This window comes from Chryseobacterium sp. KBW03, from assembly GCF_003852415.1.
GTDB lineage: Bacteria > Bacteroidota > Bacteroidia > Flavobacteriales > Weeksellaceae > Chryseobacterium > Chryseobacterium viscerum.
Map to the genome: position 1 here is coordinate 115,343 of NZ_QAJO01000008.1, position 57,671 is coordinate 173,013.

The window sequence follows — 57,671 nt, forward strand, 5'->3', positions numbered from 1 at the left end:
TGACTTTGGTTTCCGAGATCATCTTTTTTACCGGTACCTCCACTGCTTCTTTTTCCACAGAATTAATACTATCATTCAATTTTGAAAAAAGATCAAGATATTTTTGAGACGTTGAGTTTTCTCCAATTGCAAGATAAGATTTTGCCAATACCATGTACCCAACTCTTCGATTGTAAGGCATACTGTTCGACTTTTCCATAGCCAGCATATTCTCGCCGTATTCTATTGCTTTCTGATAATTTTTTTTCTCCTGATAAAACTCCTGAAGAGCCTGATACAAGTCTATTTTTGTATCAAGATCTATTTTTCCTTTAACCAAACCCATCTGCTTTAGGGCTTCCATAAAATAGAACTCAGACTGATCTATATTCCGTCCTTTATTTCTTGAATCTCTGTAATGAATTCCCAGATTCATATTTACAGATATCAACATATCCGTTTTCTGATCCAAAGGAATATCTTTACTTTTATCATCTACTTTCAAGATTTCTTCCCTACTTTTCCCCAAAGAATATAAGACCTTTTGATCTGAGCGTCCCTGATAGTACGGAGCCATATTATAATAAACCAGCGATGCCTGATAATGTCTCTCATCGCTTTCAGAAATCATGTTTGCATATTTCAGAGCAGTTTCATATTCCTTTATGCTTTCGTCATACAAACCCAGATTTTCATGCAATATGGCTCTCTTATTATATACAGTTGATAATGCTTTATAATCTTTCTGGCTAAGTGCCAAATATCTGGCTCTGTTTGATATTTCCAACGCTTTTTTATAGTCATACCCATCAGAATAGATCAGCATTATATTTTTTGTGATATTCAATTCGCCTTTTTCACATCCGGCAGCCTTAGCGAGATTATTTGCCTTTTGAAACAGTTCGAGAGCTTCTTTATTTTTCCCGTTCTTATTTAGAGAGGTTGCCTGATCTGTTAACTGCTCTATATTTTTATTTCCTGGACATAATATTTCTTTTTCATTAGCCATAGAAAGTGAAAAGAAAAACAACAAAAAAGCCGCCCAATGCAATCTTTGAATACACCGATTGAAACGCTCTTTCTTTCTCGTAAAGATAAACTGAGAAGTTCCCAAAAATAATTTTTTAGCCATAAGAAAAGAGTACATTTTATACTGAATTATCATTTTTAAGAGTACACTGGCTGCTGCGCAGAGACTTTCAGCTGTTCAACAAAATAGGATGGTGTGAAACCCGTTTCTTTCTTGAAAGCATTCACAAATACACGAGGCGTAGCATATCCACATTCTTCAGCAAGATAAGTGATTTTATATTCTCTGTAAATGGGATTTTCATAAAGCTTTTTAACAATATAGCTGATTCGCAGTTCATTGATATAGCTTGTGAAATTACGCTCACGATATACTTTAACAACTTCTGAAAGATATTTTGTATTGGTATTTAAGCTATTAGCCATCCATGTAAGACTCAAGTCTTTACGAAGGTATTTTCCTGAACTTTCAAACTTTTTAAGTTTAAGAAGTAATGCTCTTGCTGTTTCGTCAGTAATGGTAACCGATGCGTTTGATTTATTGACTTCATTATATGCTTCCGGCACTGGTTCATCATGACTGATTTGCTTTTCATGATGAATTTTGGCAATCAGGTCTTCATATTTTTTGTGGGCGATTTTATTTTTCTTTTTCCAGTAAAAGGTAATGAAGAGTAAAGCCACAAGAGAAAGAGCTGAAATAATGATTATTTTTATTGAAGACGTTTTTTCCTGTGTTTTTTTTGAATCCTGCAACAGGATATTTGAAGAATAGTCCGTATTATTTTTTTCTGTAATTCTTATGCTGTCTTTCAAGTAGGTATATTGATCCATATAGATCTTTGCATTCTTTGAATCTCCCATTTCAGTATAGGCAGAAGCTAAAAATTCAAAAGATTCTACCCTGTTAGTAGGGTTAGGAAATCTTTTTTCAAGATCTCTGGCCAGATTTGCATATTCTATTGTTTTCTGATACTCTTTCTTTTCCAGATACAGCCAGCTTAATTGATTCATTAATAATACCTTATCGTCAGCTTCCAGATTGTATTTATTGACAATATTTAGACTTTGGGTTAGATATTTTTCAGCAGACTGCAACTTTCCTGGTTTATTCGCTTCTTCTAAATCAGTAATCCCCAGTCGTGTATAACTAAATGAAATCATATCAAACTTTTTTTCCAGCGTGATTTCTTTATTGTTACCATTAATAAGTTGTGCAGCCTCAATGCTTTTTTTAGTATAAGCAATAATTGAGTCTTTATAGGTAGCGTTTTCCAGCCTCTTATTCAAAAAATAAATAGTCATATTACTGTAAGAAAGCGACAAAGTATAATTTCTAATATCGGAATCTGTAATCTTTTTAGCATAGGAAACGGCAGTTTTAAAATCCTTTAAACTCGCTTCATCCAGTCCTACATATCCTAAAGCTAAAGCTTTGGAACGGTAAAGATTAGCCATGGTTCTGTCTGCTTCAGGCCCTGCATCAATTTTTTCAAGCTCTGTAGCAAGCTTGATAACTTCTTTATTTTTATTCTGCTTTTCATATATTTCTATGATACGGCGCCCACTTTTTAGAATACCCCATCGGTATCCAATCTTTTCAGATTCAGATTTCAAACTGAATAAAACTTTTTCTTTTTCCACATCAGAGACTTTGGTATTAAATCTTAGTTCCTCTAATTGGGCATCAATATATTCTTTATTTGGAATCGTCCGGGCTTGCCCGTTGAGACTAAAGTTTATTAGCAAACAAAGTAGAAATGAAAGTAGAAATTTTGCCATAGACATTGTAGTTTTTGCAATTATAACTTCTGCAAATTTAATCATATATACTTCTCAAAAACACAAATATCTACTTGGGACTATCTTAAATCCGAACAAGTTCTCAAATAAACATAAAACACTGATTTACAATATTGAATATTTGTAAAATCGATAAAAAAGCACATGAAACTTTCTGAATTATTCCTATGTAAGGTTTGTTTGAACTTTCACATAATTATAATATTGTATCAAAATGCTAACCGATTCTGAAAACTACATAATGAACCTACTATTCTTTTCTCTTTCAAATACTATCAACACATTGGTTAACACCGTTCCACTTACCTTTTAAAAATAGATAAAGCTTATGAATTCAAATTTTAGAAATATTCATATTGGAAAATTTATACAGCTACGAGTTAAAGAAAATAACATTGACTTACCTCGTATATGCAACTTCATGAAATGTACGGAAATGGAGATTACCGAAATGTATTTGCAAGAAAACCTGTCTACCAATACCTTATTGAGATGGAGCAAACTTCTGGAATATGATTTCTTCAGGCTATATTCTCAACACCTGATATTATATGCCCCACCTTCCGCTTCCTTCAAGGAACAAGCCCCGTCAAAGCTTCCTCATTTCAGAAAGAACATTTATACCCAGGAAATGATAGACTTTATCTTGGAGCTGATAGAGACAGAAGAGAAAACCAAACGTCAAATTACCAATGAATACGGAATTCCCTATTCTACTTTATGCAAATGGATTGCAAAACATAATAATCAACTGCTAGCAATCGAAAATTAAAGACAAAAATATACACGACCGGAAAACTTTATAAAGAATTTTTAAATAATATCATGAGAAATCAAAGTCAACCTAATTACAAACGGATCTATTCAGACATCATTGATCAGAAATTTCCACATAAAAAATTGGAATGCGAAAAGCTATTGAAAAAGAAAATACTTTTTGCCGTGGATATTATTGAATTAAACACAAGAATCTTTGGAGCTAAAGGTCAGGATATCAAAAAAATCAATCAAAAACTGCGTTCCTACAACACAGAAGATATTCTACATATCCTTGATTATCAAAAAAACCATAAAATGAATAATCTGGAAGTGGCCGAACATTTTGGGCTGAGCAGAAATACCATGACCAAATGGAGAAGGATGTTTAAATAGAATAGAAAAACTTTAACAAATTGAAATACAACACATTAAAAACATGTAAATATATGCATAATTCCGAATTCAGCCTATCTATGTGTTGTTCAATTCTCTTAACAATGATAATATTGTGCATAATTAATTAGACCACTTTAGGCTCTATTTAACTTAGAAAGAGTGTATCATGCAAATTCTAAAAACTATAACGATGAAATCTATCTTCCCCTCACAGATTAAGTGGGGAAGGTTTTTTTTCTTGGTTTTACTATTTGTCAATTTTCATATTACATACGCTGTTTGTAAATCCGAAGAGGTTTATCCGGAGACTAGCAGCAGTTCAACATCAATAATACTATTTGTATCAAAAGAAACAACGGTTTCAGGATTGGAGTATTTACATATTTCCCGTCCGGATATAAAGAAAAAAGAAAAGCAGTTGATGACTGCCAGAAAGGCTAAAAAAATAAAAAGGGTATTAAAAAAAACAAAAAGTAAACTTTATAAAATAAGCCAAAAACCAAAAATCTATTACACCCTCAGGAATGCAACAAAATCAAATACATTTGAATACAATTCCTGTAGCAAAATAGTCTATACTTTTGGGTCAGGATCATTTAACTTCAAATCTTTTGTGACGGATGATCTGAAGACGATCCACATACTGATCGTTTTACTAGGTATTTTTCTTATCAATTTTTATAAAAGCCGAATACTTTTCAATTATTATTTTTCCAAAAACTTTCAAAGACCCCCACCTGTAATATTGTCCATATAATGACATTTAATTGAGGGTATCTAAAGAATTACTTTTCATTTCTATTCCTTAATTTTTTGATTGAAAGTCATGTTTTTGACACATTTTGCCGGATGATTCCGAAGCAAACAGGATATGTATTTCCCTAAAAAAAAGATTGGTTCAAGTAATACAGATAACAAGGACCTTATTAAATGTTGCTGGAAAAGCTTCTAATAAACCATCATCACATGGTATCATTTCCACATGAATTAAAACAAATTCAAATAATGAAAAAACATAAACTCATTTTATTCATATTGCTCTTTCTAGGGAATATGATAATTCTGGCACAGAACTGCAATGTCAATGCAGGTGCCAATGTCACTATATGTGGCACTACGACTACCCTTTCCGGGAGTTCGGGAGGAAACACATCAGGAAGCCCTACATGGGCACTGGTTTCCAAACCTGCTGGTGCACCCGACCCTGTTATTGTAAATCCCTCGACATACAACACCGGAGTTACAGGACTGACATATCCCGGTAATTATGTATTCAGGATCTCACAGCCCTGTACAGTAAGTGCCGCAACCTCTGATGTGACTATTACAGCACCCGGAGATGTGTCTGCTTTTAGTGCCGGTTCAGATATTACCAATATACCTGCTACCACAGGTACAGTAACTTTGAATGGCGTTATCCCTACCGGATATACAGCATCATGGAGTGCATATAATATTTACAGATGGCAGCGAAGCAGCATAAAGAATATGCAAAATGCCCAATTTAGTTCGACTACATCACCTACCACTACTTTCAGTCTTATCAAAAAAGCAGATCATGATATCGATCCGGCATATTTGGTAACGCTTAGGATAACATCAAATCTTAACCCTAATTGTTGGTACGAAAAATCAATTACCGTAAGATTTATCCCCAATCCACAGGTAGTACCTGCATTATCATCTTCCCGATGTACTGCTCAAGGTAGTACAAGTCATTTTATCCCTTTACAAAATACTTCCCCGGTTTTTTCACAGGGATATCCAAGTACACCGGCAGCTTCCGGAAACTTTGGAACCACTGTTACCATCAATATTAACAGCCAACCAGCAGGAGCAAATATAACATACTCAGATATACATGATCGGAATATTTATCTTGGCGGTACAATTGTTACAGGGATCTATAAATTTACATTAAGCTTTTCCAATGCGGCTGGAAGCTATACTACTCCCGAGATAACCTATACTTTCAATGGAATACAGCCTAGTTATGTAAGCTTTTTAACAGCATCCAGACCCGAGCAGATGATGATTTATGATTCTGGTGATTCCGGAGGAGAAGTTCATTGCAACTTTGCAGGGCAAACAACACCTATTACCTTCTTATATACCCTCGCCCCTTCTGATCCGGCATCCCTTATCACTAAAACAAGTAATAAAGGAATACCACCACCTGGAGGTCTCCCATCTGTAGTAGACGCAGGTGCCGGAACAACCAACAGAAGTGCAACAATAACACCACCAGCAGGTGGGTGGAGAGTAGGGACATACGCATTCACCGTAAATACTGATAATGGAGCTTGTAATATTTCCCAATCTTATTACATCCATATTTCAGATGGTAATCGCCAAAATATAACAGTTCCTACGACTACCGTATGTTATCCCGGCTCCGGCATTGTAACAGCAACTGTTCCTTTACCTGCAGTATATAAGGGAGTTGTAAACAGCAGCTACTTTCAGGATTTTGATGGACGTTACAGATTAACATTAGTTTCAAAGCCTGCAGGAGCCGCAAATCCTACATTTGAGCCTTATAACAGCACATTATTTACCAATACCTCAACGACCATTTCCAATCTTGATACACAAGGAGAATATGTATTTAAAATAAAAGCGGATACATACAATACATCCGTGGGAGCATTCTTAGATAAAGAATATGCCTGCTCCGGAACGTCTCTGGAAGGTACATTCTCCCTATTTGTATCTGCCCAGGTTGGCGCTAATGCGGGATCTGCCCAAACAATAGTAGGATCTACCCAGACGATTCTTAATGGGAACAACCCAGGATTAACATCTACAGGCGCATGGACATTATTATCTAAACCTGCTGGAGCAGCTGATCCTCTTATTGTAACACCAGGAGCTTACAATACCAATGTTACAGGATTGAACAATGTAGGAACTTACACTTTCCGCTGGACGGTTACCACAGGTACGTGTGTAAGCACCAATGATCTTTTAGTAACTGTTGCTGCACCTTCCCCAGGGGGAGTGAACGCAGCTGTATGGTATAAGGCAGACACTGCTGTATATTCTGATGCTGGTACAACTGTAGCAGCGGATAATGGTGCCATTCAGCAGTGGAATGATCAGATGGGGACAGGTTTTAATCTTGTTCAGGCTACAGCTGCACAAAAACCTACTTTCTCTAACCAAAGTACATTGGCTAACTTCAACCCGACTGTGACCTTTACTTCAGCAGGACATACAACGGGGCAAGGGGGCTTTATGGCCGCAGATCCTGGCGTAGGAAATGCTATTATAAACCGTGCACAAGGAAGTATCTATATTGCCGGTAAAATGAATACCCTTGGTGCTGCAGGATTAGCCGGTTTTGATCAGACAATGGATTATCCGGGTCTGCATATTTCTAATAATGCAACTACAGACAAACTGCTATTTTACACAGCAGGAAGTGGCTACACTACATTATCTACCAATTTGTTTGCAGCGAAAAAGCCTTTCGTAGCAGGCTCTTCATGGCTGAATGCAGCAGGAGCTACAGCCGCATACTCACTTGCTAAAGCATGGTTAGACGGCAACGAATCTGTTTATAATAATACGGATATTAACGTCAATACAACTGATAATGCAACAACCCGCGTTTTCAGAATAGGACGTGATACCAATTGGGGAAGTCATGACGGGCAGATCAATGAGGTCATTGCATTTGCGACACCTCTTACAGCATCAGAAAAAGCCCGTGTAGATTCTTATCTTTCTGTTAAATGGGGAACAACCCTTACAGGAGATTATGTAAATTCTACAAATAATATCATTTGGAATAATACAGTTGCTTATCAGAATAATATGATAGGTATCGGAAGAGATAATCTTTCTACTTTATATCAAAAACAATCACGAAGCGAAAACTCTAATCAAAAATTGATCATAGGTGCAGGAAGCTCATTGGTCAATACTAATGCTGCCAATGCAAACATCCTTACAGAAGGGCAATTTCTTTTAACAGGTGACAATGGTCTGAAACAAACGCTAACGACTCCACTTTCTTATACAGCAGGTTCTAACGGAGTAACCAACTACCGTTTTGAATCCATCTGGAAAGTACAAAATACAAATACTGTAGGAACAGTTACGGTTGCATGGCCTAAAAGTATAAGCAATCTATACTTAGTACAGTCATCTGATACTGTCTTTGATGGTACAGATACCTTTACTCCCATGGTAACAGAAGTTACTATAAATGGTGTAGCATATAACATTGCCAATGTAACCTTAACCAATGGACAATTCTTCACCTTTGCAGGTTTTGCACAAGCACCTGGAGGAGTTATGGGTGCTGATTTCTGGGTAAAATCTGACGATGCCGGAGTAATTGCCACAGCATGGAAGGATAATTCTATAAATGCAGACAATATCCCGAACGTAGGAGGGGTAACTTTATTGGCAGCGGACAGAAGTCACAATTTCTATCCATACACCACAGGATATACTTCTGCCAAATATTTCCATAATAATAATTCAGTAATGAATCCGTTGGGCAATATAGAATTAGCTAATACTAATACTTCTATTTTCTCGGCAGTGAGACCTACTGATCCCTCAGCCGGACGTATTATAGGAATAGATAACGATGCTGCCTATGCTGCAGAACCGGGAGTTTCCATTACAGCAGCCGGAAACCCTAGGCAATATGAGTTTTTTAATACAACAACATCATCTGATTTTTCTTCACCGTTCAATATTGGGCAGTCTAATGTATTTTCAGCATTAGCCAATAATACCATTGCAAACGGAGGAACTTCCAGTATCGCCGGAGGAGAAAAAAGATTGGGACTCAATGGTTCTTATCAGGCTTTTTCAGGTTTTTCTGCAGCCAATAAGTTCCAGATCTATGGTACAAATCTAAGATTAGGTTATGCTACATGGGATGTTAGCGGTGCTTTCCCGGGTGATCTTATGGAAATTGTATGGTATAATCGTGTACTAACGACCGATGAGCAATCCAGGGTGAACTCCTATCTTGCTATCAAGAATGGAGTTACTGCTACAGAAGATTATCTTGCTGCAAGCAGCAGCACTGTATGGAGCATAAACAACAACACAGGCTACAACAATAATATATTTGGTCTGGCCAGAGATAATTCCTCAGCATTGCACCAGAAGCAGGCAGCCAGTACAGCAACAGGTCAGAAGCTTGTTATTGGTAATGGAACATCTTTATTGGATTCCAATGCTGTCAATCCCAATAACCTTACAGAGGGGCAATTCCTTTTAACTGGTGATAACGGTCTGAAACAGAGCCTAACTACTCCACTTACTTATACAGGAGGTTCTAACGGAGCAACCAACTACCGCTTTGAATCTATCTGGAAAGTACAGAATACAAATGATGTAGGAACTGTAACACTGGCATGGCCTAAGGGCTTGAAAAATCTATATTTGGTACAGTCTCCGGATACCCTTTTTGACGGAACGGATACTTTCACACCAATGATAACGGAAGTTACTATAAATGGTGTAATTTATAACTCAACTACCACAACATTAGCGAACGGGCAATTCTTCACTTTTGCAGGTTTCGGAAATGCTCCCGGAGGAGTTGCTACCAATCTTTCTTATTGGTACCGAGCTGATAAAAATGCTACCAATACTGGAGCAACAACAGATGTAACAGCGTGGACGGATATGTGGAACGGAACAACAGTTTCACAAAGAGTGAGCAATGCACTTCCTAAATATGCTGCAGGTACATCAAGTTACTTCAACTTCAATCCGGGTATCAACTTTACAGCTATTAATCAGACATTAGGTAATATAGCTATACAAACAGTTACCAATACAAGTAATGATATATTTACGGTAACCAAAGAAGGGATGACTGCACCAAGTAGCCCGAACCCTCACTTCCTGAGTGTAGGAATGGATAATATTAATACCACTATTAGCAATTGGGACTATATGGGTATGTATCCTACTACCAATGTCATAGAAAGAAGAGTTGTAGGCGGTGGAACACAAATGGTTAACTCTGGGTTAATTTATTCTGCTACCATTCCGAGTATCATGTACAATACCTTTACCAATACTACATTGGCAAGAGGGCTTAATGGTGCTGCAAGTGCAGCTACTGTAAACTATACAGCAGTAGGACTAGGATTAGGAGGCCATGTATTTGGAGATACCCGTTGGACAGGCAGTGGAAGTGACAATGGAGGTTTTATTGGTAATTTGGGTGAAACTATTATTTATGGCGCAGGTAATTTAACGGCTGCAGAACGCAGAAGAGTGGATTCATATTTAGCAATAAAGTATGGGATAACCTTAGGCCGTGTAAATACAGACCATTACCTGGATACTGACGGAAATATAGTATGGAACGGTGCTGCCAATACAATTTATAACAATAATATTTTTGGTGTATCAAGAGATGATATTGAAGCCTTTGAACAAAAAGTATCAAAAAGTGTAAATACAGGAGCAATACTTACCCTTGCTACTACCAATGATTTTGTCAATCCAAATCAGGATGCAGCACGTAACGGGTTTGCCAGCAACAAAACATATTTCCTTTTAGGAGATAATGCAAATACTACCACAACACCTGTGAGTGTTACAATAGGTGCAAAGACTTTTAATAGAATTCCGAGAATATGGATGACGCAGGAGAAAAAAGCAGATGCAGGTGCATTATTCTTCGAAGCAGATCTTACATCGTATAACAGTGGTACATTTAACACTACTTCGGGGATGATGGTAATGCTGATCGCAGATGATGCAGCTTTTACGACTAACGTTACAGTCGTTAATCCTACATCTAACGCTGCTGCAAAATGGGTATATAACCAAAATATCACTGATGGAAAGTACATTACATTTGCGATTGACCCTTGCTATGGCCCAGACTCTGATGGTGATGGTATTGCTGACATGTGTGATCTTGACAGTGATAATGACGGTATTTTGAATACAAATGAAGGGTATTTATGTGACAAAGCCTCAATCCCAACATCTGTATTAACTACAGATCATGTCATGAACTACAACTTTACCAATTTTAATGGTATTAAAGGTTTTGATTTTAAATTATCATCAACAGCCGTTGCTCAACGTTGGGCTTCTCCTGTCGCTCAGTTTAACATGAGTGGTGTAGACCCGAGAGTCAATAATAATAAAGTAACTTATGAATTCGATCTGCCGGTAGATAATTTTAAATTTTGGGTAGCAGATTTAGATGGTCTTGAGAAAGTAAATATTAATTTCTATGATCAGGCTGGTAACAGAATTTCCAACCTTTTACCATATTCTATTGTAAAAGCAGAAGTTGCAGCGGGCAGCACAACCTTTACAACTGATGCAGCTTATGGTGTTAAGATCGCTACAACCCGTAATAGTGATGCGATTTCCAATCTCAATTATGTAGAAATCTATGTTCCGGGGATACAAATAAGCAAAGTAGAAGCTACTTTTATAGGTTCCAACGGCACCACACCGGAATATCATATCGCTAATATGTGTGCCAAGAGAGATACAGATGGTGATAAAATACCAGACTATTTAGATCTCGATAGTGATGGTGACGGCTGTCCTGATGCCATAGAAGGTACAGGTGGTTTTAATACAACCAACCTTGTCAACTCCTCTTTACCGGGTGGAAATACCGGACCAAACTATACAGGAACAGCAGGTCCTGTCATCCAAAACCTTGGTAACACAGTTGGCAATACCGCTACAACGGTAGGGATACCTACTATTGCAGGAACCGGGCAGGCTACAGGAAGCTCTCAAGACGCTACTATCAATGCTTGCGTTTCACCATTCTGCTATAAACCAGGGATTACAACCGGTACAGCATTAGACACCAAAGTTGGTATCACTGCCCTTAGCAGAGCCGGAGCACAACCAGATAACTGGCCGATGATAAGAAAAGGAGGCTGGATCGCATTGGAAGCAAAAACCAAAGGCTTTGTCCCTAACAGAGTTTCTTTCAGTGCAGGTAATCCTGTAGGTATCAATCCTACAAACTTTGTAGAAGGTATGATGGTGTATGATTCAACCAACAAATGTATGAAGATGTATACCTTAAAAGAAGGTGATACTTCTATGGCTTGGCACTGTATCTCCACACAAACCTGCCCGGATTAATACAGCTTAATTAAAGTTAGTAGCCGGCAATAGATAATCAGAGCTATTGTCGGTTTACTAACTATTAAGAAATACTTGAAAATGAAATCAAAGATGATTTCACTGGCTCAACGAATATACTTCACGAATACAAAATGTAACAAAATGACTAAGAACAATATAAAAACAGCATTATCATCTTTATTGATGTTGGCTGCTGTCACAACAAAAGCTCAAGTTGCAATCGGGAAACAGAATATTACCAATGCATCTGTTTCTTTGGAATTTGCTAATACTGAAAACAGAGGATTTATCCTTCCCTACATAACAGACAAAAGCAATATTACTGTAGAAGGAAGTACGATCTACGACACAACAGATCACAAAGTAAAATACCTGAAAGACTCAGGGGTATGGGCTAATCTTAGTGAGGACGATGGGACGGTAGCTACCATAGGAACGGCAGATGTTTCTATACAAGGATTAGACAAAACAGAGCAATCTAAAGCAAAAACAGCAATCGGAAACAATGGAGCAACTGATACCACAGCCGGAATTCTGGTTTTAACAGATTCTAATAAAGCAATGATTCTTCCCAAGGTAAGCAGCCCGCACCTCAATATCATTAATCCGGCACCAGGAATGATGGTATATGATAACACAAAAAAACAACTTGCGGTATACAATGGTAAAGTATGGTCTTTCTGGAAACCTTAAAACAATTCTCATCCTATAACTTTCAAATACTGCAACCTAAAAACTATACTTAAATAATATTCATAGCGGAAAGTCTGCAGTATTCATATAAAAAAGACCAATACAGAATCATAAGTAAATCACTCATTATCAGACAACATGATAGCTTCGAATTCCGGAAGCTATTTATGAGTCACCACCACAATATCAATAAAAAAAATTATTCATTATGTCAAAAAATAATTTACAAAACAAGGTTGTATTAATTGCCGGAGGAGCAAAAAATCTAGGAGGACTTCTAAGCAGAAACTTTGCTTCCAAAAGTGCAAAATTGGCTATTCATTACAATAGTGATACTACAAAACCAGATGCAGAAAAAACATTGGAAGAAGTAAAAGCATTGGGTGCTGAAGCATTCATCTTTCAGGGAGATTTAACCAAAATAGAAAATATCACCCGTTTTTTTGATGAAACGGTTTCAAAATTCGGAAGAATAGATATCGCCATCAATACAGTCGGAATGGTACTAAAGAAGCCTTTCATAGAGACCACAGAAGCAGAATATGACAGCATGAGCGATATCAATTCAAAAGTTGCCTATTTCTTTATTCAGGAAGCAGGTAAAAAACTGAATGATAATGGAAAAATCTGTACTATCGTAACCTCTTTACTTGCAGCTTACACCGGATTTTATTCTACTTATGAAGGGATGAAAGCGCCTGTTGAACATTTTACAAGAGCTGCTTCCAAAGAGTTTGGAGAGCGCGGTATTTCTGTAACAGCCGTTGCTCCGGGCCCAATGGATACGCCATTTTTCTATGGCCAGGAAAGTGATGATGCAGTAGCCTATCATAAATCTGCATCAGCCTTAGGCGGGCTTACTGACATTAAAGACATTGTCCCTCTTGTTGAATTTCTGGTTTCTGATGGTTGGTGGATTACCGGACAGACTATTTTTGCCAACGGTGGTTACACTACAAGATAATTATTAATTTAATCAATTGTAATCTATTACTTAAGTGCAAATCATTATCAAATTGTAAAACCATTATTAATCTGAACTATACAAAGTAAATCATCTATAAAAGTGTTTGAAGATATGCTCATCTTGTCACTTTAGGAGACAACTATTTATTAGTTGTCTCTTTTTTAATACATAAAAAAACTCTTTATCAAACCCTTACAATCTGATATCTAGTGTTCGATATTTTAAGCGTAAAATGCTTGATCTGTTTTTAAATAAACAGTCTGAAATTACCTCAATAATAATCTTTGATACAATATCAAAATTTTAAACAAAAAAAATCCCGGATGAACGGGATTTTAATTTCTGGTATCAAATTTATTTTATTTCTACAGGCACTGAGATTTTATCCCAATCCATTGTGAATCCATTATTGTTTATTTTATACACTAAAGTTTCCTGTGTTGCTGGTAAAGCTTTTGTTTTTACATCAACACGTAAAGCATCTTTAGCTTCTTCGTATTTATAAGCGCCCCACTGTTTGGGCTCTTTGTTAAAAATCGCAGTCCAGGTTCCGCTTTCTTTAGGAATTAAGAAAAAGCTGTATTTACCTGCAGGCAGTTTCTTACCCTGAACGGTAATATCTTTATCCGTTTCAAAAGTCGTTGCTTCATTGGCACCTGCACGCCAAACTTTATTATAAGCTTCTAAACCACCCCAGATTGTACGCCCTTTTACAGAAGGACTGCTATAGGCTATTGTAACGGTTGCATCTTTAATTTTTCCCGTTGCAGTAGCTGGAGGGCTGGCAGGTTTTTTAGTATCCTGTGCAAAGGCGTTTACTGAAATTGTCATTGCAGCCAAAACCATGGTGGCAGATTTAATCATTGTTTTCATACTATTTTTATTTATTTGTTTTTTTATTGCTCGCTTACGAATTTACTACTTTCGGCTTATAAAACAATAACCCGATTGTTGAAAATATAATGACTGCCGCTGCCCCGATTACGTTAAGCCAAAGGAAAGAAATAATATCGAACTTATAAACGGCAATAACCGCGATTTCTGATAATATTGCAGCAATAAATACATTTGGGCCGGTGATTTTTTTATAGTAAAATGCGACAAGAAAAATCCCCAATATCGGACCATAGAAAAGAGAACCTAATACATTAACCGCTTCAATAAGGGAGCCCATTTGGGTGGCAAACATGGCTACACCGATTGAGAAGATCCCCCAGGCTAAAGTGTGCAGTCGACTGTACTTCAATTCGGTTGCATCATCAGGAATTTCTTTTTTGAATATCAAATGAACATCTTTTAATGAGCAGGCGGCAAGGGAATTTAACGCTGCGGAAATTGAACCCCAGCTGGCCAGAAAAATGACGGCAAACAGTAACCCGATCATTCCTACAGGCAATGTATTTTTCACGAAATACAGGAAAATGTAATTGGTATCCGTTTTCTCTGCATTATAGTTTGAATTATTGATCGCTTCCTCTACCCTGCCGTGAAGCGCTTTTACCTGAGTTTGTGTGTTTTTAAAATCCTGAATTGTTTTTTTGAGTTGGGGAGAATTTTTTTCTTTCAACTTTAGAATCTCTTTCGATTCTGCATTAAATTTGATTTGCAGATTCTGATGCTCTTTTTCAAAAATCGCAGCCTGTTCAGGTTTTGCTTCCTTTAAATGTTGATAAGAGCGTTCGTTAAAATAAATCGGAGCCGGTTTTAGAGAAAAGAAAGCGAAAAGCAAAGCTCCGATCAGGAGAATAGCAAATTGCATCGGAATTTTAACCAATCCGTTCAACAGCAAGCCCATTTTTGCATTGGTATCGTCTTTCGCAGTAATATACCTTCCAACCTGACTCTGGTCTGTACCGAAGTAAGAAAGTGCCAGAAAAAAACCACCAATTAATCCGCTCCAGATATTGTATTTATCCTTCCAATCGAATTCCGTGGTGATTACATTGAGCTTTCCGGACTTCCCTGCCAGATAAAGCGCATCATTAAAACCAATTCCATTCGGCATATTTTGAATAAGCAGATAACCTGCAAAAGCCATTGTTCCCAGAATAATAAGAAACTGTAGTTTTTGGGTATGAGCGATCGCTTTTGCACCGCCAACATAAGTGTAAATCAACAGAATGCCGCCTGTTAAAACATTGGTTAAATAAATATTCCAGTTTAAAACGCTTGACAAGATGATACTCGGAGCATAAATGCTGATTCCTGTTGATAAGCCTCTTGAAAAAAGAAAAAGCAGTGAAGTGAGTACCCTTGTTTTTTTATCAAAACGGTTTTCCAGATATTCATAGGCCGTGTACACATTTAAGCGCTGAAAAATTGGGATGAAAGTGATACAGATTACAATCATCGCCAAAGGCAGACCAAAGTAATACTGAACGAAACGCATGCCGTCTGTATAAGCCTGACCCGGTGCCGAAAGAAATGTAATGGCACTTGCCTGCGTAGCCATAATACCTATCAATACAATGTACCAAGGCATTTTATTATCTGCTTTCAGGTATGATTCGTTGCTTTTTTGGCCACGACCGATCAATACGCCGTAAACCACCACTGCAACAAGTGTAAAAATGAGAACTGTCCAATCTATATTACTCATGCCCAGAATTTAGTAAACCAATAATAAAATGCGATCTGGAATACTAATGCGACAGCTAATAGTATGTACCAGGTATTCCAATTTTTAAGTTTATTGTTCATCAGTTTTTCTGTGCAGATAAAAAGTTTAAAAATAAACGTGCTGCACCCACGTTTCCTGCAGGCAGCTGTCTGAAAAATGCTAACGGTGTATAAATAAAATTACCCTTCCCGTATTTGGCATATAAAGTTGATCCCTGCAGAGGCTCTTCACCTGTATCGTGCATTTCAAAAAGAGGCTCATACGCCGCATCCCATTGAGCAGGGAAATAGGCGCCACGCTCCTGTACCCAACCCTTAAAATCATCCGCAGTAATTTTGTTCGGGAAATTCAGTAATTTATGATTTGGATTTAAAAACGTAACCGCAGCATTTTCTTCGGTAACCCGCTTATTGGCAATGCTGAAATTGTACATCCCCAGTTTGTCAACGGTTGTATCCTGATTGGTGTTATACTGCATCACCAGATTACCTCCAGCTTTTACATATGACCATAAAAAAGGCATCCAGCGACCCAGTTTTTTCTCTGTATTATTGGCACGAATACCCAATACGATGGCATCATACTGCGATAGCTTGTTTTGACTGCCATTTCCAGCAGATTCATCTAAGTTGCCATAAAAATCTTCGTCTTTAAGTACCTCTACCTGAACACCTGCAATGCGTAGGAATTCAGGAATGAAATCGCCCGCTCCTTCTATGTAACCCACTTTTTTAACCTTCGCCTGAATATCACCTTTCATTACGATGGCAGTTGCAGGCGAAAAATATTGTAAAGAGGGTAAATGAGGATATTGAATTAATACTTGTTTTTTATTATAAGTGACTCCATCTGCAACAAAATTGGCATCCAATTGCAAGCGAGATGAATGTATTGTGGCAAGCTTGGATTTTGGAATAACGTAATCGATGGTAGTATCTTTTCCATTGAGTGAATTTATATTAGTGCCACCTAATCGTTCTCCATTATACATCAGGTTTAGAATACCGTTACTGTACTGTTTGTTAGAATTAACCTTAAGATTTAAACTCAAATGTACATCTTCATTTTCTTTGACCACGTAAAGGGGTTGTGCAAATTTCAGTTCCACTGCAGGAACAATACGCAAAGCTTCGACCACATCACCACGCACCGGGTCTAATTTCTTGAAAGATAAAGGAAGTTTAACCTGAAACTTTTCCGAACCGATTTTTAAACCAACCCAAACATTCAGGGGTGATTCTGCCTCCGGCAATCCGACTAAAGTATCATTCGGAACAGAGAAAGTTGCTGCGTTCGTAGGAGATTTTGTCAGCCAGTAAGGTTCTGTGAGTGCTGCATCTGCAGGAATCTGAATGTCATGCTGAATGGTAATTAAAGAATCTTTTGATAGTTTTCTGTTAAAACTTTCTGATTGACTTAACCATTTTACATCTTCTAAAACAACAGGATTTGCAGCTCTCGAAATCAAATTTAATCTGAAATTGTAGTGATCCCCGGCAACAGCTTCAGCCTGATTGGTGACTACCTCACCCATAAACCCGGCACAGCTTACAATGATGTTGTCAATAGATTTAATTTTATCCCTTTTCAGGTCTGCATCTTGTAGCGCCATCACCTTTTTTCGTAAAGCAAGCAAAGCAGGTAAACTAAGGTCAGGATTATTGAAATTGAAAGCTGAAATAATTTTATCTAATGATTGGTCAATATCAGTATTTCCTTTTGCGGTCCAGGTTTTAACGACTCCGTCAAAAAGTGTTGCTTTGGCAGGTTCACCAATAACGTGGGCAAAATATTCAGTTCTGATGCCGGCTACAGACTGTGTTCCCGCACCCTGGCTTTTATGTAAACTTCTGCTTAATCCAGCCAATTCTCCATAGCCCATTCCCAATTGCGCATCATATTGTCCAACAGTAACTTTCAGTTGATTTTCGGCTGTCGTATTGACCCCTCCAAATCGGAAAGTATTCCACAATACGCGTTTTGGCTGCCATACATTGACATATTTTAGTTGATCCGGGAAAGCCGTTTTATCACCTGCCAGCTTAAAAGCTTTTTCCGCAACCACAGCCGAAGCCGCATGTTGTCCGTGGCCTGCCGCAGCAGTAGGAGGAAAACGACAAATGATAACATCAGGACGGAATTTACGGATTACCCAAACTACATCCGCTGTAATGCTGTCTGCATCCCATTGTTTAAAAGTATCGGTAGTATTTTTAGAGAACCCGAAATCAATCGCCCGGGTAAAAAATTGCTGGGCACCATCTAACTTTCTTGCCTCTAAAAGCTCATGCGTTCTGATTAAACCCAATGCTGCACCCTGCTCTGTGCCTAATAAATTCTGACCACCATCACCTCTGGTTAAAGACAAATAGCCCGTTTCTACATTTTGGTCGTTGATTAACCAGGAGAGTAATCCTGTATTTTCATCATCGGGATGAGCCGCAAGGTATAAAACTTTAGGCAGCTGTTTAAGTGTTTTAAGTTCACGATAAATTTCAGATGATTTGGAGGGCCGAACCTGCTGGGCCGAACAAAAAACCGTATAAAAGCCAAGAATAAATACAGTGCTTACTTTTTTGAACATTTGAATTTGCTTTGCGAGGCAAATATAAGTAAATCATCTTTCTCTCAACCTTAAAAGAATCATACTGTGAATTTCACAAAAAAACTGTTTAAAATTTTTTATTAAATCACAAAAGGTACAAAAGTTTTTTAAACACTTAAGCTATTTAAGTTATATACTTTATGTATAAGAAGTACACTAAATTTTTATTGAAAATCAGAGATTTATATTATTATCGCAAATACTGCAGATTAAGCAGATTTTTCATACCTAAGAATGCTGAGATCTTTTGGAAATTATAGGATCAAACCTTATAGGTTTTTAATATACACAAGTTTTTAAACCTATAAGGTTTAGCCCCTTTATAAAATCAGCATCATCTGCAAAATCAGCGAGAGAAAAATATCCACAAACATCCGTGAAATTTGTGGAATCTGTGGGAAATTCTTCTAACCACAAACCCAAGGCTCGACGAAGCTAAAAGAAACCCAAGGTTTGATAATCATATATACATTTTTTTCAATGAAAATAAAGAACTACTTATGTTTTTTTAACTGTATTCCGCGTAAGATAGATATAATTAAACATGCAAAATGTGGCCGCCGCCCCAAAAGTATGCCATAAAAAATGTGTTCCGAAACTCAACCATTCCCATTTATCAACGATACGAAAAGTGAGCGCGAGAGCAAACGACAATAAAGCAAAGCCTACCCATTTGCCGGCTTTCCATTTGGTATAGATTAAATAACTTAATACCGAAAAAAGCACAAATGAAGCCATAATTGCATAATTTACGTTGATAAAGAGTGAAGGGTTATCTATCAAAATCCAATTTCTCAAAGCAAACATAAGTAACAGATATACAAAAACCATTAAAACAGCATAGTACCATCTGGTGCTCTGAGTGACAAAATAAAATCCGGCTGACAAGCATAATAACATAATGGGCAGCCAATCCATCATGATAAATACCGGCCATTGTCTGAATGAATGGTAAACAGTTCCCCCTATGGCACCGACATATAATAAAACCAAGCAGTATGCTAAAAAAGAATATTCTTTAAAATTACCCTTTATTTTAATGGTCCAAAAAATGGCTAAGGCTAAAAATAGTATAGCAGTTATTGCATTTAATGGCTCAGGGAAAAACTGAGCCATATCTGTTTCTTTATATAACATGCCTCCGTCCGGAGGTATTGGGTTTATCGGCATTGTCTTTTTTTATATTAATATTTATAGGCATGTGTCGGAGGTCAAAATAGAAACACAAGCCATTTTTCTAAACATTACTAAAGCATATATACTACTATACTTCTTCTAAATATAGAAAAAATTATGGCATTATATACCTGGGTGTGCCCGATTATATATTATAAAAATGTTAATTCTACTTCTTATACCAATAAACCAGATGGATTATAAAACAAATATTAGTTCATTTTTTGATACAGTACATTTAAATATATAGTTTCCTAAATTAATTTATAGACATTACGGAGGTATATACGGAATGCAGAATTGGTTTGTGATTTATCTTAAACAAAATATAGGAATATCCATATTGACAAACACCAGCTTTAATGAAACAGGGGAATTTTAGAAAAAGTAGTTGAACACTTGAATGATGAAATAAATGTAAACTAAAAAACAATCAGTATACAGCAGCAGTTTAGCCGTAAAAGACAATCAAAGCAAATAAAGATCAACTATCTCAACTTCGATTGTTTTTAATGCTTAAAATTAAATTGCAAGAAGTTTAGCCAATAAGTAAATTTGGTGGCAAAGATAGAAGAACAAAATCATATGGAAATCTTTAAGCTTTCCTATTTAAACATTAAATTGCACCTATCTTAAAAAACGATGGACAAATACAGTTTTTTGAATATAAGTGCTTTTATTGGAATTTTTGTGTTGCTTTTCCTTGCTTTGTTTTTGTTCACTGTGAAAACAAAACATAAATTAGGAAACCGGCTTTTTGCATTTTTCCTGATTGCTAATGCATTTGATACAAGCAAATATTTAATTAAAGACATTCCGGAAAACCTCATCAACTTCGAGGCATTTCGATGGAGCATTGCTTTGTTGGTTCCCGCTCTGTTTTATTTGTACGTAAAATCAATTTGTTTTTATGATTTCAAATTAAAGCCCAAACACTTACTGCACGCCCTTCCGTTTGTTGTTTTTAATTTGGCTTTGATTCCCGGTTTATATTTAGAAAATTCAGCTGAAAAGTTTTATTTTCTAAAGCACATGAATCAAATGCCGGAAATCCATTTCTTCGAAATCCTTTTTGAATCTTTGTTTCAGGTTTATTTTATTGCATCTTATTTACTCTTAAAAAAATCAAAAACTATTTATTTCGAGAATTATACCGATCCGAATTTATCTTTAATAAAAGCACTTTATCTGATCACTATCGTTTATTATCTGCTGCATTTGCTTGTCCTTCTCAGGAGACTGGTCACCTACACCATCGGTTTTGGCGACATTCGGAATTGGATCATAACTATTGATGGATTTACTTTTGTGCTTTCAACCTGTTGGTATTTATATATTGCATTGAGCAATCCTGAGTTTTTCCGAGGTGTAAATTCTCAATTGAAATCGATTACAGATGCTGTTCCAAAACAAAAACCTTCTCTGCTGATTGATGACGAAAAAAATAAGCAAATAGAATTTCTGAAGAATTTTATGACTGAAGAAGAACCGTATTTAGATTCGTCTCTTACCATTCAGGATTTGGCGAAGCAATTAAAAATACCGGTTAAAGAATTATCTGCATTGATTAATCTGTATATGAACAAACATTTTTTTGATTTTATCAACGAATACAGGATTGAAAAGGCCAAGGAAATTCTGAAAGATCCTTCACAAAAAAACCTGACCATTTTGGAAATTTTGTACACCGTTGGTTTCAATTCAAAATCATCATTCAGTACTTCTTTTAAAAAACATACAGGAACAACACCGACGGATTTTAGAAAAAGCTCATTTTAAGCCTCGAATTTATTGAAAAATGAGTTCGACTTTTTTTAATCGGTCGTGTATTCATGCATTCTGGTGCATATTTGCAGCAAATTATAAAATCAAAATATGTTATGAAAAATTTTCTGTTTGCATTTTTGGTGCTTTCATCATTAAATATTTTAGCACAAAAAAACATCTCCAGTTCAAATAAAGAAAAGGCTAAGAAAATCGATTTAATTATCGGTAAATATCACGGTTACGATCTTTTTAATGGAAGTGCACTGGTTATTCAAAACGGCAAAATTGTGCTACAGAAAAATTATGGAAAAGCAGATATGGGCTGGAATATCGAAACAACTTCTGATACCAAATTCAGAATTGGTTCGGTAACGAAACAGTTTACAGGAATGCTAATTATGCAGTTAAAACAGGAAGGAAAAATTAAACTTGAAGATAAAATAAGTGATTATCTGCCTTGGTTCAGCAAAACGGTTGGAAGTAAAATCACCATTCATCAATTATTGACACATACCTCTGGTTTACCCAATTACACGGACTTTCCTGATTTTAAAACAAAAATGGTTTTTGAAAACCTGTCTGGGAAAAATTTTGCGGTTAAATATTTCAAAGATAATCTGGGATTTGAACCCGGAACAAAACAAAATTATTGCAACACAGGATATTATTTGCTGGGATTAATTATCGAAGAAATTACCCAAAAACCTTATGAAGCAGTTCTGAAGGAAAAAATATTTGATGTCATTGGAATGCAAAATACAGGTGTTGAAAATCCGAAAGAAATCATTTCAAATTTTGCACAAGGTTATGATTTTGATTACGATGGCTACCAAAAAACAGATTACATCAATATCAAAACGGCTGTATTTTCTGCCGGAGGAATGTACAGTACAGCAAATGATATGCGAAAATGGGACGAGGCTTTGTACACAACTATTTTATTAAATGACGAGAACAAAAAAATATATTTCGCACCCAATTTAGGTCATTACGCTTACGGTTTGGTTATTCAGAAACATCAGAATTTTTTAGGCTCGGGAAAAGACATTACAACAATGGCACACAGTGGTGGAATCAATGGTTTTTCCTGCAATATTGCGAGAATTCCAGAGGACAGAATATACGTGATTCTGCTAGATAATACCAGAGCAGGGAAAAGAGGCGGCCAATTAGAATCCATTATTGATGACATTTTTGGCGTTTTATACAATGCAAAAGTTGATTTACCTAAACCATTGATCATCTTCGAAGCCTATAAAAAAATGAAAGCTGAATCTGTAGAAAAAGGAATTGCATATTTGAACGATTTAAAGAAAAATAAATTCAATTCTTATAATTTTAATGGTTTTGAAAATGAACTCAATAGATTATCGTACAAGTTTTTAGGTGAAGGAAAAACGGATGATGCTTTAAAAATTATTGATTATTCGGTTTCAGAATTTCCAAATTCATCCAATATTTATGATACCCGGGGCGAGATTTATTTCATTAAAAAAGATTACAACGCTTCCCAAAAGAATTATCAGAAAACGCTGGAACTGAATCCTAATAATGATAATGCCAAAGAAATGCTCCTGAAAATAAATCAGATTTTGTCAACGAAAAATTAAAACAAAATGAAAAACCTACTTTTTTGCTTATTAATAATATCTTTATTTACCAATACACTTTCCGGGCAAGAATTGAATAATCTGTTTTCTACAATTTATGGGGAAAAACTTTTTAACGGAAGCGTTCTGATTTCAAAATCAGACAAAACCATATTTTCCAATAACTATGGATTTTCTAATATTGAAAAAAAAGATAAACTGAATGAACACTCTCAATTTCCCATTGCATCTATCACGAAAACGTTTACTTCCACAGCAATTCTTCAACTTCAGCAGAAAGGAAAATTGAATATTAATGAGCTTGTTCAAAAATATCTTCCAGATTTTCCTTATCCAAATATTACAATCAAACAACTAATCAATAATACTTCCGGATTGGCACAGGAATACACTTTGTTTGATACAATTATTAAAGAACAGCCTGAAAAGATCATTACGAATCAGGATCTTATTCCCACATTTATTCGTTTCAACACACCTCTTTCATTTTCGCCCGGAAGCAAATGGGAATACAATAATGTTAATTTTTGCCTCGCTGCATTGATTATTGAAAAAGTTTCCGGAACCAGCTATTCAGATTTCTTAGAGATGAATATTTTCAAACCTGCCAAAATGAAGAATACATTTGTTCCAGTTGACAGAAAAATTAAAACACGAAATCAAGTAGAATTATACACTTATCCGAATTTTTATTCCACCAATTTTGTGAATACAACTACATTAAAAGAAACTTTCCTGATTTCTGAAAAAAGTAATTTTTACGGAAATGGCGGTATTGTAAGTACGGCTTTAGATTTGCAAAAATATACTGAAGCATTGTTCAATTATAAGATTTTAGGCAAAAAAGAACTGGAAGAAGCTTTGACTGCGACAAAACTTAATGATGGAAAAACAGTCTCTTACACTATTGATGGAAAAGAGATAAGTTACGGCTTAGGCTGGGGAATATACACTGATGAAAGTAATGGGAAAATCGTTTTTCACGATGGTTTCATTACGGGATTGACGAGTATTTTAATGCATAATATGACTAAAAACCAGAACGTTATTTTGCTTTCTAATTTGGGAAACAGTCCTGTTTTTCCTATTTCTGATGCTGTTTTAAATTTAGTCAACCAAAAACCTTACAAAATGCCGGTTCAAAATTTTTCCAGAATCTATGGAAGCCTGGTTGAGAGTGGTAACAGGGAAAAAGCAAGCCAGCTGATTCAGGAATATTTGAAAAAACCGGAAAGTTATGATACATCGGAGAGAGATTTTAACAGATTAGGATATCAGTTTCTTCGACTTCAGAAATGTGAAAACGCTTTACAGGTATTCAATTCAGCAAGTTTGATTTTCCCAACGAGCTGGAATGTTTTTGACAGTTATGGCGAAGCTTTGCATCAATGTGGTAAAAAAGAAGAGGCTAAAATGATGTATCAAAAATCTATTGAACTCAATCCGGATAATGAGAACGGACAAAAAATGCTGTTGAAAATTGAGAAAGAAATAAACAATAAAACGGAAAGTATTAAGAAAAATTAATCCTGGATGTAATAAAACTTCTTTCTGAATCGTCTTTATACTGAAATAGATAACCAAGAATAAAAATGAGAAAAATATATCTAATCCTAATGCTGTCTTTAACCTTGAATATTTTTGCACAAAATGTAAAGGATAAAATAAAATCATTCGAAGATAATCTGCTTCGCTGGGATCAATCGAAAACTAAGAAATGGACTTTAAAAGACAGGATGGCTTTCTACAATATGAATGCGGTAAGCATCGCAGTCATTAAAGACTATAAAGTAGAATGGGCTAAAGCTTATGGTTATGCAGATGTTGCTGAAAACAGACCAGCGACTGCTCACACATTATTTCAGGCTGCGTCTATCAGTAAATCTATTAATAGTTTAGGGCAATTAAAATTGGTTGAACAAGGAAAATTAAGTTTGGATGATGACATCAATAAGTATTTGAAAAGCTGGAAATTCCCATACGATTCGGTTTCAAAAGGAAAAAAAATCTCTATTGGGAATCTTTTAAGTCATAAAGCAGGCTTGTCTGTTCACGGCTTTGGAGGCTATCAAAGAGGAAAAGAACTCCCTACAATAATACAAATTCTCGATGGATTGAAACCATCAAATTCTATTGCGGTTCGGTCTGTGTTTGAGCCCAATCTTAAATTCCAGTATTCAGGCGGTGGAACGACCATTTCCCAATTAATTCTTGAAAATACTACGGAAGAAAAATACGAGGATTATATGTTGAAAAACATTCTTTTACCGTTGGGGATGAATGAAAGTTCTTATCACCAACCTCCTTCTCCAGATAAAGAAAAATTGCTGGCAACAGCTTATAACAATGGAAAAGAGGTAAAAGGAAAATATCATATCTATCCCGAAAAAGCAGCTGCCGGCTTATGGACCAATCCAAGTGACCTGGCGAAATATATCATCGAAACCCAATTGTCATTACTAGGAAAATCAAATAAAATCTTGTCCAGAGAAATGTCTGTAAAAAGAATTGAGAATAATTACGGTGTCTTTCTAAATGATTTCAAAGGCACAAAATATTTCGGACATAGTGGTGGAAATGAAGGATTTGTATGCTACTATATTGGAAGCGTTGAAGATGGAAACGGTTTAGCAGTGATGACTAATGGTAATAATTTTAAGTTGATAGAAGAAATCCTTTTAAGCGTTGCCAGTTTGAACGAATGGAAAAACTATCCTATCGAGCCGCAAAAGGAATCTATTGGCTTAACAATCAGAAAAGAATGTTTGAAAAATATTGATAAAGGAATTGCATTGTACAAAAACCTTAAAAAAAATAAACCAAATGACTACAATTTTTCCAACGAAAATGAATTGAATGAACTTGGCTATGGGTTTCTAAGAGATAATCAATTAGACGCAGCACTTAAGATTTTTGATCTAAATGTCAATGAATTTCCCCAATCCGGAAATGTCTATGACAGTCGAGGCGAAGCTTATTTTAATAAAAAAGATTACACATTATCAAAAAATGATTATCAGAAATCATTAGAATTAAACCCAACCAATAATAATGCGAAGGAAATGATTTTGAAAATCAATCAAATTTTTTCCAATAAAAACTAAGACAATAATATACTTTAATGTACCATCAACTGATATGTATGAAATTAGGATGGAAACCTTTGTTTGGATTAAACCTTCGCCTGTTTTTACATCAAAGCAATATTAGAATTAAATTGGTATGTTAAAGTATATCGTCACCATAAATTATTCAGTACAATATGAAATTTAGAGATGAAAAATTGACCAAAATTTCTTCATTATGGGCAAAAAATCATACTGAAAAAAGGTTATGATTTTTGTTTTCGATCTGTAAAGGAAACTATTCTGATATTCCAGAAGATCGAATATTTCATTGGGTTGATTGAAAGTTTTGGGAACTATCCTGCCATTGATTTTTTTCACCCCCCTTCTGTGCATTGTTTCCAGAATAATTTGGGCAAATGAGGCTTTTGCGGTGTCTTTAGAATCATATTGAGAAATTCCGTCCGGATGTATCCTGTACTTATACAAACTTTTTTTTATAAAAAGAGCTTCTCCAAATTCCAGAATTTTTAAATATAGATCCTGATCAACAGCATTTTTATGTAATGGATTAATTCCAGTTGTTTTTAAATAGATTTCTCTTTTAAAAGTAAAAAGATGGGTAAACTGAACAGGACAATTAAAAAATAAACGTTCGTTATATATTTGCTTGGTTTTATTAAAAATATTTTGTGAAACTAAATCTTGATTGCAAAACATCATTTGAGAGTATGTTGCAACAATTTCAGGGTGGTCTTTAAATGCATTGACAGAGCATTCTATAGCATCCGGAGAAAGAGCATCATCAGGGTCCACATATCCACAAATATCACCGGTTGCATATTCCATACACCTTCTTTTGGTAAATCCACATCCTTTGTTCGTGATATTCTGATATATTTTAAAACGAGAATCTTCTTTAATAAGATTGCTGATCACCTCAAAAGAATCATCAGTAGATCCATCATCAATTATAATCGCTTCCCAGTTTTTGTAGGTCTGACTGATAAATGATGCATGGCAGTCTCTAAAATATTTGCCATTATTGTAATTGGCTATGAGAATTGAGAATTTTATCATTGATCAATATTTAACATTCTGCAAAGAATATTTTTCTCCATTTTGCGATTGTATTCCTGCTCATTTTAAAATGTTCTGCCAGCTGGGTATTATTAAGTCTGTTTTTTTTCTGAAAATCCAGGATCTCGAATACGGCAGTCCGGGTATAAGATTTGTGCCTCTGGTTAAAATCTAATACTCCTTTATTCGATTTATTACTGAAAAGAATATTGTTAATTTTGATTACATCCAATACAGAAAGAGGATCTTTAGTGAGGAGTTTCTCACAGGTGCTCCACTTTTCGGGATATTTGGTCAAGATAAGATCTTTATAGATTTTGGAATAATTAGGTGTATTTTTCATAGTTTTTTAGAATTATTGTTTGTTTTTATACTTACTGAGCCATTTGTAAAGAGTTGTTTTAGGAATATTATATTCATCAATGACCTGCTGTTTCGTTTTTTTATCATTCACAATGAGTTCCAGAATAAAATCTATTATTTCTTTGTTATAAATATTTTTCCTGAATTCTGGTACAAGTGATAGTTTTTTTTCTTTAAGAGTATTGCAATTTGAAGATGCAGCTGGGGAATATAAAATGAGATGCCCGCTGTATATCCTGAAAAAGTCATATTCCAGAAGCTTACTCCATTTTAATAATGTTTCAGTATTCATAGAGGCATGAAGAAACATCTTGTCTACTTCCTCTTCTGAGCATTTGAAAAAATTGCAGGTCCTTTCTATAGCAATTTCTTTTTCTTTCCATTTGATTTCAATGAGATTTCCTATATGTATATCTTTAAAATCAATCATATTTTACTTTTTTATTTGTTCCACAGGTTTTTAGTTACGGTACAGTATCCTTTAATTATATTATTTTCAAAAAACAGATATAAAAATCTTTTCCTTCCCAGATAATTTCTACCCAGACAGACAATCCATTCGTCTGAATAACGATCATTAAACTCTCTGTTTTTCAGCAAGTCTAAAATCTCTTCTCTTGTCTTTCCTATCAGATTACAGTGTTCTATCATTAAAGTATATTTTAACTGTCAATTTTTATATGATTCCTCTTTTAGTATCTTTTACATTACAAGTATCATTTCGGGGCTATTTTTCACGATAGCCCCAAAAAGGATACTCTATTAAACTAAAATTAGAATCTTATACAATGTATTAGTGTTTGAGCTGCTGTGTACTGGTTGCACGATTGGTAATAATCGATTGCTTACCACACATGGCAGGTCTTTGGATAAACGTGATGTATCTTGTAGTCCCCGCAACAAATGTATTTCCTGTTGCTTCCCATTCTTTGGAAGTCGTATTGTAGGTCATTGCAATCTCTGTCTGTACAGCCGTTGGATCTGTAAAGTCAGCTTTGTCACTGATGATCATGTATACACTGTTACCTGGAACTAATGACGGGAGTTTAGCCGTAGCCGCACCAGGATTAATATTGCCATTATAATCTCCTGCAACAGTAATGAACACGTCCGGATTATTACCCGTAGCCGTTACTTTCCATTGTCTCTGGATTCTCTGAACACAGTTATTTCCTGCCAGCAGTTTGGGTTTTGAGGTTGATACCCAAGGTAATGCGCCTCCATCATCCCCCATCACAACATAGCTTCTGTTTTCCAGCCATTTGGTTTTATCCTGACTGTTTTCAGCCAGAATGGCTCCATCAACACTTATTTTCACCATACTGTCCGTATTTGAAGAAGTAGACTGATTCTGAGACAGGCAGCCTCCTAGATCATTACCTACACCAAATACTCTCTTATTGTAAGGGGCAATAACATCATAAATCGTTGTAGCGGATGCATTTGTACCATCATAAGAAGGGCTGTAATAATTATGGCTTAATGTTCTTCCATATTTGATGGCCATATAAGTATCCAATTTATCTTGTTCATCAGATGTTAAAACCCTGTTATAAGTAAATGCTTCGGCTATTTTATGGGTAGGCTGGGCAGTACCACCTGTAAATGTTCCAAAGCTTAGGATGTAATCAGATTTTACAGCTAAGGAAGTTAAGTTCCCGGATTCTATTGTTCCTGTTCTGACTCCATTTGCTCCATCTTCTCTTGAAAACAATCTTGTTGTTGGTGTTGAAGCAGTAGTATTAAACAAAAGACTTCGGATACTAGGCTCCGTGCCTGTTGAATAATTTGAAAAACTGGTTTGAGAATATGTTCCCGTACCGTTTATACCTACTCTGTCCACTGAAGATGTTGAGCTTGAAATCAGTCCGAACAAACTGTTTACATTGTTTCCTGAAGTATATAAGCTTCCCTGGTTTGAACTGAAAATAGCACCAGAATTCAGACCTGATTTGGCAAAGGCAGCACTGCCCGTTAGATCAACATATCTGTTGTAGTTATACAGAGTTGCTGTTCCAGCTTTTACAGTCGCAGTGGACGAGGCTACTGTATTTCTGTCCATATTATTACCATTGCCACTATTATCAATAAGAGCACTAGCTGTTCCATTGGCTATGACCCCTCCGTTGGTAACCGCATCCATATCAGTGGTTTTATACCATGAAGTTAATCCGTCCGTAATACCTGCAGGAGCAAGACAAGACTCCAACGTGGCAAAGGTATAGTAATCACCATCTGTGAAATCATAGGTCACTGCCCAGTCTGTACCATTCGGTATCATAGGAACAATGGTAGGATTGCTGAAAGATCCTCCTGATGCGGCATTTGATACGATCAGGTATATGGGATCATTCGGTGAGTTATTAGGAGCTGGCAGCTTATCTGTCGCTGTACTTGTACTGGCAGGGACCTGTAAAAATACAGTGCCTACAGGATTTGCAATGGATCCTGTTTCTTTTACTCTCCATACCCGGTTCAATCTCATTAGGTTGTTTGTAGAATAGACAATATTGCTTACACCATTCCAGGTAAGAGATTTATTATTATCACCAAAAGTAAGATAAGCATTATTATTGGTAAATGAGGCTGGATTATCCAGGTTAGATATTGCCATACCATTAGCAGCATCATTGGAAATCTTTATCATTCCTGCGCTTGCTATTGATTGTCTTTTGTCAAGTGCAGTACAGTCATCTCTTCCTATCACGGTAATTCTGTTCCAGAAATCAGAATAATTGTAATATACTGTACCATTACTAGAAATATAGCTGCCTGCGGAAGCATCCATTGTGTAACCGAACTTACTGGCTACATAGGAATTAATTCTCAACAGGTCATTGCCGCTGGTGGATTTATCTGCATCATAGGTAATAAATTCGCCCATATCAAAGCTTGAAAATGATGAATTACCAGTGAGTGTTTCATTAGAATAATTCAGATAAAAGGGTCCCGAATTTACAGTGGTACTGGTAGCCGTACCTTGCCCGGTGGCTTTCATATTGCTGTAAATCCGACCTTGATTGGATGCTAAAGCGGTATTTACAATAAACATATTCACTTCTCCATTCGGGCTGACTCCTGCAGTTCTATTTACTGTGGAAGCATTCCATCGGGCATCTATTGCAGAGACTCTTGTGCCAGAAGAATTAGAAATATGTCCCCATAAACATGCTGGAGTTCCACCGGTAATACCATCATTTGAGTAGTTACTAAAAGCCATAATACTTGTCATAGCCGTAGCAGATCTATAATCATTTACACTAACATTTGCAGGGCTGACCAAATTGGACGTGGTAGCATTATAGGTATTGAATGGTTCCATAGCAGTTATAGGTACAGCTGTAAAGCGGAGTGTATTGCTATATCCCATACTTCCGGCATTTAAAACAGGTCTTTTATAAGCAGTTGTTAAATTAGGTTGGTATACATACGGAAGGTTTACATTATCAACAATATTGTTTAAACGCTGAATTTCATCTCCGTTAGCTGTGGCAGGAATTTCACCCTGCAAATCTTTATAACTTGCATTTTCAGCGTTAAACCATACTTTAAGATTTGTACTTACCCCACCTGGTGCTGCACTAATATAAGCTATGGTGAAATACTGTACCCCGCTTAACGATACATTATCAAAGCTGGCTAAACCTGTAGATATCTTAGTAGGAGTATAGATCACGGCACCTGTAAAATCAGTTGGCGAGCTACTCACTAGTAAAACTGGTTTATATTTAGAAGAACTAAATATATATAATCCAATTTTACCCACTTGTAAAGAAATATTGTTGTATGCCGTATTAGCTTGCGTCTGCCATACTCTATCCAACTTTATATAACATGAAGTAGATGAAAGAGATGATGGCAAATTGTTAGTGTTGGTTAACCCCAGGTCTAATCCATTATTTGCAAACGTCAAAAATGTTTTATCTATGCTAAAGGTATTGGTATTGGATGAATTGTTTATCGCAATATTCTTATACCCCATAGAGATAATATCGTTGCTGTCTGTACTGGTACTCTGCTTCTGATTCAGTGCCCCACAGTCATCACGGCCAATACCGGTAATATCATTTTTATAAATCCCTCCTGTAGCAGAATTCCAGATTTTTGTTGCTCCATCACTTGCCAAATAATCAGTTGGCATAGTTTGGTCTAATGTGGTTCCCCATTTAATAGCCAAATAGCTATTCACTTTTTGGCGTTCTATTGCAGACAGATCCCATGGATAATAAATGATCTCATTCATATTACCCGTATAATTCTTACCTGAATAATCCGGACCATTACCTAATTGTAACTGATCATTGTCATTAAAATTAGTATTAAAAGGTAATGTAGGAAGCACAGCTCCCGGTAAAAGTCTGTTCACACCATTGGCATAAATGGATCCGCCTCCTGCTTTAGTTAATTGAGCAGAAACGATATCAGTTGTGTAAGTTGTTGTATTATAGAAAGTATTAGCGTCATTAAGGTTATTGCTTGCTGTAAATAGTTGAAACTTGTTACTAACTTTAGATAATCCGAAATTAACCCCTGTTCCATTATCTCTACCGAAAGCGGAATAGATGGTTTCTGTACTGTTATTGTTGTTGGAAGCAACTGTAAACAGGGATTTACTCGTATTACCATATGCAAAACCATTAATGTAAGGTGTAGTCCCAAAATAATCTGCGGTGAAGTAGATGGATGGGTTATAATTTCGGATACCTGCTATACCGGTATTGGTAATGGCAGAAGAATAATAGATGGGATTTCCATTTCCTGTTACATCATTGTCATTTCCACTTAAATCATGCCATACGATGCCTGACAGATTGGTGCCATCTGCGTTAACAGACAGCGTATTGTCATCAGCCTCATACCACGCAGAAGGTCCGACAGAGGCAGAAGTAAAAAATTGGGTATCTGCAATAGCATTGTATGCTCCTCCTGAATTGGTACTCATTTTAAGATCAAAATTAGAAGGTCCGGCAATATTAGCACCTCTTACGAGAATATCATAATACCCGGCCGATAGTGTAATGTCTGCTGAGCTTGAAACAGTTGCACTTGTAGTACTTACCAAAGTGGTTACAAGCGTTCCCGAGCTGTTGCGTATTTCAAAATAAGCCTGGTCATCCCCTGTTATCTGGAATCGGTAAGTGGATAAAGCATTTGTTATGTTTAATTTACCTTTAAGTTCTACTCCAAAATTAGTCAGTCCTGAAGTTGACTTAGTGGAAGCAAAAGAATGAAAGGAAGTGGCATTATTGTAATAGCCCGTGCTGCGTAAAACATCACCATTGGACCCGTCTGTAAAAGGAGTTGTTCCTAAATTTCTATTGGTTGTACCGTTCGTAGTATACATTTTGTAGGCTAAACCATTCATGTAATCTACACCTGCTATGGTTGCGGCTACACTTGTTCCAGTAGGCTTACTCACACCGCCTGGGAATCCTATCGTAGAAACCAGTGTGAATACTACTCCATCATTAAGAACGACATTGTCAAAAGTAGCCACACCACCAAGGATATTGGTTGCATAGACAAATGAAGTGGTTCCCGTAGTAAAATTACCATCACCATCCGGATCAATGGCTAAAGCTACGTTGTTCCAGTTCGCCGGGATCATATTGGTGGTATTACCAATCGTAATCTGCAGCGCATTATTTACAGAACCTGTATTTTTCACCTTCCAGCTGCGGGCGTATCTTGTTGCATTACAGCTTGCATAGGTAGATGGAACATTAGTATTGGTTGCAGCCAATGCTCCATTGTCATTAGCAATCATGATAAACTGTCTGTTATTCACAAAGCTGCCTGTATTGGCTGCATTGTTTGCGGCAAGGGCCGTAAGACCAAACGCTACAATATCCGTCCCATCAACATAAGCTTTAGACTGTCGTTGATTTAAACCGGAACAATCATCACGCCCAATCCCAAATATTCCGTATTTATAGACTGCATTTCCTATCCATGGCATGGTAGTACCGTCGCTGGCAAGGTAATTGGAAGCGGTGGTACCACTGCCATCTGCTAACGGAATGCTGTATTTGATTCCCAGATATGAGTTGATCTGCGTAATTTGTGTTGCTGACAAGCTCGTATTATACACAATCAATTCCGGGGAATAAAAGTTATTATAGTTTCCATCTCCGTCGGTAGCATCCACATCGGTACCAATTCTAAAATTACCTGTCAATGAGAGATTGGCTGCAGTAGCATTAGTGGTTCTTATGATACCATTGGTTCTAAAAATGGCACTGGTGCCATCTGCTGAATTGCTGTATAAACCCAGATTGTTCATGGTAGGGATGATGCCTGAACCTGTAGCAGTACTGGCTGTACCATTCCCATAAACCCCATAAGAACCATTGGTTAATCCTACAACACTGTTTTCCCAGCGATGATTGGTGCTTCCTAAAGTGATAATTTCATCATACTGAGCTCCGGAAGTAAATCCTCCGTTTCCGTCCAGGACATAAAACTCGGCATATTTGTTGATGCCATTCATTCCAAGTGAGTTGATGGAGGACATATATTCATTATCACCACCACGAAAATACACGGAAGGGTTGTAATTGAATCTATTATCTACTTTGATAATCGCATTGGTTGCAGTACGGGACAGATTATTCCCATTAGGGCTTAAATCTGACCATACCCCTACATTACCCATTGCCAGATTACTGTCATCTGCTTTGGTCCATAATTTTAATCCAGTGCTTACACCTCCGGGACTGGTTACACTCCATCCAAAAGTAAAGAGGCTTCCATTGGGTAAATTCACCCCATTAAAAGTGGCCACTCCATTGACTACGGATGCAGCAGAAACTACGGTAGCATTCGCAAAGTTACCATCTCCATCCGTATCTACCCATATCGCTATATTGGCGGCATTTCCCGGAAATACAAAAGAACCTGCGGTACTACTGCCTGCACGAAGGCTAAGAGAAGTGACCGAGCCTGTATTCTGAACTTTCCATATTCTTGTAAGCGCATTCACGGTACAGGTGCTTGGAAAAGATACAGGCGTAGAAATAGATGGATTTACAGTAAAGGCTCCATTGTTATCCCCCATAATAAGATAACTGCCGTCTGATAAAGTCCCGTTATTCAAAGCATTGGTTGCTGTAATGCCGGTATCTTTTGATATCACTAAGAAATCATATCCCGTAGCAGATGCCATCTGGCTCTGGCTTTGCTTTTGATACAGAGCCTCATTATTTTCCCTTCCCAAACCGAAAATACGGTTCGTATAGCCTGCATTAGCTGCTAAGCTAAAAACAGGAGTGCCGGAAGTATTCAGATAATCATGTGACAGCGTGATACCATATTTCACGGCCAGATATGAGTTCACTTTTTTCTCTTGGGTTGCATCAAGTTTAAAAGGATAATAAATGGCTTCCGGAAAATTAACCCTATCCATTCCTTTAATAATAAGACCCGAACTGGCGGTTACATCTGAAAATATATTGGCAGGCGTTCCATTGCTTCCGTTAATATTTAACTGTAAAGGATTGGAGGCTTGGGTGGCAGAAGCACCTGTAACCTGGTCTACAAAACCGCTCAACAATTTAGGTTCATTAGCCGTATATACTGAAGCTGGACCAACGGCGCCTGTTCCCGATACAGCAAACTGTGTATTGGGTTGGGTGCCTTTATAAAAACCGATGGTTTTGCTGGTATTAGTTGTTCCATTGTCATGATAAAACATCCAGATACCTGACTGTGCTGCATTCGAGACATAATTAGTTACCATAAACATACTTTTGGTAGCCCCACGATAACTTAATCCTTTTTGCGAATTTCCCGCAGAAAAAGTATCATCACCATCGAAGCGGACTCCCGGATTGAAGTTAACCGAAGAAGAGGAAGCAGAGGTTTGAGCGCTGCCGCCCCCACTTCCTGAATAGGATAGATTACCATTCCCTGCATAGTCGGGGGCTTTATTGGTCCAGGTATTTACTTTATCCAAGCCTGGACCGCCATAATTTGCAGTCACTGTTATATCAGAGGCTTTATACCAGGCGGTAAGCTTGGAGTTATCTGTACGTACAAAACGACCGTCAATATCTGCCGGCAAAGTAAAGCCTGTTGTTCCTGCGGGTACGGCTGTCAACTGTAAGGAAGCTGAATTGGCACCTCCTAATTCATAATACTTAAACCTGATCGTATGATCACCTGCCTTAAGATTAACAACATTGGTAGCATTAGTGCTGACTTGAGCTGATAGTACCAAACTGTTATCAATAAATAACCATGCTCTGTCATCAGCTGCTACCTGAAAGGTATAATTCCCAGACGTTGTAATTTCAAGGGTTCCCGTATACTCCATTCCGTAATAATCCGCATCTATACTGTTGAACTCGGTTCCGGTAATCTTGTTGCTATATCCTGTATTTCCGGGAACAGCATTGGAAGTACCCGTTCCAAACTGGGTCTCTACAGAAAAAGTACCATTGTAATAATCTACTTTGTATCCCCGTGTTGTTCCGGAAGAAACCCCTCCCGGGTACTGGGCATACAGCAGGTTTGCCGCCACTCCTATCAGAATGATGAACAAACTGTATATATATTTTAATTTATATTTCATGTCTTTTATTATTTCTGAACAAATACAATATTGACATAGGTAGCATCTGTTGCCGAACCTATCACATCATAAGTCAGCTGTCCTGTGTCAGAAACCTGAACATTGGACAGCACCGTTTTATCATAATAGGTGATGTAATAATTGAGCTGATTAGAGGCTAAAACAGGAATAGCTGCAGGAGCTGCAGGATTTTTTGTTGAAGTAGTGGTATCGGTCAAACCGAACTGAGCCGTGTATCTTGTATATAAATTGACTACGCCTGAAGGCTGGGTAAGATCTAAAGCAATACTGGGCATGTAGAAAAAGAGCCCTTTTATGGTATTACTGTCGATCTTTGTCGTAATATTATCTGCGGTTAATGTACTTGCTCCACTGCCTACGGATTTCCATAGACTTCCGTCAAAATAATAATATCCGGCTGTGGTAACATTCATTGTTTGCCCTGCAGGTGAAACGGCAGCGGCAGTTATATATACAATAGCCCCTGTTTGTGCTGTTGTATAGGTTTTTGCAGTAAGCTGATCTCCTGTTAATCTCGGTGCAATAACTCCATCCAGTTTTGAAGTATTGGCAGCATCTCCTACAACGTCAAGAGTTGCTTTGGGAGTTGGAGTATTAATACCAACTTGTCCGCATACAGACACACCAAATACTAGTGTGAAGAGTGGAAGGTATAATTTTTTATTCATTGTATTTTAAATTTAAATTCTTATATGTGTTAAATGAAGGATTAGAAAAAACCCAGGGCGGCGGCCGTATAATAGATGTGTTTTTGAGTATAAGAAAAATCAGCCTGCATGCTTTAGCCTTTGATGATATATCAATAAAAACCCTCTGCTTCAAAAAGGGAGTGAAAGAAGGGTTTTTAAAAACAGCAGATATATCTTTATTTTTATTTTTCGATATACCTGCTTCTCCCCTAATAGTTGTTTTTTTTCTTCCAGTTTTTTTCATCATTGTGTTTGTATTTTCTAAACCCTACTCAGGATTGGAAAACAGTACAAATGAACAATAAATCACTTTTAAACTACAAAAAAAGGGGATACCATCTGCGTACCATTTAGTTTTAAACACCTGAAAATCAGAACAATGAATTTTATACTATATAAAATTCCTATCTATTAACTTTTTGAACCTTATTCGTCTTTTTTCTTTCGGAGATTATATTCCAGGTTCTATTATGATAACAGATTTAAAGGAGTAACCGGCTATACATTGTGTGCTAAATCTTAAAAAAATACAATACATATAATATAAGTTTAGGGCATTACTACAAATGCTACACTTGGTTAGATATATCAGGTAAACAATCAGCCTGTGCGAAAATTCGCACAGGCTGTGGGACAATTTACAATCTTATAAAGCTCTTATGATGATCCCTTTGAGTGGGTTCTTCAAGTGTTGCTGGTGCAGTTGTTATGAGGTTTTGTACACCCCAAAAATTGACGGCATACCCATCAGACAATTGACAAATGTATTGACATTGGCAGAAGCTGGACGTATGCTCACACCTGAAGATTGGGGTTGAAATATTCTTGATGCAGCATATTCTTCCTGAAAAAAAAGAGATCGTGCTTTAATAGAAGTCATTGAAAATAAAGGTAAATTATGTTATGCCATCCTCTTTCAGTAATTTTCTGAACCACAGTCCCATATTTTCTTCGGTAGGAATGTTCATTTTTTTCCTGAGATTGTATTTTCTGTTTCTGACTGTGTTGACTGATTTGAAAGTATAGTCGGCAATGTCTTTGGTGTTGAATCCTAAAAAAGTATAGGCGCACAGAGTGAGCTCAGAGGTTCTTAGTCCAGGACTCACTTCCTGTAGTTTTTTTGTAAACTCCGGATATACTTCCTGAAACCGTATGAAAAAATTAGGAGAATTTGTTTTCGCCAGCATGGTTACTTCTTCAAAAGCGGTATTGACCTTGGATTGAAGTACAGTAATTTCCGATTCTTTCTTTGAGATAACGATTACTTTTTCTTTATGCTTTTTCTTAATAAAATTTTTAAAGAAAAACAGGCTGCTGATAAATAATGCCACGAGAATGACAATCCCGAAGAATAAGCTGTTTTTTGTATGCGTTTCAGATTTAAGATTTTCATCTTTAGCTTTTATAACATTTTTATAGGATACCTGAATATTCTTTTTATCAATATCAGTAATTGTATCTTTTAGTAGTACATATTCCTTTAATTCTTTTTGTGATTTGGCAAGATTATTCAGTTTTTCTGAAATTTTATACCTGAGGTCATATGCGGAATTCAAGCCTTCTAAATTTTTGTTTTTTTTGGCCCACTCTATGAAAAGTTCATTGTATTTTTGGGCATCTTCATATTTTCCTTCAGAGAAATAAGCCCCTGCTAAATGTTTATAGGTATAAACAGCACTGGAATCATTATTCTTTGGGCCATTATTTTTTGATAAGACTTCCTGTATTGTTTTTGAATAAGGTGTAACAGAAGTATTTTTTTTATCATTTACTTCCTTAATGTACATTGAAGCACCCAGTAAAATAACATCTAATTTCGAATCATTCCCGGGCTTATCTTTTAAGGCATTATACACCTTCGTATAATAATAATAATACGCTGAATCTACATTCTTTTTTTTAAAGTCATAGATCGAAGCTAAATGATGGTATGCCATATTTTCTTCCAAAAGACTTTTTTCCGGCTGCGGGATTTTTTTCGCCTCTGATGCCATATTTTTAAAGGCTTTTATTGCTTCGTCGTTCATCTCCAGCTGTACATAGTTGACTGCCAGAATATCATTTACCTTTGTCTTCAATTCATAATCCTCATTGGTATATGCCTCTTGCTGGGCCATACGAGCATATTGTAAACTATTGTTAGGATCTTTTGTTATCGCATATATTACGGCAACTCTGATACTCCCAATGGCTACTCCCTGAGAATATCCAATCTGCTTAGATTCTTCAACGACTTCTTTAGATAATTTAAGGGATTTATCAAGTTTCTTTTCATTAAAAAGGCCTTTTGCTTCTGTATTTTTTTTCTCTATTTCAGGGATTGAAGCCTGAGCTGTTATCATAGTATGACAAATGATAAATAAAAACACCAATAGGGCTCTTATCTTACCGTTCTGTTTACAATACTTAACTTTCATTATGTGTTTTACTGAATACAAGCTAAATTAACGCTTTTTTATTAAATACTACTAATTTATCTTTCATCTTTCAATCAAATATTTAATTACAGTTTTCTAGTTTTATTTCATTAAATATTGATATATAAGTAATAATGATTAAATTATGATACATTTAAATCAAATCAATTGAAATTTATAATTTATCGTATTGCTATTTTATACAGTGTATTTTTTTTGATTCACCATTGTTAGAAATAATTTTACAACTCGTATGATATATATTTTTTCATTCCTTTTTATTCAGATTTCTGCCTAAAATTCTGTTGAGAATTTGAAGAAAACATCTCAAAATGAGCCTGATAAAAGATTAAGCATATAAAAAACCGTCTTTAACAATGCAGGAAAGTAAAAACATTATTATCTGTTTCTCAAAAAAGGTGATCGGAAAAACTGTTTCAGCTATCTGAGAAATACCCCTGTACACAAAAAACACAAGGTTAAAAGCAGCTTCTAAAGATGATCACAGCTATCCTTTCGAGAGATTTACCTGTTTTTAAAAGCAATAAAAAAACCTCTATCAGGTTTGATAAAGGTTTTTTTATTACAATTTCAATAATCTTTTTAGTTTAGATGATTAAAATTTCTGTCAATATTTTTCACATTGGTTATTTTTACGGATGTTTTAAAAGGCTCATCATATTTCATCTTAATATAATCAATTATTTTATTGTCTACATTATCATCGAACTTCCGGGCAAAAAGATGATTTCCTGTTTGGAGAAAGCTTATATCTGTTTTGGTGAATGTTTTAGGGCGTAATTTGATGTCTCCGTCAGGAATCCAGATAATTGCTCTTTTGTCATCATTGACTAAAGTTCCTTTAAATGAAGTATTCATTAAAACGGTTTGAAAGAAAGATTCATCAGCAATGAGTGTATTTAAATAATACTCTTCAAATTTTTTAACCTCAACATTGCTATTGATAAATTCACAGCAATCTCTCGTCAAAATCATCCACTGCCCTCCGATATAAGGTATTACATCTTTCATAAAACCTCTTTTATGAGTTTTTTCAGAAATACGATCTTCCAATTCTTCAAAATAGTTCTCAATTCTATTCATCGTTTCAGGTCTTATTTTTTCCTGATTGTCAATTTTAATATAACTTTTACCATTATTTTTCGATAAAAATTCTTTGATGATTTTTTGTGATTTTAACGGATAATCCTGCCCGCTTAGGTTTATAAAATAATCCCATTTTGCATCCATGCTCAACAGGTATTTTATACCATCCAACTCAGCCTGAACCATACTATATCCTCCCCAAATAACATTTTCACTGTTTAGGATATATACGTTCGGATATTGTTCTAAAAAATCCTTTACATCTTTACCAATTTCCTGATTGGCTTTTTTGTCAATATGTATAAGGTAGAAATTTGCAGAATCGTAGATCGCTTTAAAAAGCTTCTTAAATTGATTCGGTAAGCGATGTACTAAAATTAAGTATGCTATACTAATTGATTTCATCGGAGTTTCACCAATTCTATGCCCGTCGCTTTCGCTTACATAAACACTATCCATTTTATTTTATTTAAAAATTACTAATGTTTACAACTTATTTCATAAAGTATTAATAGACATTTTTATAAATATACAAAATTTAAACTGTTTTTATTGAAAATAATAAAATAAAAAGATTCTCAACCCACTGAAATATTGGATTGCGAAAGAACAGATTAGTCAAATATGAAAGACTATTGATAAAATATGATATTTGAAAAATGATTATTGAGAACCATTTTTCTTTATTACTTATATCTTATTTTTACAAAAAGATTCAATGGACAAATTAAGTTTTCTGGAAGTTATTGCTGCGATGGCCGTTTTTATATCGCTGCTGCTTGCCGTATTTTTGTTAACGGTAAAAACAGAAAGAAAACTGGAAAACAGATTGTTTGCTGCGTTCCTTATCATTAATGCCATTGATATCAGCGGACTTTTTATGCATCTTTTTGTGGATAGTTACAATCTGAAAGCTTTCAAAATATCTGCTTACTTATTGGTAATGCCTCTTTTCTATCTGTACGTAAATGCCGTTTGTTATTCTGATTTTATCTTAAAAAGAAAGCATTTACTGCATCTTATCCCTTTCATTGTTGCCAATTTAATTTTAGTTCCAAGACTTTATCTGGCAGAAGGTGCCGCTAAAGAAGAGTTCTTTCAAGTGATGTGGCACTCCCCTGAAATGTTTGTTTATCAACTCATCGGAGAACTCCAGTATTTCTTTTATATCGTTGGCGTATTCCTTGTCCTTAAAAAATACAAGAAGATTTATCTTGAAAACTACACAAATCCCAACACCCTGTTATACAAATGGCTGTCTCAGCTTACCATGATTTTCTTAGTCATCCATGTATGTATTATTTTAAAAAACATCGTAAGATACACGCAACATAGAGATCTATTTATATGGCTGAATATTGTTGCAGGAACGGTGTTTTTATTGGCTGCCTGCTGGTTTATCTTAAAGGCATTAAATTATCCTGAGCTTTTTCGCAGAATTGATTCCACCTTACAACCGGCAAAAGATTTTGCTGAAACGCTGGAAACTGAAAATACAACCAACGAAACAAAAAGTTTTCAGATCGAACAGCTTAAAAATTTCATGGTTGAAAAAGAACCCTTTTTAAACTCCTCCCTAACGATTCAGGAATTGGCAGACCAGGTGAATATTCCTGTTCGTGAGTTGTCTGTTTTGATTAACCATCATATCAATCAGCACTTTTTTGATTTTGTGAATGAATACCGCATAAAAAAAGCAATGACCCTTCTGAAAGATCCCACGAAAAAAGAATATACTGTACTAGAAATTTTATATGAAGTGGGTTTCAATTCAAAATCTTCTTTTCATACCTCTTTTAAAAAATATACGAATCAAACACCAACAGCATTCAGAAATAATTGATAATTAATCAATTGTAAAAAATCGAACTTTAGACTGTAAAAAATCGGACTCATTTTAACGAATAAAATGAGTCCGACTTTTTTATACGGACTTTTTTCAGGATTCTCTACAGCATATTTGTGTCAGATTATGAATATCAAATTAAAATTTTGACCATGAAATATGTAACCCCTATTTTATTTTTTGCCTTATTTGGATGTAAAAGTGTTCACCCAATCCCTACACAAAATGTTGAAAATGCAATTACAAAAAATGCTCTTCAGCTATTAGAGGACAAAAGATTTCATTCTGTTTCCATTGCAGTGCTTAAAGATGGAAAATCCACCATCAAACATTTTGGAGAATTAACGATTGGAAAGGGAAACAAACCCAACGATTCTACACTTTATGAATTAGCTTCTGTAACCAAAACCTTTACAGGCTATATAGCCGCTAAAGCCGTACTTGATAAAAAACTCAATTTAGAGGATGATATCAGAATCTATCTCAATGAACCTTATCCCAATTTAGAGTTTAAAGGTGAACCTATAAGAATCAAACACCTCATCACCCATACCAGTGGATTTCCTAATTTCCCTATAAAAAGTGAAAATAAAAAGGCTTTTTTTGAAGGATTGAAACTCATCAAAATTGAAACGAAACCCGGAGAAACATATTCCTATTCAAACACGGCTCCGGAGCTGACCGCCTATATCCTTGAAAAAGTGTATCAAAAATCTTTTGAGGAATTGGTGATTGAATTGGTTTTGAAACCGAATGCAATGAACCAAACTAAGTTTACCCTCAATGAAAATGACAGAAAAAGACTGGTAAAAGGCTATAACGATAAAAACGAGTTAATGCCTAACTTCAACAGAACTTTATGGGGTGGAATTTCAGGATTGCACTCGACGACTACGGATTTAGTGAAATATATGAAATTGCAGCTTGACCCATCCAATCTTATTGTCAACGAATCTCATAAAAAATTATATAAAGAAGGTTCTGATTTTTGGGAAGGGTATCACTGGTACATCATAGAAAATGATAATACATTAATGTACAGACATCACGGAGGGATATACGGAATGCAGAATTGGTTTGTGATTTACCCTAAACAAAATATAGGGATATCCATATTGACAAACACCAGTTTTAATGAAACTGGAGAAATTTTAGAAAAAGTAGTTGATAGCTTGTATAATGCCATCAAATAATTTTAGCCGAGCTCATTTCCTAATTCTTAAAAAAGTTAATTCTTTTTATCAATCCTTATGAAAGAGGTACATTTAGCCACCATAAATCCTTATAACCACTTTTATAAAATTGATCTATACAACACTTTTAAATATTGCGATTTTCCAGGGAATAGTCTTAGGCGTAGTTATATTAAAATCTTCCCTATTCAATAGTAATTCAAATAAATATTTAGCCTGCTTACTATTTACTCTTTCAATTAAATTACTGACTCATGTTTTTGATATTGAACACGTATTTACCTCCTATCCTCTTCTCCATTTGATAGACAACATCGAGTGGGTATTTCTGATTCCCGCTTTCCTATTCCTTTTTATTATAAACAGAGTTGATCATACTGGAAAAAACAAACTAAGAAATTATTTATATTTTATTCCATTTGCCTACTCCGCTGTCCTTAACATTGTAAACGATCTTGATCATGTTGCAGGAGTTTATACTTTTTCCGCGTCAGGCATCGCTATCATTCAAATACTTGGTCTTATTCAACTTTTTTTAGCCGTTACATTCATTCCATTTCTGCCGATTTACTCTTATTTGATGATAAGACATTTAAAGGATTCACAGGAAAAAAAATGGATACTTACTTTATTAACAATTGTTTCTTTATTGTTATTTGCCTGGCTTATTGCCGCTTTAGCGGGCTTACTTTTCAACTATGACATTTCTTCTACTATGAGTGCCGTGGCTTTATTTGCAACATTCATCATTCATTGGACCGCTTATATAGGTATTTACAAATATAAATTGGCCAAAAACAAAGAGGCTATCTATAATTTTCTAAATAATGATTCAGCTATTCCATATTCCAATCTGCAAGTTGTAGAAAGGAGTATACCTCAAGAATATAAGGAATCTATCACGGCCGATAATCTTTATTTTCAAAAACTGGAACTTCTTTGCAAAGATGATCACATTTATACGGACAGTACATTAAACAGAGAAAAAGTCGCTGAAAAACTGGGCATAAGCGCAGGATATGTTTCACAAATTGTAAACACGATCACAGGAGACAATTTTGCTCATTATATCAATCAATATCGAGTGGAAGCTGTCAAGGAAATGATTTCAGATTCGGAATATGAAAACTATACGTTGCTGACGATGGGCCTAGAATCTGGATTTACTTCAAAAACGACTTTCTATAAAGCCTTTAAAAAAGTTACGGGCCAGACACCCAATGAATACAAAAACACCATCAAATAAGTACCATTTTCTCCATTTTTAAGCTTTTGAAACCCTTTCTAATTTGAATTATTTGAGTTTTGCATCTAAAATAATTCAAATTAAATTTTTATGAAAAAAACCTTTTTATTGCTCATCATTTTGTCTGCTTTCTATTCTGTCAAGGCTCAAAATAACGAAAACAATGGAGATCCGTATGAGAAAAAAAATGAAATTAAACTGAATCTTATCTCACCATTATCCGGTGCTGTGGAATTAGGTTTCGAGCGACATCTTAAGAAACACTCATCATTGGGAATCTCTGCATTTGTTATCTATGATAATACAAAAGAGGATGATATGAATTACTTCGTCTCCCCTTATTACCGATATTATTTTGGAAAGAAATATGCTTCCGGTTTTTTTGTCGAAGGATTTGGAATGTTCACTTCCATTGATGGAAAAAAAATATACGCACCAGACAACGTGACATTCACTGAAGGTAAAGATGTTTATGATCTCGCATTAGGTGCGGGTCTGGGCTATAAACTGGTTACAAAAAAAGGATTTGTTTTTGAAGCTAACGCAGGCTATGGAAGACTTTTATTCAATGCAGACAAAACAGATCATAACCAGGTAATAAAGCTTGGATTGAGTATTGGTTATCGATTTTAATATCAATTCTATCTAAAAATCAAAATTAACAAAGCTTTTATTTGTACTGAATACAGTGAAAAACTGAAGAATGAATAAATCCTGACGAGAGTTGGGATTTGTTTTTATAAATGTTTACAAATTATCAGAAATTTAAGTCTGAAAAAGCGTTCTGTAATTCTCCTTTAACTTAAAAATACCTGATACTCATCTTTGATGTTCTTATCTATTCATCTATTTGATATCTTCATCGATGTACAACACAAAACCCACAATCAGAAGACTTTCATCCTCTAACTGTGGGCTTTATATTAAATTATCGTGAGAAGTTTTTAATTTCTATATTCCGTAGAATAGCTATTCTATTTTCTTACCAAATAAACTTAGATTTCTGCTCTTGCTCTGCAATCACTCTTCGTGATTTTGTCACATACAATCTAAGGGAACAGCCCGCGCTAATATTATATACTCTTTTGCCATATATATCAACTCCCATCGTACCTCCGCCATAGTCAAAATTATAAATAACGATCTGCTGTTTTGGATAGATTTCTTTGAAATTCACCACCATCTTAATCTGTTCTCCAATAATATGGATAAGTCTGTTCCTATCGTCTATGCCAAGATTTCCAGGAGAAGAGAACTCATATTCGTGTGGATCTAATCTAACGGCATAATTATCAGGATCAGATTGATCATTAACGATTTCATCTTTAAGAGTAGCTGTTCTCCCATTAGGAATAAACATTGTATCCGGGTTTTCCTCCTCTGATTTAAAGTTTTTACTGGCTTTCACGGAGCCTTCTACAGTTAACTTATCATCCTTATTAGATTCCCTTCCCATTCCAAAGAGTTTACTCTCCCCATGGTAGTTGAGACCAGACCATCCATCATGCTCTGAACCATAACAGTAATATTCTTTTCTTTTTGCAGCTACAAGGGCCTTCCATTTAAAATCGACAAGACCTGATTCACCCCCAAAATGACCGTCTCCAATGGCTAAAGCTGATCCTGTATTGACCGAAAATTCCGAGTTAAGCTGTAACCCGTACTGCGCCATATAATTCCACTGTTGAATACTCGTTGCAGTAAAATCCTGAGCGGTCCAAATTTGTGCCCAATCTGACCAGTTACCTCCAGCCATAGTCCTTTGGTAAGTTATATTGGAAGTATTACCTGAACCAAATGAAGTTGCCTTTTGTGTAACCCAGGTACCATCATGGGTTTCAACGGTCACATACCACCAACCAGTATTATTAAAAGGTGCATTCGTTAATCCAGAGCCTCTGTAAAAACCTGTTTTAAGGTAATTATTCAGATTTGAACCTGATATGATAACAGAGGTGCCATTCGGTGTACTTAAAAAGTTTGTTTGTAGATAAGACTGTGTTGCCAATGCTACATATAACCCTGAATTATGATACATATACGGAAACGAATTTCCATCTGGAGTCGGTACATTTCCAGACGAGAAACCAACTGCCGTAGCATTTTCCTGACCATTAGCTTTTGTACTGAGCTGGTTTACATTTACAGCATGGGTTCCTAAAGTTCCTGGCGGAATAACAGGACTTCGCTGAAAAGTATTGGTATTTGTAAAAGTCTGAACCCCATTCAATGCAGCATAATTACCTAACTGGGTATTTAAAGCCAATTGTGTGATATAATTTGCAGGATTAAAGTTCCCTGTATGATAAACGTCTTTCCAATCTGACCAGTTTGAATTTCCTGAACCTGTAGGAGTTCCGCGGAATCTCATTCCTTTTCCAGTTCTCTCAATAGTAAGCTGCTGCCTGCCATCGGAAGAGTTTAGGTTTAAAGTAGTTGTATAATTAAATCCGGATGTTGGGCTTTCCTGCCTGTAAATACCTGATTCTGAAACATCTTCTAAAACAACTCCATTTCTTAAATTTTTAAAAGGACTGTGATTTCCTCCATGGAATATTACCCATGATTGAGACCCATCCGCATTTTCAATTCTGGGATCCAGTCCATTATTTCCTTTATTAATATGGACTCCCCCTCCAGCTTTTTTATAGATCTTACCTCCATCAAAGAAATTAGCGCCAGAGTTATCCTGATTAAAATTAATATTTCTATCTAAGTAAACGCCATTTACATTAAAGTTATAAATACTGCCCACTCCTGCATAATTAAACAGAGTATTGGTAGTCGTTTGAAGTACCATATTGGGCAATGCTGAATTTCCCACATACAGATTATCTCCTTGAGAATTAAGTATCTGACCACCCGTTAAATTATCAGAACCCAATAATCCTATATTACCATTTAAAGTTCCATTCTGAGAATACCTGAGATAAGCTCCATTATTTTGACTTCCCGGAACCCTTAAGAGAATTTGGTCTCCATTAGTCCCATCCCATGATGTGGATAATAATTTTTTCTGATTATATGAATCCCCGACAGTAATTAAATCAGATATAGCCCCATTAAAATGGATTGTTTCATTCTTAGCATAGAAAGCTTCTTTTATTCTAGAAAATACGGAACTATTTACTTCATAAATTTCAGCAAAAGCTAAATAGAATTCCAGTGCAGTATTTGGACCACTAACATATACATGGCCTCCATTTCCAAAACCACTTCCGGTTCCGCACATCACTGCTCTAACATAAGTTTCCCATTTTCCAGTCCCGGCTCTTGATGTTAACCAAATGACTGAAGCATTGGCTCCCATGTAGTTTTCAGCATTATTAAATGAGTATCCTACAGGAAGTTTGGCCATAAATTTTTGAATAAATACAGCATTAGTTCTTGCCATAAATCCTAATATAAATCCGCCTAAACCAGGAGTCGCTCCATTACCATTGTAATTGAATCTCAACTGCATTCCTGACCTATTCGGAAGATTAGAGGCCGCTTCTCTGGTCATGGTTACAGTACCATTACCATAGTTATTATAAACAGCTATATTATTGGTTCCATTTCTGAATTCCTCATCTCCATATAAAGGATAAGCTCCCTGTAATGCAAGATTAAGTAAAGAGATTGGCCCCATCTGTGGGTTAGCTACTGATGATCTGTCCCATCCGGAATATATCGTATTTTGAATACCTATGGTTTTCGTAGAGTCTATGGTTTGCTCTGAATTCTTATCAATATACTCTTTACTATCTAAGGAACCATCCGCCTTTAAAAAGTGGGCGGCTGTACCGCCCACTACTCTATAGCCTTTAGAAGTGCTATAATATGCATATTTTACATCCATTCTAAATATCTTTACGGGTTACTGTTATCGATACAGTATTAGGCAAAGCAGAATCAAATTCAACATCTATTTTATTAGGATCAGTTAATTTTATCCTGCCGTCAATTTTGTAAAATGTCACGGTATCATACATGGCAACATCTACATTTCTAGTCCCTAAGTTGTGCGCCACACTCGACGTTCCGGAAATAGCAGTAGTGTATGATTTTACATTATTATTTCCGGCAATAACTCTACCTTTAGCATCCACTGTAACCTCATCATAAGTTCCGGCAGTTACCCCTGTTGCAGCTAATGTCAACGCTGAGGTAGCATTTGCTGAACCGTCAAAAGTTGTTGTCCATGCAGCATCACCTGTTGCAGAAATTGTTCTCGGTGTTGTCAGTTTTGCAGCTGATCCTGTTGTATTGATTGCTGCGATCCCTGTAAGTAATGTCGCAGGAACAGCAGTAATAGGAACTGCTACATTTCCGGAACCGTCAATTGTTTGTGCCGTTGCAGTAACTCCGGAAAGCGTAATCGTTCGCGCTGTAGTCCATTTTGTAGCGGAAAGAACGTTTTTCGCAGCATCTGCCGTATTATCAACGTTACTTAAACCGACATGTGATTTGTTTAAGACGACAACACCCGTTAATCCATTTACAGAATCTACCGCTCCGGAAGTGATATAAACGAACGTTGTTCCCGTCCATCGGTAAGTTTTGTTGGTATCAAGAGATACATAAATTTTACCCGTTTCCCCGGCGATGAGGTTAGTGTAAGCCGCTTCTTTGTAAAACTTTCCGTCAGCAGATTTATAATATCCCTCCAAAACATCATCCACGTAAGATGGCAATTGAGATGCAGGCACCTGCCCGGATGCATCCAGCGTAGCAACTCCATTTGCTGAACCTTTTTGCGATAACGGGATATAATTAGCCAAATCCGATGAAGTAGGCATAGAGCCCAGATTCACTGTTATTCCATTGGCCGTCTGAGTAATTCCCGTAACCACATTCCCTGTACCTGAAGTAGCAACCGGTAAAGAAAATGAAGTTCCTGTCAATGTCAAACCATTACCTGCACTATAGGTTGTATCCGTAGAGGTTAATGTGATTGTATTTCCGGCTTGATTAATCGCCATATTAGCACCTGCCGCAAGGGTAACATCCCCGGAAACCAAAGAACCTGCCGCCCCTCCTTTAAGACGGGTAATGGTGTCTGGCGTTGTAAATGATCTGTTTGCTGACAAATCATAAGCTGTACCGTTAATTGTTAATGTTCTTGTTTTTGGCACATAGTCTAAAGGATTTAAATTTCCATCATGCCAGAAAGAATTGATTGATCTCGTGCTACCGCCAGCGGTTACAATATCATTGTCTGTTTTCCCTTCTATTTTGTATCCAACAGAACTTCGATAATAAGCGTATTTAATGTCCATAATTATATTTTTTTAATTGTTATTTGAATTATATTTGGTGGCAGTGAGTCAAATAGCACTTCAATATTATTCGTGTCTATTCTTCTCACTTTAAGGGGTACTGTAAACTTTGTAACGATGTCATAAGCATCAATCACAAAACTTAATGTATCAAGATCATGTTTGATCCTGGAGTCCCCCCTAACTCTCTCTTCGTATTTAATTTTTTCGGAACTGGCCAGATCTTCGATCGTTTTAATTTTATCATATACCAAATCATTAAACTGATTCTGATAAGTGATTGCACCCCAGTTTGAATACCTTCCAACAAGGTAGATTTTATCATCTAAAATGTTTCTGATGACCGCCTCTTGAAGCAATTTTATCTGTTCCCTGTTTTCTTTGATATAGTCTACGATCTCCTGAAGTTTATCCAGATTTACATCATTAGAGGCCAGCATTTCGTTAATTTTCATAATACCTTCAAGCATTTCCTCATCCTTTGCCTGAAATATATTTACAATTTCTCCGATTTGCTCTTTTGTATAGACGTTTCCAATCTCTTCACCACCATCTATAGTAGCTGCTAATTTGATTTTTAATTTTTCTTTCCATTCATCTATATTGGCAGTAGTAAGATTGGACGCATTACGTTTTGCCAGCGCTAAATGATGTGCGTTTTCATCCTCCAGATGATTTGTAAAAGTTGTGGTAGAAAGCGTTTTTTGAAAAGCTTCATATAAGCCCGTCACCTCATCCATTTTGATTTTTTCATCTAAATGGCGGAATGAAGAAAAGGTCTCCTTAAACTGAGATTCTGTAGGAATGTCCCCTTTTTCGAACCAGCTGAAAATTATATTTAATGGTGTACTCATTTGATTATTGAAAATTAATTTTGATAAAATTGATAATTGGAAAGATCTCTATTGTTCATGGACTGTTCGCCCTAGATAGAATGCTGTATTTTTTGAGCAATTTTTGATTTCACCCCTCTTTTATCGTCCTATCAATTAGTGAATTGTTTATGCGATCATTAAGAAAACCATCCATTTTGTCAATGCCTTGTAATTTTGTTTGATATTAGCAAGATCACTTACGTTTCCCTGTACTACTTCAAGCCTATTCTCCTGGTATACTATTTTTTGAAATCAATGATTATTCGGATTCCTTAGAGCTCAAATTTCATCTTTCTTTACTTCTTATAAAAGTTTTTTGGCCTCTCTATTCTGTAGTTGCAGTGGACTTTATTTTTCCGAAACAGGATGATCGAGTTTTGTAATTACAGTATTCAAAATTCATTTATTTTTAATTCCTGTGAAAGTTTTTTGACCTCCCTATTCTGTAGTTGCAGGAGACTTTATTTTTCTGAAATGGAATGATCGTGTTTGATAATTACAGGGGTTCAAAATTCATTTATTTTTAATTCCTGTGAAAGTTTTTTGGCCTCTCCATTCTGTAGTTGCAGGAGATCTTCAGTACTTTAAATAAAATTTTCAAATACCATTTTGACAAACTAAGAATCCAAATCCTTCTCTGAAAAACTCCTACGATCAACTGGAATCTGGATATAAAAAAATCAGAGTAGATTATTTTCTACTCTGATTGATATCTGATTAGCCAATCAGACCATTTTTTGTGTGACCTGTTACTGGTTTTCTGAAAGGGTCATGTCTTTTTCGGTCACTGATTTTGCGTTCTTATCGTTTACATAAACAGGGATGCCACCCACCCAGGTTTCCAATACCGGGATGTTTCGCATTTTCATATATTGTGAGGCCTGAGTCGTTAATGTAAGAGGATCCTGCTCCAATATGACGAAATCAGCAAAGTAGCCTGCATTTAATGAACCTACCCATTTATCTGCATAACACTGCCATGCAGCATCATAAGTAACAGCAATCAAAGCCTGTTCAGGGGTAATACATTCAGCGCTATTTAAAACTTCAATGCTTGTTGTCTTCTTTTCCATGATTCTGGTAATCGATTGTTCCATCATTCTCAAAGGTCCTAATGGGCTTACCTCGTTATCACTATGAAGAGTAATTCTCATACCCGCAGCAAGAGTTGAACCGCAAAGGTCAAGCATTTGTGCCTTTTCACCGAATATTACTTTCTTAAAGGCATATCCCCAATACCCCACGTGCCCGATAAGGAAACTCGGCGAGACTCCCATTTGCAGCATATTAGTAATCTGATCCGCTGTCAGAAGCGAGCAATGTTCTATACGGTTACGAAGCTCAGCACCTCTGTATTGGGCTAGAGCACGCTGATAAGCATTGATCGCAAATGTTACCGCCTGATCGCCATTGGCATGCACCATCAGCGGCCAGCCTTTTACGGCAACAACAGTATTGATGAGTGTATTATAACTTGGCGGAATCGTATGGGCAGGAATACCTGCCTGTGGAAAGTTGAATACCCCTGTGTTATCAGCAGGATCACACAAATATGGAGAACTCTGATACCCGGTAAGCCCTTGATTGGAGCCATCCGAAACCACTTTAATGTGTCCACAATATACAGGTTTGTAGTGATCCGGCTCTTTATAAGGATCCAGCTTATCAACATCTTCCTGGCTGGAACAAAGAAATGCCCCACCTGTCCTCACCAATTCAGGGTGAGTCTCAAAATATTTGGTTAAAAGTATTTCTGAACCTTTATTCAGCCCGGCATCATACATAAAAGTAACTCCTCTCGAATTTGCCGTTTTAAAAAGATCAGTCAGATAACTGTTAATCTGTATACTCATCACAATGATCTGCAGCTTTACGACCTTCAATGCAGGTGTCATTTGTAAACCTTCCTGCAACTGGCCTTTGGTTTCACTAATATATTTTTCAACAGTTTTATAATTTTCCTGTATCTCAGTGCTATGATCAAAAACATGCTTCAATGCCTTAGTGTTCAGATAAAGCGTATGCATGGAAGCACTTAACAGCATCATTGGTATTTCAGCATTGATACCATCAAGTACTGTATTATTAATTGTTATTAACTCTTTTTTGCCATTTATTTCTTCAAAAGGCATTAATGACGGATCTAATCCTCTTCCTAAAATGACATATCCGGGAATTTTAGGAATATTCTTGTTGATGATTAATCCAACAGATGTCAAATCGTATACAGGACGTAAATTCTGTTCCTCAAAAGGGCTCAAATCCAGCCAGCCATGCATCATTGCTGTAGGAACCATATGAACATGAGGTTCAATAAGACCAGGCAGTAAAGTTTGGGTTCCGGTGAGTTCCTTTTTATGAAAACCATGATGATTTTTGTCCATGTATTCTTCTACCTCTTTTTTCTCACCGGTTATAACGACTTTTCCATCAGCTACCCCAATAGCTTCCACATTAGCTGTTGATCCGCCGATCATAGGCCGGATGGTTCCTCCACTGATCATCAGAGTTTGTGGTTTTTCGTAAGTAGCCTTTCCGGAACCGGGATTTATTTTCGTAAGATTTTCTGCACTGAAAAGTTCTTCTTTAAAAATTTTCAAAATAGGATTGTCACAAGAGCAATGGGTGCAGCCATGTGTGTGCGTGTGTTGTTTTTCCATAAGAATGATTTGGTTTGATTGTATGTTTAAGTTGAGTTCTGTCGGTATATATTTTTAATAACACAGTATCCTATGCCCATAGCAAGATCAGCTTACCAATGAGCAAGTCAATTATATTATTAAAAATAAAATGGATTATTTACAAAATATTTTACCTTAGTAAATATTTATGAATGAATAATTATCATTTATTTTCATGTATTAGTTTTTTTTATAAAAATAACAAAAATATTCTTTCAACAAAGTTTTTATCACACAATGTTGATTATTTTTTTCTATCTAAAATTTTAATTTACAGCACATTCCTATTTAATTCACGAATTCAATTTATACGCTCTCAATATCCGACCAGGTATTGTATCTCAGAATCTCCACCCGAAAGACATCATCAATCTTATTTTTTTCTCTGAAATAAGAAGTTAAATATCAATCTCCGAAGTCTTTAAATGACTACATTAGCAGTGAATTAAAATGCGCTGAGATTTCTATGAAAAATATATTCTGTGTATTGCTTCTTTCAATGGTGCAGCCTGTACTGGCACAAACTAAGCTAGAAAAAGCAATTACAAGTCTTGAGAATAATTACGAACAGGAAAAAGTATACTTGCTTACTGACAAATCACAATATGCAGCGGGTGACCAGATCTGGTTCAAAAGCTTTGTATTTGATGGTTACAATCGTTCCACGTTGTCTACTACTTTATTTGTTGAATTGTATGATGCTGATAAAAAATTAATAGACTGGAAAACCGTACGTTTAACCAATGGTGAAGGCAGCGGAGATTTTAAACTGAAAGAAGACCTTCCTGAGCAGGTTTATTTTGTAAGGGCTTATACTCTTTACATGACCAATTTCAATGAAGATTTTCAGATTGTTAAAACAATTCCGATTTACAACCCCAACTCAAGCGAAACATTAGAGGTTTCTAAAAATGCTGATTGGTCTGCCAAAGCTTTTGCCGAAGGTGGAACTTTCATCAATGGAATACCCACGAAATTTGCTGTAAGGTTATCAAGCGATTCTTCACTGCCAGAAAGCTGGACCGGAAAAATAGTCGACTCACAAAATCCAAATGTATCTATTGCTTCATTTACATCATTTGATAAAAATGTGGCCTCTTTTAAAATAACTCCGGCTTCAGGAAAAAAATACCAGGCTATTATTCAGGATAATACTGGAAAAAAGCAAACAATCGATTTACCGGAAGTGGCAAACAGCGGTCTCAGTTTAGAAGTCAACAGCTCTAAAGAAGGAATTAAATACAGCTTAAAAGGAGTTAATCTAAAACAACAACTCCAAAATTATAAAATTGTAGGAACCATCAACAACCATCTGGCTTATAAAGCCAATATCAATCAGTTGACCAATGAAGTATCAAGTCTTATTCCTACAAAAATCAGCAATGGGAACAATGGTATTTTGCAGCTAGCCATTTTTGATGAACAGGATAATCTGGTTGCAACAAGACTCTGTTTTATAAGACCCAACAATTTAAAGATTGAGAAAGCCCAAATTGTCGCTCAGAGTTTAAAACAGACCCCCAGATCTTTCAATAGTATCGATCTTTCCCCAGAGACTTATTTTAAAAACTATACCGTTTTGGTAAGTGAGGATGACGGAAACGGGAGTTCAGAAGAAGAAAATTTACTGAGTGGCCTGTGGCTGACTGGAGATTTTACCGACAAAATAAATGCCCCGGCACAATACTTCTCTAAAAATGCCAACAGTGAAGCTTTGGATGCACTGCTTATTTCTGAAAAATGGAAAAGATTTGACTGGAATTCCGTACTGAGCGGATCTGTTCCCAGCATTAAAAACAATTCTCCAAAATTTCTTTCTTATAAAGTACAGCCTATTAAAAACAATGCGATACTGAGAGATACCAACGTAACTTTAGCATTAAAGCTAGGCGAGAACCCACCTAATTTCAACCTGTTTAAAACAGATCAGAATGGATATGTTTATTTAGAAAGTGTTGATTTCGATGAGCCTTTAGCTGTTTCATTATTTGTAAATCCTGAAAATGGTAAAGAATCAAGTACTGATGATTTATATGTTACCGTTGAACCCATGGTGAAGCCAACACAATTTAAAGGCAATTTTCCCAATACAAAATACAGACTGGTGAAAGCCCCTGCAAACAGGAAACTTCCACCCGCTATTTCCAGAGCCATCAACACTCAGAAAAATAACAAAAAAAATGAAAATGGTGAGGTACAGATTGAAGAAGTAAAATTAGCAGGAAAAAAACAAGATCCCAAAGAAGAGCTCAACAAGCAACTGTCTACCGGAATGTTTAATTCTATCAATTCTACTATATTTGACTTCGTCAATGAAGACCAGCACGCCTCTGGGTCAATCAATATATTAGATTGGCTGCAAGGGAGAGCTGCCGGCTTAACATTTCAAAGAAATAGCTCAGGGGTAAACGTACCCTACATCCGTAACCAGCCCGCTAAGCTCTATTTAGATGAAGTGCTTACTGATCCTACGATGATTTCAAACCTTCCTGTAAGCAATATTGCGATGGTGAAAATTATCAAAGGAGCAGGGTTAATAGGTGATGCGGTAGCAGTCTATACGATGAGGGGCAATATGAAATCTAAAAGCACTGGAAATGACACGAAAAAAAATAATGCATCGATAGTAAAAGGATATGATAGACCATCAGAATTTCCTATTGAAATGTTAGACGATGATTCTCCAACGAAAATAGAAAATGACACCCGTGAAACCCTTTACTGGAATCCTAATTTATTTGATAGTGATTACGTTCCGCCAAGAATTAAATTCTTTAATAATGATACTGCAAAACAATTTAAAGTTTTGATCATAAGCTTTGATGAAGATGATAATCTTCTTTATGATCAACAGATTTTAAAATAGGACTAAAAGGATCTTCAAGCTTTTAATATTAAAAAAACAATTTATCTGATTCAAAATAAAAACGATCGCCATGGATAATCCAATTGACCTTTACGATAACTTCTTTTTTTCAAAAGAATTCGAATGTGCAATTTTTCAATTGAAAAAAGGAGAAGTATTCCATGCAAAAAAAGATTCTATTAAAGAACTTGATATTACGAAAATTATTGATTCAAAAAATAATCAAGTGCGCTATTTCAAAAGTATAGAGGGCAAAAAAAAGTGGGGAGTTATTCATATTTCTGGACAAGAAATCATACCTCCTATTTACGATTATATCTCTCCTTTAATTGGAGATGGATTCTACAAAATTTTCAATGGCGATTATTCATGGGAGTTTGATGATTACTCATCTCAATATTTCATAGAACATATAGATACACATTCCTGGAATGGAGACCATTATATGGGCAAATTATCAACTGGACAATGGGGGCTGGTTGAGATTAATGGTACAGGTTATACAGTTCTTATTGCGCCTGAATTTCAATGGCTGATATTAATTGACAAAAAAATCGTTTGTTGTAATGTTGGAGGAAGTCTCATAAAATGGTATGATGGAGATGATAAAGAAGAATATCTTCAAACTCTTGGTGGACAATGGAAAGTAATTGAAGCTTCAAAATGGGATCGTAGAATAGAAACTGAACTTGGTGAATTTAGTGAAGTATTAGAAAAATTCAAATTAGAATATTCAAAACAGTTTGTCGAAGAATATACGTATACTTATCAGTTTATCTTTGATCCGCAAAAAATATTTTAATTACATAGCATCCCCCACTACCTCATGAATTCTTTCATGTGGTTTTTAGAACTATAAATCAAACA

The 57,671-nt window shown here is 36.0% G+C and carries 34 protein-coding genes (1 of these 34 cut by a window edge); 16 read left to right on the plus strand and 18 right to left on the minus strand.

Features of this window, described 5'->3' with window-relative positions; all coding sequences use genetic code 11:
- Positions 1–1,111: the 5' portion of a helix-turn-helix domain-containing protein gene (locus DBR39_RS17830; RefSeq protein WP_185147215.1), read on the minus strand. Its footprint begins 575 nt before the window's first position; the window shows 1,111 of its 1,686 coding nt (coding positions 1–1,111); it begins with the start codon at positions 1,109–1,111; the stop codon falls past the left edge of the window.
- 35 nt (positions 1,112–1,146) lie between these two features.
- Complete coding sequence (locus tag DBR39_RS17835) at positions 1,147–2,790, minus strand: helix-turn-helix domain-containing protein (RefSeq protein WP_185147216.1); 1,644 nt, start codon at positions 2,788–2,790, stop codon at positions 1,147–1,149.
- 457 nt (positions 2,791–3,247) lie between these two features.
- Between DBR39_RS17835 and DBR39_RS17840 the strand changes: the two genes are divergently transcribed.
- The 5 genes from DBR39_RS17840 to DBR39_RS17860 all read left to right on the plus strand — a co-directional run bounded on the left by DBR39_RS17840 (position 3,248) and on the right by DBR39_RS17860 (position 13,741).
- Entirely contained in the window at positions 3,248–3,583 is a 336-nt protein-coding gene (locus tag DBR39_RS17840) for a hypothetical protein (protein WP_317127290.1), read from the plus strand.
- A gap of 53 nt (positions 3,584–3,636) precedes the next feature.
- On the plus strand, positions 3,637–3,963 hold the full coding sequence (locus DBR39_RS17845) for a helix-turn-helix domain-containing protein (RefSeq protein ID WP_124535374.1): 327 nt from the start codon (positions 3,637–3,639) through the stop codon (positions 3,961–3,963).
- A 1,008-nt stretch (positions 3,964–4,971) separates the two neighbouring features.
- A complete protein-coding gene (locus tag DBR39_RS17850; protein ID WP_124535377.1) occupies positions 4,972–12,081 on the plus strand; it encodes a beta strand repeat-containing protein in 7,110 nt (2,369 codons plus the stop codon).
- A 144-nt stretch (positions 12,082–12,225) separates the two neighbouring features.
- Positions 12,226–12,777 carry a hypothetical protein gene (locus DBR39_RS17855; RefSeq protein ID WP_228447859.1) on the plus strand — a complete coding sequence of 184 codons (552 nt, stop codon included), beginning with the start codon at positions 12,226–12,228 and terminating at the stop codon, positions 12,775–12,777.
- A 208-nt stretch (positions 12,778–12,985) separates the two neighbouring features.
- Positions 12,986–13,741, plus strand: coding sequence for an SDR family oxidoreductase (locus tag DBR39_RS17860; protein ID WP_124535379.1), 756 nt, complete (start codon positions 12,986–12,988; stop codon positions 13,739–13,741).
- Positions 13,742–14,098: 357 nt separating this feature from the next.
- Here the strand turns inward: DBR39_RS17860 and DBR39_RS17865 are convergent, their stop codons facing one another.
- The 4 genes from DBR39_RS17865 to DBR39_RS17880 form a co-directional block, all read right to left on the minus strand.
- Entirely contained in the window at positions 14,099–14,617 is a 519-nt protein-coding gene (locus DBR39_RS17865; RefSeq protein WP_124535381.1) for a DUF2911 domain-containing protein, read from the minus strand.
- A 34-nt stretch (positions 14,618–14,651) separates the two neighbouring features.
- Complete coding sequence (locus tag DBR39_RS17870) at positions 14,652–16,343, minus strand: sodium:solute symporter (protein ID WP_124535383.1); 1,692 nt, start codon at positions 16,341–16,343, stop codon at positions 14,652–14,654.
- A gap of 100 nt (positions 16,344–16,443) precedes the next feature.
- Positions 16,444–18,948 carry a PIG-L family deacetylase gene (locus tag DBR39_RS17875; RefSeq protein ID WP_124535385.1) on the minus strand — a complete coding sequence of 835 codons (2,505 nt, stop codon included), beginning with the start codon at positions 18,946–18,948 and terminating at the stop codon, positions 16,444–16,446.
- Positions 18,949–19,467: 519 nt separating this feature from the next.
- Entirely contained in the window at positions 19,468–20,085 is a 618-nt protein-coding gene (locus DBR39_RS17880) for a hypothetical protein (RefSeq protein WP_228447860.1), read from the minus strand.
- Positions 20,086–20,787: 702 nt separating this feature from the next.
- Between DBR39_RS17880 and DBR39_RS17885 the strand changes: the two genes are divergently transcribed.
- The 4 genes from DBR39_RS17885 to DBR39_RS17900 all read left to right on the plus strand — a co-directional run bounded on the left by DBR39_RS17885 (position 20,788) and on the right by DBR39_RS17900 (position 26,626).
- A complete protein-coding gene (locus DBR39_RS17885; RefSeq protein ID WP_124535389.1) occupies positions 20,788–21,924 on the plus strand; it encodes a helix-turn-helix domain-containing protein in 1,137 nt (378 codons plus the stop codon).
- A gap of 101 nt (positions 21,925–22,025) precedes the next feature.
- Positions 22,026–23,522: a serine hydrolase domain-containing protein gene (locus DBR39_RS17890; RefSeq protein ID WP_124535392.1), complete on the plus strand. Its 1,497-nt coding sequence runs from the start codon at positions 22,026–22,028 to the stop codon at positions 23,520–23,522.
- Between the two features lie 6 nt (positions 23,523–23,528).
- Entirely contained in the window at positions 23,529–25,049 is a 1,521-nt protein-coding gene (locus DBR39_RS17895) for a serine hydrolase (protein ID WP_124535394.1), read from the plus strand.
- A 65-nt stretch (positions 25,050–25,114) separates the two neighbouring features.
- Positions 25,115–26,626, plus strand: a complete 1,512-nt coding sequence (locus DBR39_RS17900) for a serine hydrolase (RefSeq protein ID WP_124535396.1) — start codon at positions 25,115–25,117, stop codon at positions 26,624–26,626.
- A 165-nt stretch (positions 26,627–26,791) separates the two neighbouring features.
- Here the strand turns inward: DBR39_RS17900 and DBR39_RS17905 are convergent, their stop codons facing one another.
- The 6 genes from DBR39_RS17905 to DBR39_RS17930 all read right to left on the minus strand — a co-directional run bounded on the left by DBR39_RS17905 (position 26,792) and on the right by DBR39_RS17930 (position 37,291).
- Entirely contained in the window at positions 26,792–27,667 is an 876-nt protein-coding gene (locus DBR39_RS17905; protein ID WP_124535398.1) for a glycosyltransferase family 2 protein, read from the minus strand.
- Between the two features lie 10 nt (positions 27,668–27,677).
- Positions 27,678–28,010, minus strand: coding sequence for a helix-turn-helix domain-containing protein (locus tag DBR39_RS17910; RefSeq protein ID WP_124535400.1), 333 nt, complete (start codon positions 28,008–28,010; stop codon positions 27,678–27,680).
- 12 nt (positions 28,011–28,022) lie between these two features.
- Positions 28,023–28,460 carry a transposase gene (locus DBR39_RS17915; RefSeq protein WP_317127291.1) on the minus strand — a complete coding sequence of 146 codons (438 nt, stop codon included), beginning with the start codon at positions 28,458–28,460 and terminating at the stop codon, positions 28,023–28,025.
- 11 nt (positions 28,461–28,471) lie between these two features.
- Positions 28,472–28,681 carry a hypothetical protein gene (locus tag DBR39_RS17920; RefSeq protein WP_124535402.1) on the minus strand — a complete coding sequence of 70 codons (210 nt, stop codon included), beginning with the start codon at positions 28,679–28,681 and terminating at the stop codon, positions 28,472–28,474.
- 142 nt (positions 28,682–28,823) lie between these two features.
- Positions 28,824–36,602, minus strand: a complete 7,779-nt coding sequence (locus DBR39_RS17925; protein ID WP_124535404.1) for a beta strand repeat-containing protein — start codon at positions 36,600–36,602, stop codon at positions 28,824–28,826.
- Positions 36,603–36,610: 8 nt separating this feature from the next.
- The gene (locus tag DBR39_RS17930) at positions 36,611–37,291 is read right to left on the minus strand and encodes a hypothetical protein (RefSeq protein WP_124535406.1); all 681 of its coding nucleotides are present in this window, start codon (positions 37,289–37,291) and stop codon (positions 36,611–36,613) included.
- Between the two features lie 26 nt (positions 37,292–37,317).
- Between DBR39_RS17930 and DBR39_RS17935 the strand changes: the two genes are divergently transcribed.
- Positions 37,318–37,617 carry a hypothetical protein gene (locus DBR39_RS17935; RefSeq protein ID WP_124535407.1) on the plus strand — a complete coding sequence of 100 codons (300 nt, stop codon included), beginning with the start codon at positions 37,318–37,320 and terminating at the stop codon, positions 37,615–37,617.
- Positions 37,618–38,208: 591 nt separating this feature from the next.
- Here the strand turns inward: DBR39_RS17935 and DBR39_RS17940 are convergent.
- On the minus strand, positions 38,209–39,729 hold the full coding sequence (locus tag DBR39_RS17940) for a tetratricopeptide repeat protein (RefSeq protein WP_124535409.1): 1,521 nt from the start codon (positions 39,727–39,729) through the stop codon (positions 38,209–38,211).
- A gap of 603 nt (positions 39,730–40,332) precedes the next feature.
- Positions 40,333–41,295: a beta-1,6-N-acetylglucosaminyltransferase gene (locus DBR39_RS17945; RefSeq protein WP_228447861.1), complete on the minus strand. Its 963-nt coding sequence runs from the start codon at positions 41,293–41,295 to the stop codon at positions 40,333–40,335.
- A gap of 259 nt (positions 41,296–41,554) precedes the next feature.
- On the opposite strand from DBR39_RS17945, the gene DBR39_RS17950 reads away from it, so the two are divergent.
- From DBR39_RS17950 to DBR39_RS17965, 4 genes are all read left to right on the plus strand, one after another.
- A complete protein-coding gene (locus tag DBR39_RS17950) occupies positions 41,555–42,679 on the plus strand; it encodes a helix-turn-helix domain-containing protein (protein WP_124535411.1) in 1,125 nt (374 codons plus the stop codon).
- Positions 42,680–42,834: 155 nt separating this feature from the next.
- Positions 42,835–43,875: a serine hydrolase domain-containing protein gene (locus tag DBR39_RS17955; RefSeq protein ID WP_124535413.1), complete on the plus strand. Its 1,041-nt coding sequence runs from the start codon at positions 42,835–42,837 to the stop codon at positions 43,873–43,875.
- A gap of 580 nt (positions 43,876–44,455) precedes the next feature.
- Positions 44,456–45,121 (plus strand): helix-turn-helix domain-containing protein, encoded by a 666-nt coding sequence (locus tag DBR39_RS24485; RefSeq protein ID WP_228447862.1) that lies wholly within the window; start codon positions 44,456–44,458, stop codon positions 45,119–45,121.
- A gap of 90 nt (positions 45,122–45,211) precedes the next feature.
- Positions 45,212–45,754 carry a DUF3575 domain-containing protein gene (locus tag DBR39_RS17965; protein WP_124535417.1) on the plus strand — a complete coding sequence of 181 codons (543 nt, stop codon included), beginning with the start codon at positions 45,212–45,214 and terminating at the stop codon, positions 45,752–45,754.
- Positions 45,755–46,103: 349 nt separating this feature from the next.
- Here DBR39_RS17965 and DBR39_RS17970 read toward each other — a convergent pair whose 3' ends face one another.
- The 4 genes from DBR39_RS17970 to DBR39_RS17985 all read right to left on the minus strand — a co-directional run bounded on the left by DBR39_RS17970 (position 46,104) and on the right by DBR39_RS17985 (position 53,917).
- Entirely contained in the window at positions 46,104–48,962 is a 2,859-nt protein-coding gene (locus DBR39_RS17970) for a pyocin knob domain-containing protein (protein ID WP_124535419.1), read from the minus strand.
- Between the two features lies 1 nt (position 48,963).
- The gene (locus DBR39_RS24335) at positions 48,964–50,382 is read right to left on the minus strand and encodes a hypothetical protein (protein WP_185147217.1); all 1,419 of its coding nucleotides are present in this window, start codon (positions 50,380–50,382) and stop codon (positions 48,964–48,966) included.
- A 2-nt stretch (positions 50,383–50,384) separates the two neighbouring features.
- Positions 50,385–51,236 (minus strand): hypothetical protein, encoded by an 852-nt coding sequence (locus tag DBR39_RS17980; protein ID WP_124535421.1) that lies wholly within the window; start codon positions 51,234–51,236, stop codon positions 50,385–50,387.
- A 770-nt stretch (positions 51,237–52,006) separates the two neighbouring features.
- Complete coding sequence (locus DBR39_RS17985) at positions 52,007–53,917, minus strand: amidohydrolase (protein WP_124535423.1); 1,911 nt, start codon at positions 53,915–53,917, stop codon at positions 52,007–52,009.
- Between the two features lie 487 nt (positions 53,918–54,404).
- Between DBR39_RS17985 and DBR39_RS17990 the strand changes: the two genes are divergently transcribed.
- Positions 54,405–56,804: a hypothetical protein gene (locus DBR39_RS17990; RefSeq protein WP_124535425.1), complete on the plus strand. Its 2,400-nt coding sequence runs from the start codon at positions 54,405–54,407 to the stop codon at positions 56,802–56,804.
- A 70-nt stretch (positions 56,805–56,874) separates the two neighbouring features.
- Positions 56,875–57,606, plus strand: coding sequence for a WG repeat-containing protein (locus tag DBR39_RS17995; protein ID WP_124535427.1), 732 nt, complete (start codon positions 56,875–56,877; stop codon positions 57,604–57,606).
- The last annotated feature ends 65 nt before the right edge of the window (positions 57,607–57,671 follow it).

Excerpts from the sequence above, each read along its gene's own strand:
- DBR39_RS17835 (WP_185147216.1), bottom strand. The coding sequence starts at position 2,790 with ATGGCAAAATTTCTACTTTCATTTCTACTTTGTTTGCTAATAAACTTT.
- DBR39_RS17840 (WP_317127290.1), top strand. The coding sequence starts at position 3,248 with ATGGAGATTACCGAAATGTATTTGCAAGAAAACCTGTCTACCAATACC.
- DBR39_RS17845 (WP_124535374.1), top strand. The coding sequence starts at position 3,637 with ATGAGAAATCAAAGTCAACCTAATTACAAACGGATCTATTCAGACATC.
- DBR39_RS17850 (WP_124535377.1), top strand. The coding sequence starts at position 4,972 with ATGAAAAAACATAAACTCATTTTATTCATATTGCTCTTTCTAGGGAAT.
- DBR39_RS17855 (WP_228447859.1), top strand. The coding sequence starts at position 12,226 with ATGACTAAGAACAATATAAAAACAGCATTATCATCTTTATTGATGTTG.
- DBR39_RS17860 (WP_124535379.1), top strand. The coding sequence starts at position 12,986 with ATGTCAAAAAATAATTTACAAAACAAGGTTGTATTAATTGCCGGAGGA.
- DBR39_RS17865 (WP_124535381.1), bottom strand. The coding sequence starts at position 14,617 with ATGAAAACAATGATTAAATCTGCCACCATGGTTTTGGCTGCAATGACA.
- DBR39_RS17870 (WP_124535383.1), bottom strand. The coding sequence starts at position 16,343 with ATGAGTAATATAGATTGGACAGTTCTCATTTTTACACTTGTTGCAGTG.
- DBR39_RS17875 (WP_124535385.1), bottom strand. The coding sequence starts at position 18,948 with ATGTTCAAAAAAGTAAGCACTGTATTTATTCTTGGCTTTTATACGGTT.
- DBR39_RS17880 (WP_228447860.1), bottom strand. The coding sequence starts at position 20,085 with ATGGCTCAGTTTTTCCCTGAGCCATTAAATGCAATAACTGCTATACTA.
- DBR39_RS17885 (WP_124535389.1), top strand. The coding sequence starts at position 20,788 with ATGGACAAATACAGTTTTTTGAATATAAGTGCTTTTATTGGAATTTTT.
- DBR39_RS17890 (WP_124535392.1), top strand. The coding sequence starts at position 22,026 with ATGAAAAATTTTCTGTTTGCATTTTTGGTGCTTTCATCATTAAATATT.
- DBR39_RS17895 (WP_124535394.1), top strand. The coding sequence starts at position 23,529 with ATGAAAAACCTACTTTTTTGCTTATTAATAATATCTTTATTTACCAAT.
- DBR39_RS17900 (WP_124535396.1), top strand. The coding sequence starts at position 25,115 with ATGAGAAAAATATATCTAATCCTAATGCTGTCTTTAACCTTGAATATT.
- DBR39_RS17905 (WP_124535398.1), bottom strand. The coding sequence starts at position 27,667 with ATGATAAAATTCTCAATTCTCATAGCCAATTACAATAATGGCAAATAT.
- DBR39_RS17910 (WP_124535400.1), bottom strand. The coding sequence starts at position 28,010 with ATGAAAAATACACCTAATTATTCCAAAATCTATAAAGATCTTATCTTG.
- DBR39_RS17915 (WP_317127291.1), bottom strand. The coding sequence starts at position 28,460 with ATGATTGATTTTAAAGATATACATATAGGAAATCTCATTGAAATCAAA.
- DBR39_RS17920 (WP_124535402.1), bottom strand. The coding sequence starts at position 28,681 with ATGATAGAACACTGTAATCTGATAGGAAAGACAAGAGAAGAGATTTTA.
- DBR39_RS17925 (WP_124535404.1), bottom strand. The coding sequence starts at position 36,602 with ATGAAATATAAATTAAAATATATATACAGTTTGTTCATCATTCTGATA.
- DBR39_RS17930 (WP_124535406.1), bottom strand. The coding sequence starts at position 37,291 with ATGAATAAAAAATTATACCTTCCACTCTTCACACTAGTATTTGGTGTG.
- DBR39_RS17940 (WP_124535409.1), bottom strand. The coding sequence starts at position 39,729 with ATGAAAGTTAAGTATTGTAAACAGAACGGTAAGATAAGAGCCCTATTG.
- DBR39_RS17945 (WP_228447861.1), bottom strand. The coding sequence starts at position 41,295 with ATGGATAGTGTTTATGTAAGCGAAAGCGACGGGCATAGAATTGGTGAA.
- DBR39_RS17950 (WP_124535411.1), top strand. The coding sequence starts at position 41,555 with ATGGACAAATTAAGTTTTCTGGAAGTTATTGCTGCGATGGCCGTTTTT.
- DBR39_RS17955 (WP_124535413.1), top strand. The coding sequence starts at position 42,835 with ATGAAATATGTAACCCCTATTTTATTTTTTGCCTTATTTGGATGTAAA.
- DBR39_RS24485 (WP_228447862.1), top strand. The coding sequence starts at position 44,456 with ATGATAAGACATTTAAAGGATTCACAGGAAAAAAAATGGATACTTACT.
- DBR39_RS17965 (WP_124535417.1), top strand. The coding sequence starts at position 45,212 with ATGAAAAAAACCTTTTTATTGCTCATCATTTTGTCTGCTTTCTATTCT.
- DBR39_RS17970 (WP_124535419.1), bottom strand. The coding sequence starts at position 48,962 with ATGGATGTAAAATATGCATATTATAGCACTTCTAAAGGCTATAGAGTA.
- DBR39_RS24335 (WP_185147217.1), bottom strand. The coding sequence starts at position 50,382 with ATGGACATTAAATACGCTTATTATCGAAGTTCTGTTGGATACAAAATA.
- DBR39_RS17980 (WP_124535421.1), bottom strand. The coding sequence starts at position 51,236 with ATGAGTACACCATTAAATATAATTTTCAGCTGGTTCGAAAAAGGGGAC.
- DBR39_RS17985 (WP_124535423.1), bottom strand. The coding sequence starts at position 53,917 with ATGGAAAAACAACACACGCACACACATGGCTGCACCCATTGCTCTTGT.
- DBR39_RS17990 (WP_124535425.1), top strand. The coding sequence starts at position 54,405 with ATGAAAAATATATTCTGTGTATTGCTTCTTTCAATGGTGCAGCCTGTA.
- DBR39_RS17995 (WP_124535427.1), top strand. The coding sequence starts at position 56,875 with ATGGATAATCCAATTGACCTTTACGATAACTTCTTTTTTTCAAAAGAA.